The sequence below is a fragment of the Mesorhizobium sp. LSHC420B00 genome, from assembly GCF_000503055.1.
Taxonomy (GTDB): domain Bacteria; phylum Pseudomonadota; class Alphaproteobacteria; order Rhizobiales; family Rhizobiaceae; genus Mesorhizobium.
On sequence record NZ_AYVY01000010.1, the window covers coordinates 1 to 57,671 of the forward strand.

At 63.0% G+C, this 57,671-nt stretch carries 47 protein-coding genes, 1 tRNA gene and 1 pseudogene; 22 read left to right on the top strand and 27 right to left on the bottom strand.

Annotation, left to right across the window (positions count from 1 at the left end; genetic code table 11):
* The coding region (locus X760_RS55485) for an exodeoxyribonuclease VII large subunit (RefSeq protein WP_023719382.1) at nucleotides 1–585 on the top strand (585 nt) is incomplete at its 5' end.
* Between the two features lie 7 nt (nucleotides 586–592).
* Complete coding sequence (locus tag X760_RS55490) at nucleotides 593–1,720, top strand: P1 family peptidase (protein WP_023719383.1); 1,128 nt, start codon at nucleotides 593–595, stop codon at nucleotides 1,718–1,720.
* A gap of 61 nt (nucleotides 1,721–1,781) precedes the next feature.
* Here the strand turns inward: X760_RS55490 and X760_RS55495 are convergent, their stop codons facing one another.
* The 4 genes from X760_RS55495 to X760_RS55510 all read right to left on the bottom strand — a co-directional run bounded on the left by X760_RS55495 (nucleotide 1,782) and on the right by X760_RS55510 (nucleotide 4,462).
* Nucleotides 1,782–2,036 carry a DUF768 domain-containing protein gene (locus tag X760_RS55495; RefSeq protein ID WP_023719384.1) on the bottom strand — a complete coding sequence of 85 codons (255 nt, stop codon included), beginning with the start codon at nucleotides 2,034–2,036 and terminating at the stop codon, nucleotides 1,782–1,784.
* A gap of 510 nt (nucleotides 2,037–2,546) precedes the next feature.
* Nucleotides 2,547–2,891 (bottom strand): Atu4866 domain-containing protein, encoded by a 345-nt coding sequence (locus tag X760_RS55500; protein ID WP_084642712.1) that lies wholly within the window; start codon nucleotides 2,889–2,891, stop codon nucleotides 2,547–2,549.
* Nucleotides 2,891–3,619, bottom strand: coding sequence for an SDR family oxidoreductase (locus tag X760_RS55505; RefSeq protein ID WP_023719386.1), 729 nt, complete (start codon nucleotides 3,617–3,619; stop codon nucleotides 2,891–2,893). The genes X760_RS55500 and X760_RS55505 overlap by 1 nt, the downstream gene beginning before the upstream one ends.
* A 90-nt stretch (nucleotides 3,620–3,709) precedes the next feature.
* The gene (locus X760_RS55510; protein WP_023719387.1) at nucleotides 3,710–4,462 is read right to left on the bottom strand and encodes an SDR family oxidoreductase; all 753 of its coding nucleotides are present in this window, start codon (nucleotides 4,460–4,462) and stop codon (nucleotides 3,710–3,712) included.
* A 137-nt stretch (nucleotides 4,463–4,599) separates the two neighbouring features.
* On the opposite strand from X760_RS55510, the gene X760_RS55515 reads away from it, so the two are divergent.
* Nucleotides 4,600–5,523 carry a LysR family transcriptional regulator gene (locus X760_RS55515; protein ID WP_023719388.1) on the top strand — a complete coding sequence of 308 codons (924 nt, stop codon included), beginning with the start codon at nucleotides 4,600–4,602 and terminating at the stop codon, nucleotides 5,521–5,523.
* 44 nt (nucleotides 5,524–5,567) lie between these two features.
* Here the strand turns inward: X760_RS55515 and X760_RS55520 are convergent.
* Together X760_RS55520 and X760_RS55525 are read right to left on the bottom strand one after the other, a co-directional pair.
* Nucleotides 5,568–5,644 (bottom strand) — tRNA-His (locus tag X760_RS55520).
* Between the two features lie 345 nt (nucleotides 5,645–5,989).
* The gene (locus X760_RS55525; RefSeq protein WP_023719389.1) at nucleotides 5,990–6,448 is read right to left on the bottom strand and encodes a phasin; all 459 of its coding nucleotides are present in this window, start codon (nucleotides 6,446–6,448) and stop codon (nucleotides 5,990–5,992) included.
* Nucleotides 6,449–6,701: 253 nt separating this feature from the next.
* Here X760_RS55525 and X760_RS55530 point away from each other — a divergent pair, with 253 nt between their 5' ends.
* Entirely contained in the window at nucleotides 6,702–10,505 is a 3,804-nt protein-coding gene (locus X760_RS55530) for a PAS domain S-box protein (protein ID WP_023719390.1), read from the top strand.
* Nucleotides 10,506–10,777: 272 nt separating this feature from the next.
* Here the strand turns inward: X760_RS55530 and X760_RS55535 are convergent, their stop codons facing one another.
* Nucleotides 10,778–12,736 (bottom strand): acetoacetate--CoA ligase, encoded by a 1,959-nt coding sequence (locus tag X760_RS55535; RefSeq protein WP_023719391.1) that lies wholly within the window; start codon nucleotides 12,734–12,736, stop codon nucleotides 10,778–10,780.
* 182 nt (nucleotides 12,737–12,918) lie between these two features.
* Between X760_RS55535 and X760_RS55540 the strand changes: the two genes are divergently transcribed.
* Nucleotides 12,919–14,769 carry an AsmA family protein gene (locus tag X760_RS55540; RefSeq protein WP_023719392.1) on the top strand — a complete coding sequence of 617 codons (1,851 nt, stop codon included), beginning with the start codon at nucleotides 12,919–12,921 and terminating at the stop codon, nucleotides 14,767–14,769.
* 11 nt (nucleotides 14,770–14,780) lie between these two features.
* On the opposite strand, the gene X760_RS55545 is transcribed toward X760_RS55540, so the two are convergent.
* From X760_RS55545 to X760_RS55565, 5 genes are all read right to left on the bottom strand, one after another.
* The gene (locus X760_RS55545; protein ID WP_023719393.1) at nucleotides 14,781–15,599 is read right to left on the bottom strand and encodes an ABC transporter permease subunit; all 819 of its coding nucleotides are present in this window, start codon (nucleotides 15,597–15,599) and stop codon (nucleotides 14,781–14,783) included.
* A complete protein-coding gene (locus tag X760_RS55550) occupies nucleotides 15,596–16,564 on the bottom strand; it encodes an ABC transporter permease subunit (RefSeq protein ID WP_031194151.1) in 969 nt (322 codons plus the stop codon). Before X760_RS55550 ends, X760_RS55545 begins: the two co-directional genes overlap by 4 nt.
* Nucleotides 16,565–16,573: 9 nt before the next feature.
* On the bottom strand, nucleotides 16,574–17,713 hold the full coding sequence (locus tag X760_RS55555; RefSeq protein ID WP_023719395.1) for an ABC transporter ATP-binding protein: 1,140 nt from the start codon (nucleotides 17,711–17,713) through the stop codon (nucleotides 16,574–16,576).
* A gap of 72 nt (nucleotides 17,714–17,785) precedes the next feature.
* A complete protein-coding gene (locus tag X760_RS55560) occupies nucleotides 17,786–18,886 on the bottom strand; it encodes a polyamine ABC transporter substrate-binding protein (protein ID WP_023719396.1) in 1,101 nt (366 codons plus the stop codon).
* A gap of 352 nt (nucleotides 18,887–19,238) precedes the next feature.
* Nucleotides 19,239–20,186 carry a DMT family transporter gene (locus X760_RS55565; RefSeq protein WP_023719397.1) on the bottom strand — a complete coding sequence of 316 codons (948 nt, stop codon included), beginning with the start codon at nucleotides 20,184–20,186 and terminating at the stop codon, nucleotides 19,239–19,241.
* A gap of 201 nt (nucleotides 20,187–20,387) precedes the next feature.
* On the opposite strand from X760_RS55565, the gene X760_RS73730 reads away from it, so the two are divergent.
* A complete protein-coding gene (locus X760_RS73730) occupies nucleotides 20,388–20,714 on the top strand; it encodes a methyltransferase domain-containing protein (RefSeq protein ID WP_023719398.1) in 327 nt (108 codons plus the stop codon).
* Nucleotides 20,715–20,723: 9 nt separating this feature from the next.
* Nucleotides 20,724–21,179: a hypothetical protein gene (locus X760_RS73735; RefSeq protein ID WP_023719399.1), complete on the top strand. Its 456-nt coding sequence runs from the start codon at nucleotides 20,724–20,726 to the stop codon at nucleotides 21,177–21,179.
* Nucleotides 21,180–21,222: 43 nt separating this feature from the next.
* On the opposite strand, the gene X760_RS55575 is transcribed toward X760_RS73735, so the two are convergent.
* Nucleotides 21,223–22,674, bottom strand: coding sequence for an XRE family transcriptional regulator (locus X760_RS55575; RefSeq protein WP_023719400.1), 1,452 nt, complete (start codon nucleotides 22,672–22,674; stop codon nucleotides 21,223–21,225).
* Nucleotides 22,675–22,912: 238 nt separating this feature from the next.
* Here X760_RS55575 and aceA point away from each other — a divergent pair, with 238 nt between their 5' ends.
* Together aceA and X760_RS55585 are read left to right on the top strand one after the other, a co-directional pair.
* A complete protein-coding gene (aceA, locus tag X760_RS55580) occupies nucleotides 22,913–24,202 on the top strand; it encodes an isocitrate lyase (RefSeq protein WP_023719401.1) in 1,290 nt (429 codons plus the stop codon).
* Between the two features lie 61 nt (nucleotides 24,203–24,263).
* Nucleotides 24,264–24,506 (top strand): hypothetical protein, encoded by a 243-nt coding sequence (locus X760_RS55585; RefSeq protein ID WP_023719402.1) that lies wholly within the window; start codon nucleotides 24,264–24,266, stop codon nucleotides 24,504–24,506.
* 64 nt (nucleotides 24,507–24,570) lie between these two features.
* Here the strand turns inward: X760_RS55585 and X760_RS55590 are convergent, their stop codons facing one another.
* Nucleotides 24,571–25,032, bottom strand: a complete 462-nt coding sequence (locus tag X760_RS55590; RefSeq protein ID WP_023719403.1) for a RidA family protein — start codon at nucleotides 25,030–25,032, stop codon at nucleotides 24,571–24,573.
* A gap of 431 nt (nucleotides 25,033–25,463) precedes the next feature.
* On the opposite strand from X760_RS55590, the gene X760_RS55595 reads away from it, so the two are divergent.
* Nucleotides 25,464–25,853: a response regulator gene (locus X760_RS55595; RefSeq protein WP_156948085.1), complete on the top strand. Its 390-nt coding sequence runs from the start codon at nucleotides 25,464–25,466 to the stop codon at nucleotides 25,851–25,853.
* Nucleotides 25,854–25,885: 32 nt separating this feature from the next.
* Here the strand turns inward: X760_RS55595 and X760_RS55600 are convergent, their stop codons facing one another.
* Nucleotides 25,886–26,602 (bottom strand): HAD family hydrolase, encoded by a 717-nt coding sequence (locus X760_RS55600; RefSeq protein WP_023719405.1) that lies wholly within the window; start codon nucleotides 26,600–26,602, stop codon nucleotides 25,886–25,888.
* A 168-nt stretch (nucleotides 26,603–26,770) separates the two neighbouring features.
* Here X760_RS55600 and X760_RS55605 point away from each other — a divergent pair, with 168 nt between their 5' ends.
* The 4 genes from X760_RS55605 (at nucleotide 26,771) to X760_RS55620 (ending at nucleotide 31,036) form a co-directional block, all read left to right on the top strand.
* A complete protein-coding gene (locus tag X760_RS55605; RefSeq protein WP_023719406.1) occupies nucleotides 26,771–28,204 on the top strand; it encodes a glutamine synthetase family protein in 1,434 nt (477 codons plus the stop codon).
* Between the two features lie 59 nt (nucleotides 28,205–28,263).
* Nucleotides 28,264–28,632, top strand: a complete 369-nt coding sequence (locus X760_RS55610) for a four helix bundle protein (RefSeq protein ID WP_023719407.1) — start codon at nucleotides 28,264–28,266, stop codon at nucleotides 28,630–28,632.
* A 57-nt stretch (nucleotides 28,633–28,689) separates the two neighbouring features.
* Entirely contained in the window at nucleotides 28,690–29,976 is a 1,287-nt protein-coding gene (locus X760_RS55615) for an FAD-binding oxidoreductase (protein WP_023719408.1), read from the top strand.
* 259 nt (nucleotides 29,977–30,235) lie between these two features.
* On the top strand, nucleotides 30,236–31,036 hold the full coding sequence (locus X760_RS55620; RefSeq protein WP_245278604.1) for an SH3 domain-containing protein: 801 nt from the start codon (nucleotides 30,236–30,238) through the stop codon (nucleotides 31,034–31,036).
* A 67-nt stretch (nucleotides 31,037–31,103) separates the two neighbouring features.
* Here the strand turns inward: X760_RS55620 and X760_RS55625 are convergent, their stop codons facing one another.
* Nucleotides 31,104–31,850: an SDR family oxidoreductase gene (locus X760_RS55625; protein WP_023719410.1), complete on the bottom strand. Its 747-nt coding sequence runs from the start codon at nucleotides 31,848–31,850 to the stop codon at nucleotides 31,104–31,106.
* A gap of 274 nt (nucleotides 31,851–32,124) precedes the next feature.
* Between X760_RS55625 and zwf the strand changes: the two genes are divergently transcribed.
* The 3 genes from zwf (at nucleotide 32,125) to edd (ending at nucleotide 36,186) form a co-directional block, all read left to right on the top strand.
* The gene (gene zwf / locus X760_RS55630; RefSeq protein ID WP_023719411.1) at nucleotides 32,125–33,594 is read left to right on the top strand and encodes a glucose-6-phosphate dehydrogenase; all 1,470 of its coding nucleotides are present in this window, start codon (nucleotides 32,125–32,127) and stop codon (nucleotides 33,592–33,594) included.
* Entirely contained in the window at nucleotides 33,576–34,289 is a 714-nt protein-coding gene (pgl, locus tag X760_RS55635) for a 6-phosphogluconolactonase (protein WP_023719412.1), read from the top strand. The genes zwf and pgl overlap by 19 nt, the downstream gene beginning before the upstream one ends.
* 73 nt (nucleotides 34,290–34,362) lie before the next feature.
* Nucleotides 34,363–36,186 carry a phosphogluconate dehydratase gene (edd, locus tag X760_RS55640; RefSeq protein ID WP_023719413.1) on the top strand — a complete coding sequence of 608 codons (1,824 nt, stop codon included), beginning with the start codon at nucleotides 34,363–34,365 and terminating at the stop codon, nucleotides 36,184–36,186.
* A 48-nt stretch (nucleotides 36,187–36,234) separates the two neighbouring features.
* Here the strand turns inward: edd and X760_RS55645 are convergent, their stop codons facing one another.
* The 4 genes from X760_RS55645 to X760_RS79105 all read right to left on the bottom strand — a co-directional run bounded on the left by X760_RS55645 (nucleotide 36,235) and on the right by X760_RS79105 (nucleotide 40,750).
* Nucleotides 36,235–37,749 carry a VWA domain-containing protein gene (locus tag X760_RS55645; RefSeq protein WP_023719414.1) on the bottom strand — a complete coding sequence of 505 codons (1,515 nt, stop codon included), beginning with the start codon at nucleotides 37,747–37,749 and terminating at the stop codon, nucleotides 36,235–36,237.
* A 112-nt stretch (nucleotides 37,750–37,861) separates the two neighbouring features.
* Nucleotides 37,862–38,860 (bottom strand): GlxA family transcriptional regulator, encoded by a 999-nt coding sequence (locus X760_RS55650; RefSeq protein WP_023719415.1) that lies wholly within the window; start codon nucleotides 38,858–38,860, stop codon nucleotides 37,862–37,864.
* Nucleotides 38,861–38,876: 16 nt separating this feature from the next.
* Complete coding sequence (locus X760_RS55655; RefSeq protein WP_023719416.1) at nucleotides 38,877–39,890, bottom strand: bifunctional methylenetetrahydrofolate dehydrogenase/methenyltetrahydrofolate cyclohydrolase; 1,014 nt, start codon at nucleotides 39,888–39,890, stop codon at nucleotides 38,877–38,879.
* Nucleotides 39,891–40,099: 209 nt separating this feature from the next.
* Nucleotides 40,100–40,750, bottom strand: coding sequence for a hypothetical protein (locus X760_RS79105; protein ID WP_023719418.1), 651 nt, complete (start codon nucleotides 40,748–40,750; stop codon nucleotides 40,100–40,102).
* Between the two features lie 742 nt (nucleotides 40,751–41,492).
* Between X760_RS79105 and proC the strand changes: the two genes are divergently transcribed.
* Nucleotides 41,493–42,308 carry a pyrroline-5-carboxylate reductase gene (gene proC / locus X760_RS55670; RefSeq protein WP_023719420.1) on the top strand — a complete coding sequence of 272 codons (816 nt, stop codon included), beginning with the start codon at nucleotides 41,493–41,495 and terminating at the stop codon, nucleotides 42,306–42,308.
* Nucleotides 42,309–42,569: 261 nt separating this feature from the next.
* On the opposite strand, the pseudogene X760_RS55675 reads toward proC, so the two are convergent.
* The 3 genes and pseudogenes from X760_RS55675 to X760_RS77230 all read right to left on the bottom strand — a co-directional run bounded on the left by X760_RS55675 (nucleotide 42,570) and on the right by X760_RS77230 (nucleotide 47,906).
* Nucleotides 42,570–43,962: pseudogene (locus tag X760_RS55675) on the bottom strand (NAD(P)H-dependent oxidoreductase).
* Nucleotides 43,963–44,061: 99 nt separating this feature from the next.
* On the bottom strand, nucleotides 44,062–47,367 hold the full coding sequence (locus X760_RS55680; RefSeq protein ID WP_023719421.1) for a caspase family protein: 3,306 nt from the start codon (nucleotides 47,365–47,367) through the stop codon (nucleotides 44,062–44,064).
* Nucleotides 47,358–47,906, bottom strand: coding sequence for a caspase family protein (locus X760_RS77230; RefSeq protein ID WP_198030498.1), 549 nt, complete (start codon nucleotides 47,904–47,906; stop codon nucleotides 47,358–47,360). The genes X760_RS55680 and X760_RS77230 overlap by 10 nt, the downstream gene beginning before the upstream one ends.
* A 222-nt stretch (nucleotides 47,907–48,128) precedes the next feature.
* Here X760_RS77230 and X760_RS55685 point away from each other — a divergent pair, with 222 nt between their 5' ends.
* Nucleotides 48,129–49,010: a YihY/virulence factor BrkB family protein gene (locus X760_RS55685; RefSeq protein ID WP_023719423.1), complete on the top strand. Its 882-nt coding sequence runs from the start codon at nucleotides 48,129–48,131 to the stop codon at nucleotides 49,008–49,010.
* A 114-nt stretch (nucleotides 49,011–49,124) separates the two neighbouring features.
* On the opposite strand, the gene X760_RS55690 is transcribed toward X760_RS55685, so the two are convergent.
* The 4 genes from X760_RS55690 to X760_RS55705 all read right to left on the bottom strand — a co-directional run bounded on the left by X760_RS55690 (nucleotide 49,125) and on the right by X760_RS55705 (nucleotide 54,563).
* Nucleotides 49,125–49,886: a glutamine amidotransferase gene (locus tag X760_RS55690; RefSeq protein ID WP_023719424.1), complete on the bottom strand. Its 762-nt coding sequence runs from the start codon at nucleotides 49,884–49,886 to the stop codon at nucleotides 49,125–49,127.
* A gap of 84 nt (nucleotides 49,887–49,970) precedes the next feature.
* On the bottom strand, nucleotides 49,971–50,972 hold the full coding sequence (locus X760_RS55695; RefSeq protein WP_023719425.1) for a rhamnose ABC transporter substrate-binding protein: 1,002 nt from the start codon (nucleotides 50,970–50,972) through the stop codon (nucleotides 49,971–49,973).
* A gap of 46 nt (nucleotides 50,973–51,018) precedes the next feature.
* Nucleotides 51,019–52,008, bottom strand: a complete 990-nt coding sequence (locus X760_RS55700; RefSeq protein ID WP_023719426.1) for an ABC transporter permease — start codon at nucleotides 52,006–52,008, stop codon at nucleotides 51,019–51,021.
* On the bottom strand, nucleotides 52,005–54,563 hold the full coding sequence (locus tag X760_RS55705) for an ATP-binding cassette domain-containing protein (RefSeq protein WP_245278605.1): 2,559 nt from the start codon (nucleotides 54,561–54,563) through the stop codon (nucleotides 52,005–52,007). The genes X760_RS55700 and X760_RS55705 overlap by 4 nt, the downstream gene beginning before the upstream one ends.
* Before the next feature lie 193 nt (nucleotides 54,564–54,756).
* Between X760_RS55705 and X760_RS55710 the strand changes: the two genes are divergently transcribed.
* The 3 genes from X760_RS55710 to X760_RS55720 all read left to right on the top strand — a co-directional run bounded on the left by X760_RS55710 (nucleotide 54,757) and on the right by X760_RS55720 (nucleotide 57,479).
* Nucleotides 54,757–56,040, top strand: a complete 1,284-nt coding sequence (locus X760_RS55710) for an ROK family transcriptional regulator (RefSeq protein WP_023719428.1) — start codon at nucleotides 54,757–54,759, stop codon at nucleotides 56,038–56,040.
* Nucleotides 56,041–56,233: 193 nt separating this feature from the next.
* Nucleotides 56,234–56,434: a CsbD family protein gene (locus X760_RS55715; RefSeq protein ID WP_023719429.1), complete on the top strand. Its 201-nt coding sequence runs from the start codon at nucleotides 56,234–56,236 to the stop codon at nucleotides 56,432–56,434.
* A 502-nt stretch (nucleotides 56,435–56,936) separates the two neighbouring features.
* Nucleotides 56,937–57,479, top strand: coding sequence for a hypothetical protein (locus X760_RS55720; RefSeq protein ID WP_023719430.1), 543 nt, complete (start codon nucleotides 56,937–56,939; stop codon nucleotides 57,477–57,479).
* Nucleotides 57,480–57,671: the final 192 nt, after the last annotated feature.

Genomic DNA, 57,671 nt, shown 5'->3' on the forward strand with positions numbered 1-57,671 from the left:
TTCGACGAGGCGACGAGCCGGCTTGGCCGGGCGCTGTCGGTCAGCGTCGAGCGCAAGCGGGCCAGGCTTCTGGGGCAGCGGCTGACGCCGGCCACCTTGTCGCGGCGCATGAACGAAGCCCGCACGCTGATCCGCCGCGACCTCGCCCGTGCGCAAGCGGCGTTCCTTGCCATCGTGCGCGAGCGTCGGGCGCGGTTTTCGCGCACGGCGGCCAGACTGTCACCGGCGCCGATCGCGAGGCGGCAGAAACTGCAAGGCGATGCCCTGCTGGCCCTGACGCGACGGCAGGACCACGCGATTTCGAGACGACTGGACCGTCTGCGTGGAAAACTGACGCAGGCCGATCGGTTGCTGGCGACGCTCTCGCACAAGGCCGTGCTGGCGCGGGGCTTCGCACTGGTCAAGGATGTGGACGGCGCGGTGGTCAAGCATGCGGCGGACGTGGTGTCGGGAATGGCGCTTTCGCTGGAGTTCGCCGACGGCACCGCGGATGCAGTCGCCATCAGTGGCACGGCGCGGCCGAAGACGGTTGCCAAGCCCGCGGCCAAGCTCAAGGCGCCGGGCGGCCAAGGTTCGCTTTTCTGAGGAAGAAATGACCGACCCTCATCTTGCGACGCCCTCGGGCAAACCGCGCGCCCGCGCCTTCGCGATCCCATTCGATGGCACGCCGGGCCGCTTCAACGCCATCACCGATGTGCCTGGCGTGACGGTCGGCTATACCACGCTGATCTCAGGGGACGGGCCGCTCGTTGTCGGCAAGGGTCCAGTACGCACCGGCGTGACCGCGATCCTGCCACGGCCCAGGGGCGAACTGGCCGTACCGGCGTTCGCCGGCGTGTTCAGCGCCAATGGCAATGGCGAACTGACCGGCTCGCATCTGATAGAGGAACTCGGAGCGTTCAATCTTCCCATCACCATCACCAACACGCATTCCTGCGGCGTCAGCCGCGACGCAACGCTGCGCTGGATGCAGAAGGTGCTGCCGCAATCGCTCGACAGCGCCTGGGCACTGCCGGTAGCGGGCGAGACTTATGACGGCTTTCTAAACGACATCAACGGCCACCATGTGAGCTTCGAGCATGTATTTTCGGCGCTCGAGACGGCTGAAAGCGGGCCGATCGAAGAGGGCAGCGTCGGCGGCGGCACCGGCATGATCACCTTTGGCTTCAAGGCGGGATCGGGCACATCCTCGCGCAGCGTCGACTGGAACGGAGAGCGTTTCACGATCGGCTGCTTCGTCCAGTCGAATTTCGGTGCGCGGCGGAACCTTGTCGTGCGTGGCGTCAGGGCCGGAGCGGAACTCGCCGAACCGGCGATCCGGGACAACACGCCGCGAGCGGAAAAGAGCTCGATCATCGCGATCGTCGCCACCGATGCGCCATTCATGCCGCATCAGTTGAAAAGACTGGCGAAACGCGTGCCGCTCGGCGTCGCGCTGACCGGCGGCTATGGATACAATTCATCCGGCGATATTTTTCTCGCCGTCAGCACGGCCAATGCCGATGCGGCGCGCGGCGCCGCCGGCAAGCTGGTCAGCGCCGGCTACATACCGGATGCCGACATCAACCCGTTCTTCGACGCCGTCGTTCAGAGCGTGGAGGAAGCCATCCTCAACGCGCTGGTCGCCAATGATGACATGACCGGGCGCGACGGCAATTTCGTGCCGGCGTTGCCGAAAGCATGGCTCGAGGAGAGATTTGGCAAGGCTGCGCGGCGATAAGACCGCGCAACTGCATCAGACAGGCAATAATCGCCCGGCAGGTTTTGCCGGGGGCGATCCGTCAGCCGGCAGGCTTGTTGGAATTCTGCTCGTCCTGATCGGCCTCGGCCGCCTCTTCGAGCCTCGAAGCAATGAGCTCCTGAATGTCGCCGACCTCTTCCTGGATATCCTCCAGGGGTATGCCGGCTTCGGCAGCTTTGGCCGCACATTCCCTGGCGAGGGTCTCGGCCTGCTTCTCGATTCTGGCTGGCGAGGGCTGGCAATGGACTTTTTCGCCAATCCACCCGCGCAAGAACTCGATCGCGTGTTCACTCATACTGCTGTTTCCCTAGCGGCTATGCCGATTGGTAATCATAAACGTCGGCATCTTCGAAAAGATGCGTGCTGCCATTCGAGCCGAGTCGGCTTCGCCCGGCAAGCCGAACTTGTCCGAGGTCCACAGAGCTGAAGGGAATGGTGGGTTCAAGGAGCACGTTCTGGTTCTTGAGGACTGATTCTCTCGACGAAACTCGTTCGACCCGCGCTATTGTTTCTATTTGCTTTTTTTCGGTTTTCAAGCCGTTTTAGATCACAATAGATAACACAATAGCTAGCACATTTACCGCGCACTCGCCGGCACCACGTAAAAGGCGAGCCGTCAAAGCCGCCGCTATATAGTGACAACCATTTGCAATGTCGACTCTGCCCGCGATCCTGCTTCTTTCCGCCGCGCTTGCTGGGAGATATGTGGTGTGGCGGGCCTTGTGGTGCAAACTGCCGAGCGCCTCATGCAAGGCATGCAATAGCGTCTTGTGGAACCCTGAATTGCTTGTCTCAGGGTGGCTCTCTACCGCTGGCGATAAAGGATCATGCCGGCATGATAGAGAACGCCTTCGACGAACTCTCCGTCCGCGGTGAAGCCCGTATCGTCCCAGTATTCTATGTGGTTGCCCTGCACTTCATAGCGTCCCCGATAGGCGCTCTCGCGGTCACCGCGCGCTTCGTCATAACGGCCGTTCGGCAGGAGTTCGTGCCTGATATGGCGATCCTCGGTGACCCACATTCCGACATAGGGGTGATCTTGGCGCGTCATTGATTCCTCCGCAAGGATTGGAGTTGAAGGAAGGGTCAGGCCGGTTGGGGCTACAGCAACGGCAATACCCGTAAGCACTGCGGCCAAAGTGGATCGCATCAATGCGCCGCCTTCGTCGGACGCACGACGATCTCGTTGACATCGACATCGTCGGGCTGTTCGATTGCGTAGCGCACTGCCCTGGCGATGGAATCGGGTTGCAGGGCAATAGCACGCCAGGTTTTCATGGCGGCGGCAGCGGCTTCGTCGGAGATCGTGTTGGCCAGCTCGCTTTCCACCACGCCAGGATGAATGCAGGTTACGCGGATATCGTCACTCTCCTGGCGGAGCCCATCGGAAATCGCGCGGACAGCGTATTTCGTTGCGCAATAAACGGCAGCCGTGGGCGAGACGGCCAGTGCGCCGATGGAACCGATACTGATGATATGCCCGGAGCCGCGTGCCGTCATCTCCGGCAGCACCGCCGCGACGCCGTACAGAACACCTTTGATGTTGACGTCCACCATCAGCTCCCACTCGTCGACCTTCATGGCTGCCATGGCCGAGAGCGGCATGATGCCCGCATTGTTGACGATGACGTCGACCTGGCCCCATTCGGCCCGCGCAGCATCGGCGAATGCTGCGACATCCGCCCTTTTGGTGACGTCGAGCGCTCGTACGCGAACGATTCCACCAGCTGCCTCGATTTCGGCTGCGAGGACTTCAAGGCGGTCGGTGCGCCGTGCGCCAAGCATCAGCTTTGCACCTGCCGCGCCAAGTTCGCGGGCGATGCCAGCACCGATGCCGCTGGAGGCACCGGTGATCAGAACAACTTTGTTCATGGCCATCGAGATAATCCTTTTGGTTCTGTGATTATTTTCACGATGTGAAGTATGGCGTGCGGGTGAGCTCCCGCAGTGCGCTAGCTTTATTGGGGGTCACTGGGCGGTGTAGCCGCCATCGACCAGAAGCAGGGCCCCGGTGATGAAGCTGGACGCCGGCGAGGCAAGAAAGGCGATGGCCTCGGCAACTTCTTGCGGCTGGCCGATCCGGCCGATTGGATGCGCATCGCCGAAGCTGCGCAGCATCTCCCGGCCATTCTCCACCACGCCTTCCATGATGTCGGTTTCGATCACGCCAGGGGCAACGGCGTTGCAGCGAATGCCCATGCGCCCGTATTCGATCGCTATCACCTTGGTCAGCTGTGCGACTGCCGCCTTGGAGGATGCATAGGCCGCCTGCGTCTCGAAGGCCGCGACGGCCGAGATCGACGAGACATTGACGATCGCGCCACCACCGCCGGCGGCCATCAACTCCACCGCAGCCCGGGCGGTGACAAAACTGCCGCGCGCATTGATCTGCAGGATGCGGTCATAGTCGTCGACCGAGGTCTCCGTCAGGCGTTTGTTGAGCGTGCGACCGGCATTGTTCACGACGATGTCCAGTCGTCCGAAGCGCTTCGCCGCGAGTTCGACCGAGCGTCTGGCCAGAGCCTCGTCAGCGACATCACCGACCAGGGTTGCCACATCCTCGGCTTCCAATTCACGTACAGTGTCGCTGAGATCGCTTGCCACGATCCGGGCACCCCTGGCACGCAGCAGCTCCGCCGTGCAGCGGCCGATGCCGCGTGCCGCGCCCGTCACGAGGGCGACTTTTCCATCCAGGTTCCAGGAGGAAGGCAGTGATGTCATGGGTTATCTCCTTGGTCATCCGGCATCGGCTTGATCGGGAGGATCAAGCCTTTCTTGCCATTGCGACAGAGATAGAGCCATGGCATTGTCGCGATAACCCGCCCGCTGGTAACCTCGATGGTAAGTTTAGCTAACTAATGGACATCGATCTCAATGCAATTGCCGTCTTCGTCACAGTGGCCGAGGAACGCAATTTCCGCGCTGCGGCAGACCGGCTGGGCGTGACGCGCTCGGCGGTCAGCCAGAGCGTCCTCAGGCTTGAACAGCGCCTTGGCATCGCATTGCTGCAGCGCACGACACGCAGCGTAAATCTGACCGAGGCGGGCGAGCGCCTGCTGGCGAGCGTCGCACCGGCGATCGCCGACGTGAACGCGGCAATCGAAGCCACCACGGAGTTTCTGGACCGCCCACGCGGCCGGCTGCGGATCGCGGTTTCGTCGATCGCGGAGACGTTTCTGTCAGGGCCGTTGCTGGCGTCCTTTGCAGAAAGATTTCCCGAGGTGCATCTGGATATCGTGGTCACCGACGAGGAATTCGACATCGTTGCCGAAGGTTATGATGCGGGCGTGAGGCTCGGCGAAGTGATCGAGCAGGACATGATTGCCGTGCCGGTATCGGGCGATCAGCGACAGATGGCCGTCTGCGCCCCGCGCTATCTCGAAAAGTTCGGAGCACCCGCCCATCCGCGCGAGCTTGTGGCTCATCGTTGTATCGGCTGGCGGCCGGCGCCGGGAGTTTCGCCCTATCGGTGGGAGTTTGGCGAGGACGGGCGCGAGTTCGACGTGGCGGTTGCGCCCGAGATCACCACTAACGACATGTGGCTGATGATCCGGCTGGCCGTTGCAGGCGCCGGAATCACGTTCGGCATGGCGGACACATTCCGCCCCTGGATCGACCGCGGCGAGCTTGTGCCAATCCTCGACGACTATTTTCCGCCGTTTGCGGGCTTCTATCTTTATTTTCCCAGCCGACGGAATATCGCGCCGAAGCTGAGAGCCCTTGTGGATCACCTGCGCGGTGCGCGTCAGGCGGGATCGCAGGTGACCGTGCCAGGGTCGTAGAGATCGCTTGGCGCTATTGGTCAGAAACCTGGCTGAAAGCTGAATGGTACCGTTGGCTGGGATCGAACCAGCGACCTCCGGATCCACAATCCGGCGCTCTAACCATCTGAGCTACAACGGCACGCTTGCCCGAGCGATATCCAGACGGAACGTTCATTCTCCGGGACCCGCTCTGTCGTTCGGCGATGCGTCCATACGGGCTATCGGAGTTTAATTCAAGGCTTTTGGCAAAGCAAAAGATCGCTCCGGCATAGCGTCATTTTTCGCCGGACAAAGAAAAGGCCGGCGGGAGGAGGTGCCGGCCTTTTCCTGTTACGAGCCAGCGGGAGGAGGTGCTGGCTGGTTATCCCGGTGAGCAGAGGGAGGAGGTTCCACCCGCCGGGTATTCGCTTAAACCACTATATCGCACATCTATTTGTCTGACGAAATGCGACCTTTTGATGCATCGTCAAACTGTGTGCAAATATTAGGCGATCTTAATTTCTTTCACGGCCTTCTCGAAGGCGCTCTTGATCGGCTTGGATACGTCCTCAGCCGCCTTGGCAGCAACCGCCTGGAAGTCCTTGGCCTGCTCAACGGTCATTTCGACGCGCTTGCGCAGGAACGCAGTCTGCAGCTCGACGACTTCCGACAGCGACTTGGCGCCAATCAGGGCTTCGAAATGCGAGAAGCCGGCCTCGGCATTGGCGCGCAGGGCGGCGATGGTCTTGAGCGACAGGTCGCTGGAAACGGTCTTGGCGGTCTCGTAGGTCGACTCCAGAGCCTTCTGGGTCTCCTCGGCGCCGGTCTTCAGCTTGGCATAGGCCTCTTTCGACTGCTCGACGCCCTTTTCGGCGAAGGCGCGGATCTGATCGGTGGCCTTGGAAGCGTCGAAGCTCGGGAATTCAACGTTTTCGATCGTGTCGGCGGTCTTGGTCCTGGACATTTTCCATCCTTTTCAGCGGCAGCGGCTTTGACAGAAAGCCGTCTCGTTCATCTATCGTGGCAATATAAAGGCAAATTTTGTGCATTGCAACATGTTTGTTGCATCGCACCATTGATTATTTGTTTCGCGACGTTAACCACGCGCCTAGAGATTCCGCTGGTTGCACGCTATGACTTGTGGACCTTCGCGCCGTCGGCTTTTATTAACAAAGCGTTAACCGCAAATTGCCCGCTCTGTGAGGGTCGCCAAGCGCATGCCGGCTGAAAACTACTCCTTCCTCGATGTTGCCGTGCTCGACGCGGTCCGCCTGCGCTTCGCCGCCGGCGACGCGATCGCCATTCTGTCGGCGGATCTCGAGCAGGTGATATGGGCCAACGGTCCCGGCGCAGCGGTATTCGGCTATCCGGACATCGGAGCCATCATCGGCGCTTCGGCAGGATTGCCGCTGATCGCCAGGCGCCAGATCATGGCAACCAGCGGTTTTCCGCAGATCGGCCGCGACCGTGCCATCACGGTCCGGCTGGCGACCGGGCTGACCAGCCGCGCGGTCGGTTTCCTGGCCAGCGCGGTGACCATGCCCGATGGCGAGGAAGCAGTCATGCTGGCGCTGCCGGCGGCGCAGACCGGCTCGCGCAGCGCGGCCGAGATCGCCGATCGCGCCATCAGCGGCTTTACCGAAGACGGCCACTACATCGCCTTTGTCGATGCCAAGGGCAATATCGACGCCGCGTCGGACGGCTTTTCGTCGCTCGGCATCCGGCCTGAGACGCTGGCCGCGCTTGTCGCCGACGTGGCGAACGACAGCGACCGCATCGTCAAGCGCCTGGTTCCGGGCGGATCCAGCTCCTATCCGGCAGGCCTTGCCCGTCTGACAGACGAGCGGCACCTGCTGGTGGTGATCGACGAGGACCGGCTTGACGGCGGGGCCCCTGTTGGCGAGCGCGCCGTCGCGGAACCCGGCAGCGAGGCAGCAGCGGCGCCGAGCGGTCTTCCCCAGCCAACGGACCAGGACAACAAGCAGCCAATCGCCGAGCCGCCAATCACCAACACCGGCGCGGCGGAGATCGACCTTGCCGCGATCGAAGGCAGCTCCGCATCGACGGAGCACGAGCCTGCCGACACAGCCAAGCAGGTTTCGGGGGCCGACAATCAGCACACGGCTGGCGAAACGCCGACGCAGCATGACCATTGGTACTTCAATGCGGGCGATGACACGCAGGTCCCGCCCGGGGCAGGTGTGCCCGGCGAAGTCGAGACACCAGCCAGCCCCGCCGCTTCGCCGGCCGGTCTGGACGCCCCGCAGGAAAGCGCCACACAAGCGATCAAAGCCGCTTCCCCGCCCCAGGGCCGCGGCCGCGTGATCGATCGTACGGCCGCGCCCATGCGTTTCGTCTGGCGTACCGACGCAGAGGGCCGGTTCAGTGCCCTGTCGCCGGAATTTGCCGAACTCGTCGGCAAGCCCGCCGCCGACGTGATCGGCCGCCGCTTCGGCGACGTTTCGGCCGCCTACGGCCTCGATGCTTCAGGCGAGATCGCCGGCCTGCTCGAACGGCGCGACACCTGGTCCGGCCGCTCCGTGCTGTGGCCGGTCGCCGGCACCGATCTGAAGATACCCGTCGATCTGGCGGCACTCCCGGTCTACAGCCGCAGCCGCGTTTTCGAAGGTTTTCGCGGTTTCGGCGTCGCCCGCGGCGGCGATGCGGTGGTCGATCCGGACGCGGCCGGCATGGCCCTTGTCGCCGAGGAGAAGCCTGCCGCGGTCGGGCCCGAAGCCGTTGAACCTGCCCCCGAGACACCGAAAGCCGCCGATCCGTTCCGGGGCGAAGTGCCGGCGTTGACCATCGTGCCAAAGCCCGAGCGGCGCTTTGCCGACAAGGTGATCCGGCTGGCCGAGCACCGGCAGCCGGCCAACGACAAGGGCCTGTCGACGCTGGAACGCAGCGCGTTTCGCGAGATTGGCGAGCGTCTCAAGAAGGACAGCACCCCGGTCGAAAAGCCGGTAGACGAACAGCCCAGCGTCGGAAAGCCGAAGCCGGCTGCGGAGACCGCGACCAAAGTCGACGCAGCCGGCAAGGCCGGCGAGCCAAAGCTGAAAAAAGCCGGTCCGACGGACAAGGGTGAAATGCCGGCGCCAGGTCCGGAAAGCGAGGCGGCCGAACCGCCCGAGGCCGATGCCGAGGACCAGAAGGACCTCGCCCGGCTCGACGGCGAGCAGCGCGACGAGACGGCAGAAGAGACGCAAGCCGGCGAACCCGTCGCACGCCCTGCCTCCGGGTCGCTGCTCGACTATGCCGACCGCGAACCCAGCGACGAAGCCCAGGAAGGCATCGAGCCCAGCACGAACCGTCGAACGATCGGCGCCGAAGCGCCGCGGGATGGCGAAGACGACGACAGCATGACAGCGGAGGATTTCCGCGACGCCGAGGACAGCGAAGATTGGTCCGATGACAGCGAAGCCGCAGCCGGCGATGCCGGCTCGGCGCCGCCCATCGGGCGGCCGCAGGCACCACCGCTCAAACTAAACGGCTTCGTGCCGTCGGCGTTTGCCGGAGAGGGCAACAAGGGTCCGGACACCTCGATCCTCGGCAAGCTGCCAGTGCCGGTGCTTATCCATTCCGGCGACCAGCTGCACTACGCGAACGAGGAATTCCTCGGCCTGACCGGTTATGCGACGCTCGACGCGCTGGACGAGGCCGGCGGGCTCGGCGCGCTGTTTGCCGATCCTTACGCCGACGACGGCAGTTCGGACGGCAGCGATCGTGCATTGCGGCTGAAGACGCGCGACGGTCAGGAATTTCCGATCGACGCGATTTTACGCTCCGTCCCCTGGGGGAACGGCAAGACGCTGATGCTGGTCGTACGCCGTTCCGGCGACGACGAAGCAACAGCCATTCCACATGGCGCCGCCGACGATCAAACGCGGCCGGATGTTTCCGAGCTCAAGGCGCGCATCGCCGAAATGCGCACCATCATCGATACCGCCACCGACGGCGTCGTGCTGATCGGCCGTAACGGAACGATCCGTTCAATTAGCCGTCCGGCGGAAGCGCTCTTCGGCTTCGACAGCGACGAGGTGACCGGCAAACCGTTCATCTCGCTGTTTGCGATCGAAAGCCAGCGCGCGGCGCGTGACTATCTCGAGGGGCTGTCGGAGCCTGGCGTTGCAAGCGTGATGAACGATGGCCGCGAGGTGATCGGACGCGAGGCGCAGGGGCGCTTCATCCCACTGTTCATGACCATCGGCAGACTGCCCAACGACAGCGGCTTCTGCGCGGTGGTGCGCGACATTACCCAGTGGAAGCGCGCCGAAGAGGACCTGACCCAGGCGCGCGCGGTCGCCGAACGCGCCTCGTCGCAGAAGACGGATTTCCTGGCCCGCATCAGCCACGAGATCCGCACGCCGCTCAACGCCATCATCGGCTTTTCCGAGCTGATGGTGGACGAGAAATTCGGGCCGGTGGCCAATGACCGCTATCGCGACTATCTGCGCGACATCAACCGTTCGGGCAACCACGTGCTCGATCTGGTCAACGACCTGCTCGACATTTCGAAAATCGAGGCCGGTCAGCAGGAGATGGCTTATGAGGCGGTGTCGCTGAACGACACGCTGGCCGAGACCGTGGCGATGATGCAGCCGCAAGCCAACCGGGAACGCGTCATCATCCGCTCCAGCTTCGCCTCGCGACTGCCGGAAGTGGTGGCCGATCTGCGCAGCGTGCGGCAGATCGCGCTCAACATCTTGTCGAACGCCGTCCGCTACACGCAGGCCGGCGGCCAGGTGATCGTGTCGACCGCCTATGAGCTCTCCGGCGACGTCGTCATGCGCGTGCGCGATACCGGCATCGGCATGAGCCAGTCCGAGATCGAGCAGGCGCTGAAGCCGTTCAAGCAGATCAACGCGCTGAAGCGCGGCCGCGGCGACGGCACCGGTCTCGGGCTGCCGCTGACGAAGGCGATGGTCGAAGCGAACCGTGCCCGGTTCACCATCAACTCGACGCCCGGCGAGGGAACCCTGGTCGAAGTCGCCTTCCCCTCGACCCGCGTGCTGGCCGGTTAGGTCTATGGCTGCGCAAAGAAAAAAGGCGTCCAATGGGACGCCTTGAATGATAGAATTGCTGTCACAACGGGGGCTTGAGCGAATCAGATCCTCTGGGGGCTAAGAGGAACGGGATTTCTCCCTCAAGTTACGCACGACTATCGATGCCGGGCCTTAACAAATCCTTACCGGCACGCCGGAAAATTTACCAATGTGTACCACTCATGAAATCTAGGTAAATTCCGCGGAGACATTTCGTTAACCATGACCCGGTTCCAGCCCGGGCTTCATGCTCAGTCGGCAAGCTGCGGCAGATTGCGGAACAGCTCGAGCGCTTCGGGATTGGCGAGCGCTTCCTTGTTCTTGATGGCGCGGCCATGCACCATGTCGCGGACCGCGAGCTCGGTGATCTTGCCCGATTTGGTGCGCGGAATATCGCTGACGGCGACGATCTTGGCCGGCACATGGCGCGGGCTCGCCCCGGTGCGGATTTTCGCGCGGATGCGTTTTTCCAGCTCGGCATCGAGCTCGACGCCGGCAGCCAGCCGCACGAACAGCACGACACGCACGTCATTGTCGAAATCCTGGCCGATGCATAGCGCTTCGAGGATTTCCGGCATCTGCTCGACCTGATTGTAGATTTCCGCCGTGCCGATCCTAACACCGCCCGGATTGAGCGTGGCGTCGGAACGGCCATGGATGATCAGCCCGCCATGGGCGGTCCATTCGGCGAAATCGCCGTGGCACCAGACATTGTCGAAGCGCTCGAAATAGGCGGCCTCGTATTTCTTGCCGTCAGGGTCGTTCCAGAAGCCGATCGGCATTGCCGGAAACGGCTTGGTGCAGACGAGCTCCCCCTTCTCCTTGCGAAGCGGACGGCCATCATCGTCCCAGACGTCGACGGCAAGGCCGAGGCCGGGTCCCTGGATCTCGCCGGGCCATACCGGTTCGATCGGCACGCCGAGCACGAAGCAGGAGACGATATCGGTGCCGCCGGAGATCGAGGCGAGATGCACGTCCTTCTTGATGCCTTCATAGACGAAACGGAAATCTTCCGGCGACAGCGGCGAGCCGGTCGAGGAGATGGTGCGCACACTGGAAAGATCATGCGTGTGGATCGGCTTGAGGCCGGCCTTGCGCACGGAATCGATGAATTTGGCCGAGGTGCCGAAATAGGTCATCTTCTCGGCATCGGCGAAGTCGAACAGCGCATTGCCGTCCGGGTAGAAAGGCGAGCCGTCATAGAGCAGCAAGGTGGCGCCCGACGCCAGGCCCGACACCAGCCAGTTCCACATCATCCAGCCGCAGGTGGTGAAATAGAAGAAGCGATCGCCGTCGAGCAGGCCGGCATGCAGCCGCTCTTCCTTGACGTGCTGGATCAGCGTTCCGCCGGCTGAATGGACGATGCATTTGGGGATGCCGGTCGTGCCTGACGAAAACAGGATGTAGAGCGGATGCGAAAACGGCAGCCTTTCGTAACTGACAGGCCTGGCGGCAAAGGGTGACAGCGCCTCCTCCAGCGCAGCCGCCTTGCCGATGGTTGCCGCGACGTCGGTCGACGTGCCGAGATAATCGACGATCAGGACTTTGCGCACGGTGGCGAGCTTCGCCACCACAGCCGCGATCTTGTCGGCGACTTCGATCGCCTTGCCATTGTACCAGTAGCCGTCCGGCGCGATGAAGACGACAGGCTCGATCTGGCCGAACCGGTCGAGAACACCCTGCTCGCCGAAATCTGGGGAGCAGGACGACCAGACGGCGCCGATCGAGGCGGCAGCCAGCATCGCCGCAACGGTCTCCGGCATGTTCGGCATCATCGCGGCGATGCGGTCGCCCTTCTTCACCTTGAGCGACAGGAAGAGCTGTTGCAGGCGCGAGGTCAGCGCATGCAGCTCGTTCCAGGACAGCCGCCGCTCGACCTTGTCCTCGCCGCGAAAGACGACTGCGTCGCCAAGCCCGGTTTTCTTCAGAAGATTCTCGGCGAAGTTCAGCTTCGCGTCAGGGAAGAAGGTCGCGCCGGGCATCTTGTCGCCATCGACCAGCACGCGTTCGCCCTTGTCGCCGACGATGCCGCAAAAGTCCCAGACCAGGCTCCAGAAGGTCTCGCGGTCATCGATCGACCAGCGATGCAGGTCGGCATAGGAGGAGAAAGCCTTGCCGGCCCTGCTCGCCGCGGCGTTCATGAAGGCGGTCATCGGCGCTGCGTCGATCTGCTCTTGCGTCGGCATCCAGAGCGGTGCGTCGTCGGCCATCATTGTTCCTCCGCAGGCTGCATCGCTTATGCATATCGCGATGCAGCAGAGCAAGATTTTGTTGGACCGCGCCGGTCAGGGTGTGCGCAAATGCCATCGCCGGGCCATAAAGACTTGAAATGCGTCAGCCGTCGGTTACACCCGTCGGGCGATTTTGTCGGAATGGAAGCATACGGGGCGATATGCCATCACCTTTGATCCGACGCGGAATATGGGCGATCGGCGCAGCCGTCACCGTCGTCGCGCTGGTCGTTGCAGCCTTGCCGTTGATCGCCTCGACCCGTATCGTGCGTGACCGCATCGCGTGGGAAATGAGCGCCTGGAGCGGTTTCAGGGTCACCATCGACGGCGCGCCGCGCATCGAGGTCTGGCCGAATTTCCGGGCGATCCTGAGCGACGTGACGCTGTCGCAATGGACAGAGACGGATGCACCGCCTGTGATCGAGGCCGAACGGGTCGAGGTCGACCTCTCGGCCATGGCGGCGCTGCGTGGCGACGTGGTGTTTTCGACGGCGCGGCTGGTGCGACCGACGATCAGGGTTCAGCGTACCGCGAGCGGGTTTTTCCTGCCTGCGATTCCGAGCGGCGGGCGCATTACGCGTTCGATCGATGCTGCCCGCGCGGTGATCAACACAAATCCCGCCAAGCCGGATCTCGGCAAGCTGCCGGCAGATCCGTTCGGCACAGTCGAGTTCAGGGATGGCCGCGTGGTCGCCGCCATCGGCGGCAAGGACCAGGAGATATTGAGCAGCCTGAGCGGCCAGGCGAATTGGGCCGCGATGAACAGCAATGCGACGCTGTCGGCGACCGGGATATGGCGCGGCGAAAGCGTTTCCGTCGACGCCGCATCGCCGAACCCGCTTGTGCTGTTTGGCGGCGGCGCAGCACCGGTCACGCTTTCCTTCAAGGCGGCGCCGGCCAGCTTTTCCTTCGACGGGCTGGCCAGCATGTCGGAGAACGGCTATTTCGACGGCCAGGCAAAATTTGCCGCACCTTCGCTGCGACGCGTGCTCGAATGGTCGCAGGCCGGCATCGCGCCCGGTGCGGCAATCGGCTCGATCTCGGTTTCAAGCAAGATCACGGCGACGGCCGGGCGCATCAAATTCGAAAATACGGCCCTGACCCTCGACAACAACCCCGGAATGGGCGCGCTGGACTTCACCTACGGCGAGGCACTGCCGGTGATCTCCGGCACACTTGCCTTCGATACGCTCGACCTCAGATCGTTTCTCTCCGCCTTTACCCCCGTACCATCCGCCGGCGCCGCCGGCCCGGGCGAGATCGACACAAGCTTCGCCGACCGGATCAATCTCGATCTCAGGCTGTCCGCCGCGCATGCCACGGCAGGTGCAATCCAGCTTGCCGACGTCGCCGCCACCGCCCAGGTCAAGAACGGCCTCGCCGTCTTCGACATCTCCGATGCGTCCGCCTTTGGCGGCAACGTCCAAAGCAGCGTCCGTTTCGACCGCAAGCCCGCCGGCACGGAAGTCGAGATCCGGCTGCTTGCTTCCGACATCGACGGCGGCGCTTTCGGCACCGCGGCCGGGATGACGCGGCTGGTGCCGATCGGCACCGGAACCGTTTCGGTCATCCTCAAGGGGCCGGGCAGAACCTGGGACTCCATTTTCGAAAACGCCAATGGCTCGCTGTCCGCGACCTTCGGCGCGGGTGCGCTGAGCCGGCTTAACCTGCCGGCGTTCCTCAAGCACACCGAACAGGGTGGATTCTTTGCGCTTGACGACGTCTCGGACGGAACGCTGCCGATCGACGGGGCCGAGCTCAAGGCGAGCGTTTCGAACGGCGTGGCGCGCATCGACAAGGCCGAGGTGAATTCCGCGCAATACAAGATCTGGCTTTCCGGCATCGCATCCTATGCCGGACGCGGGCTGGCGCTGTCCGGCGGCATCGTCCAGCCGAGCCAGGCTGCCACGCAGACGAACGGCCAAGCGCCCAAGCAGTCGTCGTTCTTCGTCGGCGGCACCTGGAGCACGCCGTTCATCTCGCCGATAAGTCGCGGTGTTTCAGGCGAGTAAGCAGCAGGAACTCAACCTCGCTGCGCCGCCTGCTCGTCGCGCTGGCGCTGCACCTCGCGGCGTTTGTTTGCGAGCGAAGCGATGATCACGCCAACTGCGACGATCGCGATCAGAATGGTGCACGCCGCGTTGATTTCCGGCGTCACGCCAAGGCGGACCTGGCTGTAGATCTTCATCGGCAGCGTCGTGGCGCCGGGCCCCGAGGTGAAGCTGGCAATAACCAGGTCGTCGAGCGAGAGCGTGAAGGCCAGCATCCAGCCAGAGACGATCGCCGGCATGATGACCGGCAGCGTGATCTGGAAGAAGGTCCTTACCGGCGGCGCACCGAGATCCATCGCGGCTTCTTCCAGCGAACGATCGAACGTGATCAGGCGCGATTGGACCACCACAGCGACGAAGCACATGGTCAGCGTGGTGTGGGCAAGCGTCACCGTGAGAAAGCCGCGGTCGAAGCCGACAGCGACGAAGAGCAGCAATAGCGACAGGCCGGTGATGACTTCCGGCATGACCAGCGGCGCAAACACCATGCCGGAAAACAGCAGCCGGCCGCGAAAGCGCGTGTAGCGCGTCAGGGTGAGCGCCGCCAGAGTGCCGAGCACGGTCGCCACGGTGGCCGAGATGACGCCGACGCGCGCCGTCACCCAGGTGGCGTCCATCAGACCCTGATTGTGGAACAGCGACACGTACCATTTCGTCGAGAAGCCGCCCCAGACGGTGACCAGCTTCGACTCGTTGAAAGAGAACACGACGAGCAGGACGATCGGCAGGTAGAGAAAGGCAAAGCCGAGCACGATCGAAACGATGTTGAAGCGGCTCCAGGTAGCGTTCATAGGTCCTGCTCCTGGGCACGCGCCTGGGCTCGCTGGAAGAGCATGATCGGCACGATCAGCAGCAGCAGCAAGATGACGGCAACGGCAGACGACACCGGCCAGTCGCGGTTGCCGAAGAATTCGCTCCACAGCGTCCTGCCGATCATCAGTGTCTGCGAGCCGCCGAGCAGATCGGGGATGACGAACTCGCCGACGGCGGGAATGAACACCAGCAGGCAGCCGGCGATGACGCCGGGCAGCGACAGCGGGAAGGTGATCTTCCAGAAGGCGCTGGTCGGCGGGCAGCCGAGATCCTTGGCGGCCTCGATCAGCGAATTGTCCATCTTCTCCAATGCCGAATAGAGCGGCAGGACCATGAACGGCAGATAGGAGTAGACGATGCCAATGAAGATCGCCGTGTAGGTGTTGAGGATGATCAGCCGATGGCTGATGATGCCAGTGGCGAGCAGCAACTCGTTGAGCAGGCCCTCGGGCTTGAGAATGCCTATCCAGGCGTAGACACGGATCAGGAACGAGGTCCAGAACGGCAGGATCACCAGCATCAGCAAGGTCGGGCGGATCGTCGCCGGAGCGCGTGCCATGCCATAGGCGATGGGATAGCCGATCACCAACGTCAGGACCGTCGAGATGGCGGCGACGATGACGCTCGTCACATAGGCGTTGAAGTAGAGCGCGTCCTGCGTCAGCCAGATGTAGTTGTCAAAATTGAGCGCGCCAAACCACGCGACAACCCCGGAAACGCCGTCGCGGAAATCGAGCACCGGCGTGTAGGGCGGCATGGCTATCGCGGTCTGCGACAGCGAAATCTTAAAGACGATGATAAAGGGGACGAGAAAGAAGAACAGCAGCCAAAGGTAGGGGATGATGATGACGAGACGGCTAACCAAAGCCGCTCCCAGCCTGGCCAAGGCGGATTTGCCGGCAGCGCTTGCCGAGGAGCTTGTTGCGGCGGTGACAGCGGACATGATCAGTCCCTACCGTGTCAGCACGACGCCGGCGTCGGGTCGGAAGGAAACCCAGGCGCGGTCGTTCCAGGTCAGCGGATCCTCGGTGATGCGTGCCGCGTTCATGGTACTCGCCCGCACCACCTGACCGTCATCCAGCCTGACGTGATAGATGGTCATGTCACCGAGATAGGCGATGTCGTAGACCTCGCCCTCGATGGCGTTGACGGCACCAGCCGGTTTCGTGGAGGAAACCTTGATCTTCTCCGGCCTGATAGCAAAGGTAACGGACGTTCCGGCGGCGGCACGGCCGGCATTTTCGGTGCGGATGGTGATGCCGTTGCCGGCGTCGATGCTTGCGCTGCCGGCCTCGCCAGCCGCGATCTTGCCGTCGAACATATTCACATTGCCGACGAAGCCGGCGACGAAGCGGGAACCCGGCGCCTCGTAGACCTCGGCCGGCGTCGCCACCTGCATCACCTCGCCCTTGTCGATGATGGCGATGCGGTCGGCCATCGTCATCGCCTCTTCCTGGTCATGGGTGACGACGACGAAGGTGAGGCCAAGGTTCTGCTGCAGGTCCATCAGCTCGAACTGCGTTTCCTCGCGCAGCTTCTTGTCCAGCGCGCCAAGCGGCTCATCGAGCAGCAGGACTTTCGGCCGCTTGGCCACCGAGCGGGCCAGTGCGACACGCTGGCGCTGGCCGCCCGACAATTGGTGCGGCTTGCGTTTGGCGAACTGCTCGAGCTTGACCAGCTTCAGCATGTCGGCGACGCGCTTGTCGATATCGGCCTTGGCCATGCCTTCCTGCTTGAGGCCGAACGCGATGTTGTTCTCGACCGTCATGTGCGGAAACAAGGCGTAGGACTGGAACATCATGTTGACCGGCCGCCGATATGGCGGGATGCCGCGCAGATCCTGGCCATCGAGCAGGATACGGCCGGCGGTCGGTTCCTCAAAGCCGGCAAGCATCCTGAGCAGCGTCGATTTCCCGCAGCCCGAGGCCCCGAGCAGGGCAAAGAATTCGCGTTCGAAGATGGTCAGCGACAGATTGTTGACGGCAGTGAAGTCGCCGAACTTCTTGGTGACGTTGTCGAACTGGATGTATGGCTTGGCATTCGGATCGTTCCATGGCGCGAAATCCCTGCGGATGCTGCCAAGCGATTTCATGTCCCACTCCGTGCCTGATTCTGCCCCTGAAAAACGACCCCGGCAGTCAGCCACCGGGGTCGCGTCAGATCACTATTGTCCCGTGATGACCTTGGTCCACGATCTGGTGACGAGACGTTGCGTCTTGGGGTCATATGGACCGACAGTGAACAGCTTGGCCAGCGTCGAGTCATCCGGATAAATGCCCGGGTCATCAAGGATCTCCTTGCTGACGAGCGGCTGAGAGGCCTTGTTGCCATTGGCGTAGAAGACAAAGTTGGTGGATTTGGCAATAACTTCTGGTCTCATCATGTAGTTCAGAAATTCGTGTGCCTCGGCGACATGCGGTGCATCGGCCGGGATCGCCATTTCGTCGAACCACATTTCCGCACCTTCCTTTGGAATCGTGTAGGCGATGTCGACCCCCTTTTTCGCTTCCGCCGCACGGTCGCGGGCCTGGAAGAGATCCCCCGAAAATCCGACAGCCACGCAGATGTCGCCATTGGCGAGCGCGTTGATGTATTCCGACGAATGGAATTTGCGGATAGAAGGCCGGATGCTCAGCATGAGTTCTGTGGCCTTGGCAAGGTCGTCAGGAGAGGTCGAGTCAGGCTTGAGGCCAAGATAGTTCAGCACAGTCGGAAAAATGTCTGTAGGCGAATCCAGGAAGTACACGCCACAATTGGCGAGCTTGGCGATATTCTCCGGCTTCAGGACCGCATCCCAGCTGTCGATCTTGTCGACGCCGAGGGCTTCCTTCACTTTCTCGGTGTTGTAGCCAATGCCTGTGGTCCCCCACATGTAGTTGACCGAGTATTCGTTGCCGGGGTCGAACTTCGCAACCCGCTCCATCACCACGTTCCACATATTGGAAAGGTTGGGCAGCTTCGACTTGTCCAGCTTCTGATATACCCCGGCCTGGATTTGACGGGCCAGGAACGGGCTTGCCGTCGGCACCACGACATCGTAGCCGCTACCACCGGCAAGCAGCTTGGTTTCGAGAATTTCGTTGGAATCATAGGTGTCGTAGACGACCTTGATGCCGGTTTCCTTGGTGAAGTCGTCGATGATCGAACTGTCGATATAGTCCGACCAGTTGAAGACATTGACGACACGGTCCTCGGCATGCGCGCCCAAGGTAAAAACTGCCAGAAACGCCGAAGTCGCCGAAAGCCAGAGCGCTTTGCGGGTCATGCTATTCTCCTTTGATGAGTGTTCCGTCGCCAGCTCGTCGCGGCGTGCGCCCGGCTGGGCATTTGCTTCAGGGTATTGAGCTTGCAGGCAGGCGACAAGCGCGAATTGCCGGCGCCATTATGGTTCGGCGACGAGGCGACAGTGAAGACTTGGCGTGGCGCTGGTGGTGTTGCGGCGCCGTCAGAAGCTTTCGCTACGGCGCGCGCAGGGAGACGACGATGTTGTCCGGCCTCGATGCAGCCGGCATGGAGACTTGGCAAGATACGCCTGTCTTGTTGTTGCCGTGATCGCAGCCTGCCCGCGCGGCTGCGACATTGTCAATGGTCCATCTCGCTTTGGCGCGCGCGCTGCATCAATTAGGCGAAGGCACACCGGTGACGCCCGCCCGCTGCGGCCGCGTCTGGCGCTTGAATTCGAGCCCGATATGGACGAGGAGCGCCGTGATGACGACCGCACCGCCGACGATGGTGCGCGCCGACGGCACCTCGGAATGAATGAGCCAAACCCAGATCGGGCCTAGGATCGGCTCGAACGTGCCGAGTAGCGCCGCCACGGCGGCCGGAACAAGCCGGGCGCCGGTGGCGAAGAAGGCGAGGCCGAGCCCCAGATTGACCACGCCGAAGGCAAAAAGGAAGCCCATGTCGTGGCTGGAAACGCCCAGTGCCGACGCCTGCGATGCCGCAAAGGCGGCCGCCAGCATCGTGCCGAGGCAGGTCGCCGGGGTCATACGCACATGGGCAAAGCGGCGCGTGATGACGGTGGCGATCGAGAACATGACGGCAATGAGCAGCGCCAGCCCGTCGCCGATCGGCGATACGGCGCCATCGAGCGATTCCGAGACCATGATGGCGACGCCAGCAATGACGGCGGCGATCGCCAGCCAGGTCGCCACGGCCACCCGCTCGCGAAACAGCGCCCAGGCAAACAACGCCGCCAGAAGCGGCACACCGGCCTGCATCAACAGGATGTTGGCGACGGTGGTATAGGCAAGCGCCACGACGAAAGAGGTCGACGCCGTGGCGAAACAAAACGCCACCGCAAGGCCGGCCAGGCCCATGCCGCGAAACAGCTTCAGCGTGCCACGCCAGCCGTCGCGCCAGACCATGAAGCAGAGCAGGAAGGCGGCGGCCCAGACCGAGCGCCAGAACACCACCGTCCAGCTGTCGCCGGCATCGATGAAACGGGCAATGGTACCGCCGAGGCTCCACATCAGCGCCGACAGGAACACCAGCAGGAAACCGATACGCTCCTCATTTCGCGGAGGCGAAACAGCGATCTGCGGTGATGATATGTCGGTCATGAGTCGGACTGTCGGCGATTTCGAGGCGGCACGATGCACAGCGGACGACAGAAACGTGCCTTAATCGCGTAACGCAAAGACGGGGATGGGGAGTGATCCAGCATCGTGTTCCATTTGGCGCACCGACAGGTGCACAGAGATGCCCGATCATCGACAGACGCCCCATGCTCGACGTACGGTGCAAATGTATAGGGCGCCCCCATGGATGAGCCATTCTACAAAACGGCGGCGATTGGCTATGACGAGTTGTTCGCCCGTGCGACGAACTCGTTTATCCCGTCCTTGCTGAAGGCAGCACGGATTGCGCCTGGCCATCGCGTGCTCGACGTCGCAACGGGCACCGGAGCGGCAGCGCAAGCCGCTGCCATCATTGTAGGCCCTTCCGGCGCCGTGATTGGCGGCGACATCTCGCCGGCCATGCTCGAATCCGCCAAACGCAATTTGAAAGACCAGCCAATCACCCTCGCTACGTTCGACGCTCACGCGCTTCCTTATGAGGACCGTCGGTTCGACGCAGTGACCTGTTAGCTTGGGCTCATGTTCTTCTCGGACCAGCTTGGAGCGCTTTCGGAATTTCGCCGGGTTCTGCGCCCCAACGGCTGGACTGCAGTTAGCGTGACGACGACGCCAGAGCGTTCTTTGTTCGCCAGAATAGGTGCGGTAATCGCCCGCTATGCCCCTGAGAAAGCTGAAAAGCTAAATCGCTTCTTTTCCATCCCTGACGCGACGTGCTTGCACAGCTTGCTCCATCGCGCCGGGTTTCGAAAGATTGACGTCCAGCTCGAAACGTGGCCCATCAAGTTCTCGTCCTTCGACGACTATTTCAGCGGCATCGCCAAGGGCGCAACATTGAGCGGTCAGGAGTATGTCCAGCTTCCTCCGGATATGAAGCACATCGTGCGCGAGGAGGTCTGGCGCGGGCTAGCTTCGCCGAGCCCTGGAGAGCCGCTGACGATTGAAATGGACGTTCTGATAGGCAGCGGTAGCCGATAGAAGAATGCGCCCGCGGCACGATCCCCGGCAACTCTGTTTGCCGTCACTGAAAATCGAACGCCGACAGTCCCGTCACCATTTCGTCGAGGCCGAGCGGGCGTGTCACCGGTGGCTCGGCGCGGGCGAGGCAGCCGATGCGTTCACACAGCCGGCAGGCAGCGCCGACCGGCGTAGCCGACACAGCGGCGTTCTGTCCGGCCTTGCCGATGGCGGCCGGCCCCGGCAACGCTGCTCCATAGACGATCTCATCGCGAAAACCGATGTCGCAGCCGAGCAGCAGCGCTGTGCGGCGCGGTCGCTCGGCAAACGAGCCCTGCGGGCCTTCGAGCGTGCGGGCGATGCAGAGGAACGCCGCACCATCTGGCATTTCCACGGCCTCGACCAGGATCTGGCCGGGTTGGCCGAAGGTGGTATGGACCGGCAGCTTCGGACAGCCGCCGCCGAAGCGGCTTTGCGGAAAGCCGTGGCTGCCCGCCTTGCGGAAGCGATTGCCGGCACTGTCGACCTCGAGCATGAAGAATGGCACGCCCGACGCACCCGGCCGCTGCAGCGTGGTCAGCCGGTTCGCCGCTTGCTCGAAGGAAACGCCGAAGCGCGACCGCAACATGTCGATGTCATAGCGGGCGCGGACCGCAGCGGCGTGAAAAGGCTGATAGGGCATCATCAGCGCGTGCGCGGCATAGCGGCCGAGCTCGAAACGGGCGAGCCGGCGGGCTTCGTCCGTGGCCAGCTTCAGCGCCTGGATCTCGACAGCGACAGCAACGCTCATGCGGATCAGGCAGGCCTCCATAGCCACCTCGCGCAGCTGATCGAATGGCGACAGGCGCTCGGACAGGAACAGGCGCTGCGAGTGACGGTCATAGCGACGGCGCCAGTTGGGCATGGTGGCGACCGGCAGTACTTTGACGACGACGCCGAATTCACGCCGCAGCCAAGCCTTCAACGCACTGAACAGATCGTCGCCGGGATCGAGCACCGACGTGAATGCCTCGGCTTCCTCTTCGAGCGCGGTAAAATGGTTCGGCCGGCGTTCGAAAATCTCATGCACCTCGTCGATCGGCAGCCGGGCGCCGGAGAGTGCGGTGGCTTTGCCCTCACGCGCGAGCAGCTCGTTGAGATCGGATAGCCGCGCGGCCTGCTCGCGATAGGCGCGAAACAGCTTTATCACAGCGGCGGAAGCGTTGGGCGCCGCCTCGGCAAGCTCGATGAGTTCCTGGTCGCCTGGCAGTTCGCCGGCCAGCAACGGATCTGAAAACACTTCCTTCAAATCGGCGACCGAACCCCTCGCCTCGCCCTGCAATTCATGTGGGTCGACCTTGTAGACGGACGCCAGTCTCAGGATCAGTTGCACCGTCAACGGCCGTTGGTTGCGCTCGATGAGATTGAGATAGGACGGCGAGATGCCGAGCCCTTCGGCCATCGCCGTCTGGGTCAGGCCCTTGGCGTTGCGGATGCGACGAATGCGCGGCCCGGCAAAGATTTTATGGTCGGCCAATCGACTGTCCTTGACAAGAATTTACATCCGCTGATGGCGTGGCGGCGTTTACAATCATGACAAATTTACAGCTCTCATCAGTCAAACACAACACAGGTTTTCTCTTATTTTATGGCCAATTTCGGAGTTTGTCTCGCTTGCCTAGTGCCGACATGTAAATGATGTCACGCACACGGCGCACATATTCCTTCTGTACGGCGTTTCCGAAACCGGCATTAAAGCCAGCCTGGAGTGACCAATGACCGATTTTTACAACCTTGTCCCGTCGGCGCCCCAAGGGCGCTTCGATGGCATCGAACGGCCGTATTCGCCAGAGGACGTGAGACGGCTGCGCGGCTCGGTGCAGATTCGGCAGAGCCTCGCCGAAATGGGGGCAAACCGGCTGTGGCAGCTCATCCATGAAGAGGATTTCGTCAACGCGCTCGGTGCCATGTCGGGCAACCAGGCAATGCAGCAGGTGCGGGCCGGGCTGAAAGCGATCTATCTGTCGGGATGGCAGGTCGCCGCCGATGCCAACACCGCTTCCGCCATGTACCCGGACCAGTCGCTTTATCCCGCAAATGCGGCGCCCGAACTGGTCAAGCGCATAAACCGCACCTTGCAGCGCGCCGACCAGATCGAGACTTCCGAAGGCAAGGGGCTGTCGGTCGACACCTGGTTCGCGCCGATCGTCGCCGATGCCGAAGCCGGCTTCGGCGGGCCGCTCAACGCCTTCGAGATCATGAAGGCATTCATCGAGGCGGGTGCGGCCGGCGTCCATTACGAGGACCAGCTGGCTTCGGAGAAGAAATGCGGCCACCTCGGCGGCAAGGTGCTGATCCCGACCGCTGCACACATCCGCAACCTCAACGCTGCGCGGCTTGCCGCCGACGTCATGGGCACGCCGACGCTGGTCGTGGCCCGCACCGATGCGGAAGCGGCACAGCTCTTGACCTCCGACATCGATGAGCGCGACCAGCCCTTCGTCGATTATGGCGCCGGCCGCACCGCGGAGGGCTTCTATCGTGTCAGCAATGGCATCGAGCCCTGCATCGCCCGCGCCGTCGCCTACGCGCCCTATGCGGACCTGATCTGGTGCGAGACTTCCAAGCCCGATCTGGCGCAGGCCAGGACGTTTGCCGAGGGTGTGCGCAAGCACCATCCCGGCAAGCTGCTTGCCTATAATTGCTCGCCGTCTTTCAACTGGAAGAAGAATCTCGACGACGCGACGATTGCGAAGTTCCAGAAGGAACTCGGCGCCATGGGTTACAAGTTCCAGTTCATTACGCTGGCCGGTTTCCACCAGCTCAACTTCGGCATGTTCGAGCTCGCCCGCGGCTACAAGGAGCGGCAGATGGCTGCCTATTCGGAACTGCAGCAGGCGGAATTCGCCGCGGAAGCCAATGGCTACACTGCCACCAAGCACCAACGCGAGGTCGGCACCGGCTATTTCGACGCCGTCTCGATGGCGATCACCGGTGGCCAGTCTTCGACCACGGCCATGCATGGATCGACCGAGCACGCCCAATTCAGGCCGGCAGCGGAATAGCGGAATAGCAGACAAACAGAGGGAACGCCCAAACGGGCATGACAACACAAGGAGAAGACCAATGGCATCGATAAGCCGCGTCAAGGAACGGGCCGAAGAGCAAGCCACCAGCATGAATGTCGACCAGCAGGCGACCATTCGCATGTTGGCGAACGATCTGCACAGGCTCAATCAGTCGGTGATGAAGGCGGTCGAGGCCGGCGTCTCGGTCGAACTGGTGCGCTCGGCACGTCACCATGGCGGCGATGGCAACTGGGGCGATCTGCTGATCCCGGTCATCGTCACACAGCGGAGCCACGACTAATGAATTCTACCGCACCGCGCCTTTTTGAACGCATGCTATCGCACCTCGCAGGCTGCGGCTCTGCCTAGTCCGGCAGAGCTGCTAATGCAACGATTTCAATGACAAGATCAGACTGAGCAAGCGCTGCAACTCCAATAACTTCCGAGGGCGGCGGGTTGTTGTAGCTGCAGTGCTTCGGGCAGTGCACCGCAAAGAATTCGTCCAAGACGTCCAAGCGGAAATTGGGGGAGCTCAGAACGCCGCCATCGGGAAATGGCCCCTTAACAAAGAAGGTCAGCCGGATGAGATGCTCGAGCGCGCTGCCAAGCTCCTCCAGATCTGATTTGATGTTGGTGAGAACTGCGCGCCACTGTGCTGCCGCGTCGCCAATGGCGCCGCCGCCGCTTTTGCCGATCGGATCGTAGTCCTCGGCCGTCGCGGTATTTCCGGAAAGGTAGACAAACCCCTTTGCGCCGGTAACGACCGTACCCTTTCCCCATGGCATCAACCGGCCGTTTTTAAATTTCTTATGAGTCACGAGTTCCATTGTCATCTCCCGTCGCTCAAAGAGACGTGCTTAGCCAACGAGGAAGGATAGTCCAGCGAGGCGATGCGACAAGCTCGCGACAGACTTGCCTCGCCTTCATCCAACCTGCTTCAATCCGGCTACGGCTGCGAGTTGATGCGTTCGCGCTGCACAGCCAAACTTCGCTGAAGCCTGCCCAGTTGTAATGGCGACTTCTCCTTTCGAGCGGCGGCAAAGAAAAGCACTTAATTTTAATTTTAATGTTTCTTGCGATATTCTCCTGATATGCCATTTCAGCTTGACATGAGCAGCGATCTCACGCCAATTACCTCTCAAGTTTCAACCCTGCATTGAAACACTGAACAACGGCCTGCCCCGCCATGTGCCCAGCGAATCGCGAAATCGAGACTGCAAAGCAGGCGGCGTTCGTTAGCCGGGGCGTGGAGACGCGGATGCTCCCAGATTTCTCGCGGGTGCTGGTGGTCGGAAAATCACCGATCAACCGGGTCGTGGTTTCAAAGATCGTTGAGCGGTCCGGCCTCAAACCGATCTCGGAAACTCCCGAAACCGCGGCAAAGGCCTTGCACGCGCTGATTCCCGGCACTGTCGTTCTCGACGGCGGAGCGGAGAACGGTGACTGCGACGCCTTGCTGTCGGGCATCGATGCGCTGCGAAGGGCGTCAGGCAAATCGCTTCCGTTGGTGATCCTGCTCTCAGTCAAGACCGGCACTCCGGAGACCCTGGGCCTGTCGAGCGTCATCGATGCGGTGGTCGTCAAGCCGATCACCACCGAACGGCTGCAGCCGGTGATCGACCGGCTGGTCGGGCTCGGCCGCAACTGACCTCTACCGCGACGCGTCGACTGCAGACCTGATCAATCAATCTCGCCGATACGCTCGATCAGGCCCGGCAGTTCACCGAGATTGGCTATCTGGCGAAAGCGCGGTGCTGAGACCGGCGGCTCGACATGCTCCAGCACCCAGGTCAGTTCATGCGGCACGTGGATGCCCCAACTGCCGGCTTCGATTGCCGGCACGACGTCCGATTTGAGCGAGTTGCCGACCATCATGCCCTTTTCCGGGCCATCGCCGTAGCGGCTGAAGATCCGGCTATAGGTGGCAGCGCTCTTGTCGCTGACGATTTCGACCGCATGGAACAGCTCGCCCAGTCCGGATTGCGCGAGCTTGCGTTCCTGGTCGAAGAGGTCGCCCTTGGTGATCAGCACCAGGCGGTAGGCGCCGGCCAGCTTTTCCACGGTCTCGCGCGCATAGGGAAGCGGCTCGATCGGATGGCTGAGCATCTCGCGGCCCGCGGCGAGAATTTCGGCAATGGTTGAGGCAGGCACGTGGCCTTCGGTGACCTCGATCGCCGTCTCGATCATTGACAGCGTAAATCCCTTGATGCCGAAGCCGTAGACCGCGAGGTTGCGCTTCTCGACCTCCAGCAATCTTGCCGAAATCCAGTCCTCCTCGGCGTGGTCGGCGAGCAGCGCGGCAAAGCGCTTCTCGGTCATGCGGAAGAACTGTTCGTTCTGCCACAGCGTGTCGTCGGCGTCGAAGCCGATCGTCGTCAGTTTGCAGCTGTGTTGCATTCGGCGTCTTCAATTGCGGCGTTGCGGGACGCCGACCCTAGACCAGGATGTTTTTATCCGGAAGTCGTTGTGTTCCCCCGGTAATCGAGGCGCACGCCAGCCGGCTCCCCTTCCCTTTGGTCGCCGGCAACGGCTATACTCCACAATCTGCAACAAATCTGGTGATTGATGCCGCCTGCAAAAAAGGAAGTCCGTCCGTCGAGCCGCGGAGGACGCGCCCGCACGCCTGCCTTCGTGAAAAACCAACGTGGCGTCAAGAACTGGAAGGAAGTCAGCGCCTGGCTGGAATGGCGCGGCATCGAAGACATCGAATGCATCACGCCCGACCAGGCCGGGGTTGCGCGCGGCAAAATGATGCCGTCGAAGAAGTTCACCTCCAACACCTCGCTTGCCCTGCCTTCGGCGGTGTTCATGACGACGATCTCGGGTGGTTATCCGGAGGACGGCAACGGCTTCCACTATCCGGAGGACGATGGCGACCTCAAGCTGATGCCTGACCTCTCGACGCTGACGGTGGTGCCGTGGGAGGAGGACCCGACGGCGGCGGTCATCTGCGACCTCGTCCACCAGGACGGCCGCTCGGTCGAGTTCACACCGCGCAACGTTCTGAAGCGCGTGCTTGCCGCCTATGACAGACGCGGGCTGAGACCTGTGGTGGCGCCCGAGATCGAGTTCTACCTGGTGCGCAAGAACCCCGATCCGGACTACCCGCTGACCCCGCCAGTCGGGCGCTCCGGACGGCCGATCGGCGGCGGCGCCGGCTATTCGATCGCCGGGGTCAACGAATTCGACGAACTGATCGACGACATCTATCATTTCTCCGAAAGCCAGGGCCTGGAGATCGACACGCTGATCCACGAAGAGGGCGCCGGCCAACTCGAAATCAATCTGCGTCACGGCGATCCAATCGAGCTCGCCGACCAGGTGTTCATGTTCAAGCGAACCATCCGCGAGGCGGCGCTGAAGCACGAGATCTATGCCACGTTCATGGCCAAGCCGATCCAGGGGCAGCCCGGTTCGGCCATGCATATCCATCAGTCAATCATCGACAAGAAGACCGGCAAGAACGTCTTTTCCGCGGAGGACGGCTCGGAGACCGAGGCCTTCTTCCACTTCATCGGCGGCATGCAGAAACATGTGCCGAACGCGCTGGTGATGTTTGCGCCCTACGTCAATTCCTACCGGCGGCTGACGCAGGCGGCCTCGGCGCCGGTCAACAACAAATGGGGCTACGACAACCGCACCACGGCCTTTCGCGTGCCACGCTCCGACCCGGCAGCGCGGCGCGTCGAAAACCGCATTCCTTCCTCCGACGCCAATCCCTATCTGGCGCTGGCCGCATCGCTCGCCTGCGGGCTGATCGGCATGACCAATAAGATCAAGGCCGATCCGCCGGTACTGACGACCGCCAATGAGGATGAGATCGACCTGCCGCGCGGCCTGCTCGAAGCCGTCGACCTGTTCGAGGCCGACGAGGAACTCTGCGCCCTACTCGGCAAATCCTTCGCAGCGACTTATGCGGCGATCAAGCGGGCGGAATTCGAGACCTTCATGGAAGTGATCAGCCCATGGGAGCGGGAGTATTTGCTGCTGAATGTGTAGTAGGAGAGTAGGGCAATATGGCAGTAGGGCAGTTAGGGCAGTAGGGCAGTAGGGCAAGGATGACGGACAAGATCGCATCGTACAGGGATCTGATCGTCTGGCAGCAAGCCATGGACCTAACGGTTGCAATCTCCCAAGTCACAAGGACCTGGCCGAAGGACGAGCTCTACGGGCTGACGGGTCAGGTGCGTCGGGCAGCAACGTCTGTGCCAGCCAACATCGCCGAGGGTTACGGCCGAGAAAGCCGAGCTTCCTACCAGCAGTTTCTCAGGATCGCCCAGGGATCACTCAAGGAACTGGAGACACACCTTCTAATCGCGCAACGGGTTGGAATTACCTCTCGCGAGGCAGTCGAATCATTGATGCCTCACAGCGAGAGCGTAGGAAAGCTCTTGCGGCTTCTCATCCGCAAGCTGTCGGCTGAATAGACACCTACTGCCCTACTGCCCTACTGCCCTACTCCCCTACTCCCCTAGCCGAGCATCATGACTTACCAATCCCCAATCTCCCCCGGCCGCTCCTGGTACGAGGACACGGCCGGACCAAGGCCCGAATATCCGGCGCTCGACGGCGACCGGACATGCGACGTGGTGATCGTCGGCGGCGGCTTTACCGGCCTGTCGGCTGCGGCTCATCTCGCCAAGTCAGGCGCGGATGTCGTGCTTATCGAAACGCATCGTTTCGGTGACGGCGCATCGGGCCGCAATGGCGGCCAGCTCGGCACCGGACAGCGGGCCTGGGCAGAGGAGCTGGAAGCGGAATACGGCTTTTCCTGCGCCAAGGCGCTGTTCGACCTGGCCGAAGAGGCCAAGGCGCATCTCCTCGACTTCGCCGCGGTGCACCAGATCGAGATCGACTATATGCCCGGCCAAATGTCGGTGGCGCACAAAAAGCGCTATGTCGACGACTACAAGGCGCATGCCGAGATCATGGCAAGCCGGTTCGGCTATCCGCACATCTCATTCATGGATGCCGCGGAGACAGCCGAGCGGCTCGGCTCGACGCATTATTTCGGCGGCACCCGCGACACGGGCACCGGCCACATCCATCCGCTGAAGCTGGTGATCGGCACCGCAAAAGTCGCGGCACAGGCCGGCGCAAAGCTTTTCGAGCAGACACCGTCGACCGGCATCACCTCCGGCGGCGGCAAAGTGAGGGTGACGACGCCGAAGGGCACGATCATCGCCGGGAAGTGCTTGATCGGGGTCAACGCCTATGGCGGCACGCTCGAGCCGGTGAGTGCTTCGCATATCATGCCGATCGGCTCATTCATCGGCGCAACGGTACCGCTGGGCGCCAATTCCAAAGTGTTGCCGGGTGGCGAGGCGGTCGACGATTCGCGCTTCGTCGTGCGCTATTTCCGCAAATCGAAGGATGGGCGGCTGCTGTTTGGCGGGCGCGAGATCTACGCAGTCAACGATCCCAAGGACATTCACATCCACATCCGCCGGCAGATCGCCGAGATCTATCCGGCACTGAAGGACATTGAGATCACCCATGGCTGGGGCGGCTATGTCGGCATCACCGTACCGAGAAAGCCGTTCGTGCGCGAAGTCATGCCCAATGTGATCTCGGTCGGTGGTTATTCCGGCCACGGCGTCATGCTGTCCAATTTTTTCGGCAAGCTTTATGCCGAGACGGTCGCCGGCAACCGCGACCGGCTGAAGCTGATCGAGGATCTGAAGATTCCGCCTTTCCCCGGCGGCCGGCGTTTCCGCGCGCCACTGCTCTTTCTTGCGCTCAACTGGTACGCGTTGCGGGACAGGATTTAACCAGGCGTTGCAGAATCCTTAACCAGGGCGCAGAATCCCCGCCAAGGGCGCAGTGATGCCACAATCGCGGGCGAAAGATGATGCTCGTGGGCAGCTGAACGGGGAATTTTTGCGGGCCTGCCCGCTTTTGGTTTGGGAACGATGCCGATCGAAATGCCGGCTCTCCGGCATCGGTCGTCAGAACATCGGCCCGCAAATGGAGGTGGCAAGTGTGAGAGAGCCCTTCAGTTTCGGTGCGCCGGAACGACGGCGCCTTGCGATGCAATTCGGTTACGATATGCGGCCGACGTTCTGGCACGGGGTCCGGTCGAACGCGCATCTCGTGATCGCTGCGCTTGGCACGGCAGCACTGCTCGGCGTTGCCGCAGTGGCGCTGTGGCTGGCCTTGCCGGCCAATGAACGACAGGCGGCGGCGAGCCCTGAGCAGACCGTTCCGACCATTCCGGTCAAGACGACGAAGATCATGCCTTCCAAGGTCGCTGCGGCGCCGCGGACGACGGGCAAGGCCGACGCGGTTTCCCCGGCGGTGGCCGCGGCGGAAGCCGACATACCGGCGCTGGCTCCCAACGATCCCCGCTGGACGGGACCAAAGACGGCATCGGCCGCCGCCACAGCAGCATCCGACCAACTGGCAAGCCAGACCGATCAGGCGGCCGATAAATCGTCTGCTTCGGTGGCATTCGCCGATCCGGCAGCGAAACCCGACGCTGCGGCATTGTTTGCCAAGGTGGCGGCTCCCGGCAGCTCGACGAAAAACACAGGGCCCGACGGTGCGCAGACCGCTGCCATCCCCACACCCAAGCCGCAACTGCCGACGCAGTCCGCGAGCGAAGACGACAACAGCACCAAGGCAAAATCCGGAAAAACCAATACTGCCGGTACCGGACGCATCCTGAGATCCGTCACCATGCGCACCGGCCCAAAGAAGAATGCGGCCGCCATTCTCACCGTGCCGGCCAAGACCTCGGTGCAAGTGATGAGTTGCAAGCAGTGGTGCCAGATCGTCTACAACGGCAAGCGCGGCTGGGTCTACAAGAGCTACGTCAAAACCGGGGCGTAGGACAGACAGAGCGATCGCGGCTCGGATCGCTCGCCATCAGCCGCCTGTCGCCGGATGGCCTAGGGGTTCAAATGCAACGGCCGCCGTCGACTTCCAGCGCCACGCCGGTGATGAAAGCTGCTTCATCCGATGCGAGCCAAAGCGCGGCATTGGCCACGTCAAGCGGCGTCGAAAGCCGGCCGAGCGGGATCGATGCGCGGAACTTCTCGCGGATCTCGGGTGTGTCGGCGCCCATGAATTTCTCAAGCATGCCGGTCTCGCCGGCGACCGGGCACAGGCAGTTGACACGGATGTTCTTTGGCGCGAGTTCCACCGCCATCGATTTGGTCGCGGTGATCGCCCAGCCCTTCGATGCGTTGTACCAGGTGAGACCAGGCCGCGGCCTGATACCGGCCGTGGAAGCCGTCGTCAGGATGACGCCGCCGCCTTGCCGCTCCATGGCCGGCACCACGGCAAGTGCTGCGTTGTAGATTGCCTTCATGTTGACTGACGTGATCAGGTCGAAGGTCGCTTCGTCGACTTCCAGCATGTCACCGTTGCGATGGGTGTAACCGGCATTGTTGACCATGATGTCGATGCGACCGAAGGCGCTCATTGCAGCATGGACCATGTCGTCGAATTCGGACCGCAGCGAGACGTCGGTCTGGGTCCAGATCGCCTTTTCGCCGATCTCGCCGGCGACGCGCTCTGCGTCCTTGGCGTTCAGATCGGCGACAACGACCCGCGCGCCCTCCTCGGCAAAGCGCCTGGCCATGCCCTCGCCAAAGCCCGAGGCAGCGCCGGTGATGATGGCGACCTTGTTTTGGAGGCGCATGCCTTTCTCACTCATCGTTGAAGACGATCGACGACGCGTTTGGCCATGGCCATCGAAAGATGTGTGTCCATTGCCGATTTCTCCTTTGGCTTTCGCCTTGATCCCGCTCTATGCTGCACCTGCGAACGCTCCCGGAAGCATCGCTTGCCGACAAGCCTCCGGCCAGAGCCGGTGTCAAGAGCACACGCGGATGTGACGCAATGACACTGGCAAGTTTAAATCGATTAGATTATATCAGCCGCGTTATCGCGACCGGCGTCAGAGCGGACAGACCATGACCAGCCAGATCATCCCCGTCGACCCTTTCGACTTTATCATTTTCGGCGGCACCGGCGATCTGTCGGAACGCAAGCTTCTGCCGTCACTGTACCACCGGCAGCGCGACCACCAGTTTTCCGAGCCGACGCGCATAATCGGCACATCACGTTCGAAGATGACCGATGAGGAATTCCAGTCTTTCGCCAGGCAGGCGATTGCCGATCATGTGAAACCGGAAGATATCGACGCCACGGAACTGAAAACGTTCCTCGCACGGCTCTCCTATGTCCCGGCCGACGCAACCACAGGTGCCGGCTTCGACAGGCTGAAGAAGGCGATCGGCGACAGCGAACACATCCGCGCTTTCTATCTGGCGGTGGCGCCGGCGCTATTCGGCGACATCTCGCACAAGCTGAAGGAGCACGGGCTGATCACGCCGAATTCGCGGATCGTGCTGGAAAAGCCGATCGGCCGCGATCTCGCTTCGGCGCGCGCGCTCAACGACCTGGTCGGCGACGACTTCCATGAAAGCCAGATTTTCCGCATCGACCACTATCTCGGCAAGGAGACGGTGCAGAATTTGATGGCGCTGCGCTTCGCCAACGCGCTCTACGAGCCGTTGTGGAATTCCGCCAATGTCGATCATGTGCAGATCACCGTGGCCGAGACGGTCGGCCTGGAAGACCGCGTCACCTATTACGACAAGGCTGGCGCGTTGCGCGACATGGTACAGAACCACATGCTGCAGCTGCTCTGCCTCGTCGCCATGGAGGCGCCGTCGTCGATGGACGCCGATGCCGTCCGTGACGAAAAACTGAAAGTGCTGCGGGCGCTGAAACGCATCAACGGCAACGAAGCGCCCAAGCACACGGTGCGTGGGCAATACCGTGCCGGCGCCTCGGCCGGCGGGCCGGTGAAGGGCTATGTCGAGGAACTCGGCAAGAACAGCAACACCGAGACCTTCGTTGCGCTCAAGGCCGAGATCGGCAACTGGCGCTGGGCCAGCGTGCCGTTCTACCTCCGCACCGGCAAGCGGCTGGCGACCCGCGTTTCGGAGATCGTTATCGAATTCAAGCCAATCCCGCATTCGATCTTCGGCGAGAGCGCCGGGCCGGTCTCCGCCAACCAACTGGTCATCAGGCTGCAGCCCGACGAAGGCGTCAAGCAGTTCATCATGATCAAGGATCCGGGCCCGGGCGGCATGCGGCTGCGCCAGATCCCGCTCGACATGAGTTTTGCGCAATCCTTCGACGGCCGCGCGCCCGATGCCTATGAGCGGCTGATCATGGACGTCATCCGTGGCAACCAGACGCTGTTCATGCGCCGCGACGAGGTCGAGGCTGCGTGGAAATGGATCGACCCGATCCAGGACGCCTGGGAAAGCGGAAGGCAAGAGGCGCAAGGCTACACCGCAGGCACATGGGGCCCCTCGGCCTCGATTGCGCTGATCGAACGCGATGGGCGGACATGGCACGAGAGCAATTAGGCGGCGCCTACAACTGGCACGAATTTGCCGGACGCCAGGAGTTGGCGACAGCGCTTGCCGGCCACGTCGCCGGCCGCCTGTCAAAGGCGATCGCCGAGCGCGGCACGGCACTGCTTGCAGTCTCGGGCGGCACGACGCCGGCGAAATTCTTCGCGGCGCTTTCGACCGTTCCTATCGTCTGGGAAAAGGTGACGATAACATTGGTCGACGAGCGCTTCGTGCCGCCCTCGTCGCCGCGCTCCAATGCCGGTCTGGTTGCCGCTAACCTGCTGCAGAACGCGGCCGCCGCCGCGAATTTCGTGCCGCTCTACCACGCTGCGGCAACTATCGCGGGCGCAGCGGTCTCCGACAGTGAGGCGCTGCAAGTGCTGCCCTGGCCCCTCGATGTTGTTGTGCTCGGCATGGGAACTGATGGCCACACCGCCTCGTTCTTTCCGGATGCCGACAACCTGGCAAGATTGCTCGATCCGTCGTCGCAAAGGATCGTGCTTCCGGTTCACGCGGCAAGCGCCGGCGAGCCGCGGCTGACGCTGTCACTGGCGCGGATCATCAATGCCGCCTTCATCGCGCTGCATATCGAGGGCGCGGAAAAACGCACCGCATTCGAGGCCGCGCTTGGAGTTGGAACACGAAAGCCCATTCGCGCCGTGCTCGATGCAACTCAAAAGCCCGTAGAGGTTTTCTGGGCACCCTGATCTCAACTTGGCTGCAGGTCCCGGCAACAGCCGGAAGGTGTTTGCGGGACCTCGCCTGAAAGGACCGACCGCCATGACCGCAAGACGCGACATCGAAGCCATCACCCAGCGCATCCGTGAGCGCTCCAGGCCCGGTCGCGAGGCTTATCTCGGCCGCATCGGCGAAGCCTCGAACCGCACCGCCAACCGGGCCGTGCTGTCCTGCGGCAACCTGGCCCATGGCTTTGCCGTGTGCAGTCCTTCCGAAAAGGTGGCGCTTGGCGGCGACCGGGTGCCGAACCTCGGCATTATCACCTCCTATAACGACATGCTGTCGGCGCATCAGCCTTTCGAGACGTTTCCGGCACTGATCAAGGACGCGGCCCGCGAGGCCGGCGGCATCGCCCAGGTGGCCGGCGGCGTGCCCGCGATGTGCGACGGCGTAACCCAGGGCCAGCCCGGAATGGAGCTGTCGCTGTTCTCGCGCGACGTGATCGCCATGGCCGCGGCGATCGGCCTGTCGCACAACATGTTCGATGCCGCCGTCTATCTCGGCGTCTGCGACAAGATCGTGCCGGGGCTGGTGATCGCGGCGCTGACCTTTGGTCATCTGCCGGCGGTCTTCATCCCGGCCGGGCCGATGACGACCGGCATTCCGAACGACGAAAAGGCCAAGATCCGCCAGCTCTATGCCGAGGGCAAGGCGGGGCGGGCCGAACTGCTCGAAGCCGAATCCAAATCCTATCACGGGCCGGGAACCTGCACTTTCTACGGCACCGCCAATTCCAACCAGATGCTGATGGAGATCATGGGCCTGCACACGCCTGGCGCCTCGTTCGTCAATCCGGGCACGCCGCTGCGCGACGCGCTGACCAGGGAAGCGACCAAGCGGGCGCTGGCGATCACAGCGCTCGGCAACGCCTACACGCCAGCCGGGCGGATGATCGATGAGCGCTCGATCGTCAACGGTATCGTCGGCCTGCACGCCACCGGCGGTTCGACCAACCACACCATCCATTTGATCGCCATGGCGGCGGCGGCCGGCATCGCCATTACCTGGCAGGATATTTCCGACATCTCGGAAGCGGTGCCGCTGCTGGCGCGGGTCTATCCGAACGGCCTTGCCGATGTGAACCACTTCCACGCCGCCGGCGGGCTCGGCTTCCTGACCCGCGAACTGCTCGACGCAGGCATTTTACATGAGGATGTGCAGACGGTGTGGGGCGAAGGGCTGCGCCCCTACGCGGTCGAGGCCAAGCTCGGCGCCGATGGCGGCGTCGTGCGCGAGGCCTCGCCGCGCCAGAGCGGCGACGAGAAGGTGCTGGCGCCGTTCAAGAAGGCGTTCCAGCCGAGCGGCGGGCTGAAAGTGCTTTCAGGCAATCTCGGCCACGCCGTCATCAAGACATCGGCGGTCAAGCCGGAGCGGCGCATCATCGAGGCACCGGCCAAGGTGTTCGACAGCCAGCAAGGGCTGAACGAGGCGTTCAAGGCGGGGTCGCTGACCGGCGACTTCATCGCCGTCATTCGGTTCCAGGGCCCGAAGGCCAACGGCATGCCGGAATTGCACCGGCTGACCACCGTGCTCGGCATCCTGCAGGACCGCGGCCAGCATGTGGCGCTGGTTACCGACGGGCGCATGTCGGGTGCCTCCGGCAAGGTGCCGGCGGCGATCCACGTGACGCCGGAAGCGGCGGAGGACGGGCCGATCGCCAGGATTCATGACGGCGATATTATCAGGCTCGACGCCGAGGCCGGAACGCTCGAGGTGCTGGTGCCGGCCGGCGATTTCGCACTGCGCCGGCCCGCGGACAGCGACCTCATAGGCAATGAATTCGGCTTCGGCCGGGAGCTCTTCGCCGGGTTCCGGCAGATGGTGGGCCGCGCCGACCATGGCGCGAGCGCCTTCGGCGTGGCGTGACTTTTTCGGCCATGAGGAAGAGCGGCTGGTGGCCGCTCTCCCTTGGATCTATTGAACCGTCAGCTCGGCTCGCGCGCCGGCCCTGACCGTTACCGCGCCTTCCTTCGAGCTGCTGTCCGACTTCTCCGAAACCAGCGCGTAGTCGCCAACCGACAAGGTGGCCTGATACTTCTGGTCATAGGCGTAGCCGACCGACTTGCGGGTTCCATCGATGTTCTTCTTGGCCTCGAATATCTCGATCTTCGAGGCCCCTGGCGCGGTGATCGCCAGCACGCCGGCGTTCATGGCGATCTTCAGATCCTGATGTTCGCCAATTTTGACACTGAACGGCTGCTCGGCCACCGCGAGATCGACGGTCGCGACCATTACATAATCGTCGGGCGGCAGATCGAACTTGCTGTCGGGGCCGTAGGCATAGGTCACCTCCTGCCTGGTCCCGCCGATGTCCTTTTTCGCCTGGAACACCTTGAAGCCGACGCCAGAACCCTCGGCCTTGTCGCCACCGGCAGCATAGTAGGCGTTGGCGACGACATGCCCGACGCCGACGATGATATCCTTGTCGATGACCCTGCCGGCGGCAAGCGGGACCGTCTCGGTAACCACGCCCTGGCCGATCGTGACGGTCACCTTCTCGTCGCCGGCCGGCAGCACGACTTTCGTGTCGCCATAGTAGATCGGAAGAGCACACGTCTGANCAGACGTGTGCTCTTCCGATCTGCCCGCCTCCAGATTGCCCTTGTAGGCGCCGTATTCGGTGGCGACGGGATCGCCGCGCGTGCCGTCGGAATTCGCCTTATAGATCTCCCAGGCATTGCCGTCGGTGACGGGATCGCCACCTTCGGCAAGCACGACGGTGGGCACGAAATTGGACTCCGCCGGCTGGGCAGGCGCCGGCTGGGGAGCAGGCTGCGGGGCGGCAGCCGGTTCAGGAGCGAATGGCGGCGGCGCAACGGTCTCGACGAGGGCATCCTGCAATGCCTTTTCATCCGATGCTTCGATATATTTGCCGCCGGTGTTATCGGCCAGGCAGGCGACCTGCTTGCCTTCGGCAGCCGTCAGGCCAAAGCCGACGACATCGACGGTGAAGTCGATGCCGGCAGCCTCAAGCTCCTTGCCGAGCGCACAGGGATCGCCGCTGCATGTCTCGATGCCATCGGTGATGAGAACGACCGTCGCCTTGTCCTCGGTGTATTTCAATGCTTCCGCCGCTTGCTTGACAGCGGCGGTCAGCGGCGTCTTGCCCTGAAATTTCAAGCTGTCGGCCGCGGCTGAGATCGCACTTGCCGAGCCTGCCTGCGGCGGCACGATGAGTTCGATGTCGTCGCAACTGGCCTTCTCGCGATGGCCATAGGCCATGAGGCCGATTTCCTCATCGGCCGGGACCGATTGCAGCACGTTCCGCAGCAATTGACGGGCGATTTCGAGCTTGGGCTTGCCGTCGATCTGCGCCCACATCGAGCCGGAGGCATCGAGAATGACGATGACGCGATCGGCGGCGAAACCGAACCCCGTCGTCCAGAGCAACAGGGCCGCCGCAGCGACGCTCCGCACAAATCCCGCCATCAAAAATCTCCCCCGTCAGTCGCCGCCGCTCGGCGCCGGAACGCTATTTGACGCCGCGTCGCGACACAAGCCCGGACGGAGTACGAAGCTGCGTCGCCTCTCTGCCAAACCCTCAATAGGTCGTGCGGCGTTCCTCGGAAGGCGGCCGGCCGAATTGCAGCCGGTAGCTCTGGGCAAAATAGGAATGCGAGGTGAAGCCGGTGGCGATTGCCACGTCGAGGATCGGCATGTTGGTCTGGCGCAGCAATTCGCGCGCCCGCTCGAGCCTGAGCCGCATGTAATAGCGCCCGGGCGTCACACTGAGATGGCGCAGGAACAGGCGCTCGACCTGGCGCACCGACAGGCCCGCCGACTTGGCGAGCTGCACCGCCGACAGCGGCTCGTCGAGATGGTCGGCCATCAGCTCGACGATGCGGCGCAGCTTCTCCGACTTGCCGGTCAGGTCGCGTTCCGGGCCGACGCGCTGGCGGTCCCCGGCCGAGCGGATGCGCTCATGCTGGAACTGGTTGGCGACGCCATTGGCAAGACTCGAGCCGAAATCGCCGCGCACGATTTCCAGCATCAGGTCGATCGAGGTGGTGCCGCCGGCGCAGGTGTAGCGCTTGCGGTCGATCTCGAAGACGTTGCCGGTGCAGTTGATGTCCGGAAAGCGTTCGAGGAACCCGGCGCGGTTTTCCCAATGGATGGTGCAGCGATAGCCATCGAGCTGGCCTGCTTCGGCAAGCAAATAGGAGCCGACCGAAAGCGCGCCGAGCGCATTGCCGCGCCGGCCCCAGCTGCGCAGCGCCGCCAGCACCTTGCTCTTGCCGGGAAATTCCGTCGTCAGCCCGACCGAGACGAAAAGGATATCGACCGGCGGCAGATCGACAACGGCGTAGTCGATCTTGAGCGGCAGGCCGTTGGAAGCCATGACGGCATCGCCGTCGGCCGACACCGTCGTCCAGCCATAGAAATCGCGGCCGAGCAGCCGGTTCGCCGACCGGAACGTGTCGATTGCCGCGGCCAGCGAGAACATGGAGAACTTGTCGACCAGCAGAAACCCGAACTGCCGGCCGCCCTGAACGGGATCATTGGTGACCGGCCGTTCTAAGGGAACAGTGAGGTTCGGCAAGGACGCTGCTCTCTGGTCAGAAGGAAGGCCGTTTCAACCCGGCTGCGAGGTAGGCGGAAGCTAGCGTGTTGGCCATCAGCATGGCAATGGTCATCGGCCCGACGCCGCCAGGCACCGGCGTGATGGCGCCGGCCGCCTTCGCTGCTTCGGCAAACTCGACATCGCCGACGAGGCGGGTCTTGCCTTCACCCTTTTCAGGTGCGGCGATGCGGTTAATGCCGACGTCGATGACGGTGGCGCCAGGCTTGACCCAGTCGCCGCGGACCATTTCAGGCCGGCCGACGGCTGCGACCAGAATATCGGCGGTGCGGGCAAGCGCCGGCAGGTCCCTGGTGCGGCTGTGTGCGATGGTGACCGTGCAGTTGGCGGCAAGCAGTAGATTCGCCATCGGTTTGCCGACGATGTTCGAGCGCCCGACGACGACCGCATTGAGGCCGGACAGATCCTTGCCGCGCACCCGTTCGATCAGCAGCATCGAGCCGGCCGGCGTGCAAGGCACGAAGGCGGTCTCGAGCTCGCCGGTGCCGAGCTTGCCGACATTGATGAAGTGGAAGCCGTCGACATCCTTCTCCGGCGCGATGGTCTGGATGANGCCGGCGGGCGTGCAGGGAACAAAGGCGGTATCGAGTTCACCGGTGCCGAGCTTGCCGACATTGATGAAGTGGAAGCCGTCGACATCCTTCTCCGGCGCGATGGTCTGGATGACTTTGCCGGCATCGATATGGCCGGGAAGCGGAAGCTGCACCAGGATGCCGTTGATGGCCGGATCGGCGTTGAGCTGGCCGATGATCTTCAACAGGTCCGGCTCGGAGGTCTCGGCCGGCAGCGTGTGCTGAACCGAATAGAAGCCGCATTCCTTGGCGGTGCGGGATTTGGAGGCGACATAGACCTGGCTCGCCGGATCCTCGCCGACGATGACCACCGCGAGGCCGGGCTGCCGTCCGCCCTTTTCCGCCAGTTCGGCGACCAGGGCCTTGACCCGCCGCACCACGTCTTCGGCGACGCTTTTTCCGTCAATCAACTCAGCCATGAACCACCCTCGACGCCGATCGCCTAAGCCTGCCGCGTTAAAGCATCCCCGCGGCGTACTCCAGATACCTTTTATGCATGTCGTTGCCCAGAACCATGCGCAGCCGGGCGGACATGCAGCGCGGCATTTTCACGAAAATCGAGCCGGGCAATCCCGTCAATGCGCCGTCCCATGCCGCTAACTCGAAACCGGCATGTTTTATTCGACGCTTAGAAATAGCGGCGCGTGCGGTTTTCGGTGAGCTCGCGAACCGCTTCGCGGAATTCACGCAGGCTGGCACGGATTTCCTCGATCTGGCTTTGCTGATCGGCGGCTTCCGAAACCTGATTTGCCTCCTTCGACCAGGCCTGAGTATAGGCCGAATGCTGCGGCGTGGGTTGCTGCGGATAAGGTGGCTGTCCGGCATAGAGCGGCTGTAGATCGAAGGCAGGCGGCATCGCTGCGCCGGAATTTGTCGCGGCGGAAGTCTCGCCGGACGCCATCTCCTCCGGCGCTCTGCCGGGCATGAGCCTGCGCAGCGCCGACAACACGGTACCGATCGGACGCCGACGCGCTGCCCGGTACGCTTTGTCCTCAGCGGGACCGGCATCGCGGCCGCCAAGGGAGCCAGCGGGGTCGAACAATACATCGGCAGCTGCAGGCTCTTCCGTCAGTATGGTGCCGGCCTCCGGCCCATCAGGACGGAGCTGGCTTGTACCGGCGGCTGCCAACAGGATCGGACTGGCACGCGCCTCGCGGCGCGACCGGGCGAGACGATGGCGTGTGGCGGCATCCTCGCGCCATGACGGGCCTGCACGGTCCTCTGGCGAAACCAGCGATGCTTCGTCCTCGTCGCGCACTGCCTCGACGAGCGACAGCAAAGACCGCTCGTTCCTCCAGTGTTGACGATTATCCCTGTAAGCCATGGTTCCTGGAGCTTTCCCCTAGGGCTGGGACGTAGCGACCGTCCACTGGTTAAGCGATGCTAAACAGGCATAGGAAATAAAAGGTTAATTTGGTCGGCTGAGAGACCTCGTTTCCCGCCTTAAGACAATGCCATCGAGTTCGTCGCCCACGATTGGTCGATCACTCGAAAAATGGCGGGATGTCGGTTAAGGGTTCATGAAGTCGCCCTCTTGAACACCGTCAGAATTCGGGGGAGGCTATCCGTATGATAACGCCAGACACTCCGTTTGCGCTGATGCTGGAGATGCACGCTGTGCTCTTCGGAGTTCCGGTGCTTAGTCTGCTGGCAGGGACCGCAATCCTTGCTTTGATACGCCGATGGCGCTTTTCTTCAGGGGCCGTGGCGGCTTGCAAGATGGCTATGGGAGTCGGCGTCGTGGCCGTGGCAGTTGTGCTTGGTTGGGGAGGATTTCTTGTCGGCTTTGGTGCGCTGTTGGAGAATCCAGGCTATCGCTCCCACCTCGTCTGCAATCCCTGTTTTTAGTCTGGGATGGGCCGAACCTGGCCGTCCAGAGTGATCGGGTCAGGACTGACCGAGCCCGATCAGGCGGCGAAAGCGGCGACATAACCCGGCCCCTGATCAAGGTCCGAGAGGGGCTTCCCCGTCCGTCCACGAACGTCTATGGCAAAGCCAACCATTTCGAATGGAGAGCTTCGATGACGATCAGGCTTGTTCTCGCCGGTTGCGGCAATATGGGCTACGCCATGCTCTCCGGCTGGCTGAAAGCCGGCAAGCTCGCTCCGGCTGCGGTGTTCGTGGTCGAGCCCAATGCCGAGTTGCGCAAGCGTGCCGAAGCACTGGGCTGCGGTGCTGCCGCGGATGTCGGCGCCATACCGGCCAACGCCGTGCCGGCCCTCGTCGTCATGGCGGTCAAGCCGCAGGTGATCCGCGACGTGACGGCTGGCTACATCCGCTTCAACGATGGCCGAACCACTTTCCTCAGCATCGCCGCCGGGACACCGGTCGCCACGTTCGAAGGCATTCTCGGCGACCGCGCGCCGATCGTGCGCTGCATGCCCAACACGCCGGCGGCAATCGGCAAGGGCATGATGGTGGTGTTTTCCAACAGGCTGGTTTCCGAGGACACCAAACACCTTGTCGCCGGTCTGCTTTCGGCGAGCGGGCAAGTGGCCGACATTGACGACGAGGGCCTGATGGACGCGGTGACGGCAGTCTCCGGATCCGGTCCAGCTTATATCTTCCATTTCATCGAAGCGCTGACGGTGGCCGCCGAGAAGGCTGGCCTGCCGGCCGGGACTGCCAAGCTCTTGGCAATGCAGACGGTCTACGGCGCCGCATCGCTGGCCGCCGAAAGCGGCGAGGAGCCCGGCGTGCTCAGGCAGCAGGTGACCAGCCCCAACGGCACCACGGCTGCGGCCCTTGCAGTACTGATGGGCGAGGACCGGCTGACACGCCTGCTCACCGAGGCGGTGGAAGCGGCGCGGCTGCGGTCGGTAGAGCTGGGGAAGTAACAGCTGTCGAGGCGTGGGTCGGCCGTGCGTTTCAGGGGCAATAGCAAACGCTCTGTAGCGATCCTTCGCGCCCCCCTCTGTCCTGCCGGACATCTCCCCCACAAGGGGGGAGATTGGCAGTTTGGGCGCTCCGCTCACGAACTGCGATGTTGGAGATTGGCGAAAGCCGGCGTGACGTCCGATCTCCCCCCATGTGGGGGAGATGTCCGGCAGGACAGAGAGGGGCGCTGTCCCGCCGACGTCAAAGTTTCTGCACCGCACCTAACCCGCCCCATACAGCATCTCGTCCTGCAGCCGGCGCAAGGCGAATAGCCTGGTCGTCGGGTCGGGCGCGGCATTGTCGGCGGTGAGCAATTCGCCTTTCCTCACCGGTTTCAGCACCTTGCCGCCTTCGAGCAGGCCGACGGGCACGGCGTGGTGGGCGCGAGCCTCCTCGACGGTCATGGTCCAGGAGCGGTAGCAGGTCTCGCCGATCGCGTCGAACGTCTCGCCTGCCGCCAGATCGCGCTTGGCCACGGCGCAGACCTCGGCCACCGGCCTCGGCAGCGGCACCATGTCGGGCTTGCCGTAAAGCGCGATACGGGCGGCCGTCAGCGGCACTTCCAGCGAGGTCAGATGGTAGGGCCTGAAGAAGCTGTAATAGGGGCCGTGGCCGATATGCAGATCGTCCATGCGCTCGATGATCCGCGGATGAGTCGCCTCGACGATGACGAAGACACCGGGCGCCACGCCCTTGCCGACGGTATAGTCGACAACGCCCTTCTTCGCCAGGATGCCGCCCTGCTCGCGCGGGATCAGCACCTTGACCAACTCGTCACGGTCGGCCTTGGGGCCGTGCATGCCGGGAACGTCGGGTACCAGCCCAGTGGCGTTGGCGATGGCGCACATCTCGACCATGGTTTTCGAGCCGTCGACGAACTCGACCAGCATGCGCGGATTCATGTTGCGGCGCAGCGCTTCCTCCCGGTAGTCGTCGGGAACGGCGCCGTGGTTGAGAGGGTTGTTCTTGCCCTTGCCGGCGGAGACGATGGTGTAGCCGAGCGCCGAGGCGAACTCGATCAGCTCCATGCAGCTCGACGGTTCGTCGCCGGCACCGACCGAATAGACGACGCCGAGCCGGTCGGCCTGCTGCTTGAGGTAGCAGCCAATAGTGACGTCGGCCTCGACATTCATCATCACCAGATGCTTGCCGTGCTGCATCGCCATCAGGTCGAAATCGGCGGCGACGCCGGGCTTGCCGGTGGCATCGATGACAACATCGATGAGCGGATTGGTGACCAGCATCTCGTTCGAGGTGATTGCGATCTTGCCGCTCTCGATCGCTTGGCTGACCTTCGAAGCGCTGTCCGCTTCGGCTGCCATTGCCTCGTCGCCNTGCGATCTTGCCGCTCTCGATCGCTTGGCTGACCTTCGAAGCGCTGTCCGCTTCGGCTGCCATTGCCTCGTCGCCATAGGCGATGCGGATGGCGTCACGCGCTGTATGCGGCCGGCGGGTCGAAATCGCGCAAACCGAAATGCCCGGCATCAGCATGCCTTGTGTCACCAGGTCGGTGCCCATCTCGCCCGACCCGATGACACCGATGCGCACCGGGCGGCCTTCCGCCGCGCGCTTGGCAAGATCCCGGGCAAGCCCGGTCAAGGCGACATTGGTCATGCTGGAAACGTCCACTGCTTTTTTGATTTGAAGCGGGAATAGCAGGGAACGGCAACCCTTTGCCAATCGAAACCGGCCGCGGCCACCTTTTCCTGTGCGCTATTGCAATTCGGCCAGCAAGGCTTGTGCCTCGGCAAGGTTCTTTGCGGAGCCGGCGGCAAGGTCGTCCATCTTGCCATCCCGAAAGATGACGAGCGCATGCTGGCAGGCGGCTATCGCTTCCTCGGCCATTGCCTTCTGCTTGCGAGCAGCACCCAGATCGGTAAGCACGTCGCACAGGCTGTCCTCGGTGAAAGCGATGCCCGGCACCGAACCGATCTTCTTCTGCACGGCGATGGCCTCGCGCAGGATCGGCACCGCCTCCTCGAATTTGGCGACGTTGTTTCCGGCGCGGCCGGCGAGCGTCAGCTGATAGCCGATCTCGTTTTGCATGCTCGCCCAGCGCTCGGGGTCGCGGTCGCGGTCGACCTGGTCTGCCAATGCTCGGTAGACGGCGACCGCCTCGTGGAACAAAGCCGGCGAAGGCTCTTTCGCGCCGATCATGCCAAGCACATTGGCCAGGCTTGCCTGCGTGCTGGCCCAACGTTCGGGGGCGCGGTCGCGCGAGCGCACGCTCTGGATCGAACGATAGATGCCGGCCGAACGCTTCAGCAGGGCAACGTCGTCGCGCCAGTAGCCCAGCGTCGAAAGCGCGCTGGCCAGATTGGTCTGGTTGCGCAGCCATTCGTCGGCATCCCTGTCGCGGCTTATCACCGTCAGTGCCGCCTCATAGGCCTGGACAGACTTGGCCATGGCGTCCGGGTCGGAACTGGCGTTTGCCTGCATCATGCGGGCATTGCCGAGGTCGCCTTCGACCGAAGCCCAGAGCGAGCGGTCGGGCAGCGTGGCATAGACGGCCAGTGCCTTTTCATGCGCGGCCGCCGCCTTCTGGTAGAGCGACGGGTCATTGGCGCTGCCGGCAAGGTAGTAATAGGCGCTGCCGAGTTCGTTCTGCAGCTGGGCGTGATCTTCCGGCACCGTGGCGAGGTCGTAGAAGGGCAGCGCCGCTTCAAGCGCCGTCGCCGACTGGTTGAACGCTTCGCCGTCCTGCGTGCGGTCGCCCAGAACCAGGAGCACATGGCCGAGACCCCATTGCGTTGCCGCCCAAGCGTCGGGGTCGCTGTCACGGCTCTGCACTTCGAGCGCCGCGCGATAGGCCACCGCCGAGCGCTGGAGCGCCTCGTCCGAACCGCCATCGGCCTTGCCGAGCATGGAAAGTGCTGCGCCCAGCCGGTACTGCGTCTTCGCCCAGTCCTTCGGGGCACTCTCCTTGGTTCGCACGGTGAGCGCTGCATCATAGGCGGCGACCGCTTCTTCAAGGATCGCTTTGTCGCGAGCACGGTCGCCCCAGGTCGACAGCGTGTTGCCGAGACTGTGCTCTATTGAGGCGAATTCGAGCGGCGCGGCGGCGACGGTATAGACCTGCGAGGCCTCGCGATAGGCGGACGCCGACTTCCGGAGATAGTCGATGCCGGTGTCCCGATCACCAAGCGTCGCATAGACCGAGCCCAGATTCTGGTTCAACGAAGCCCAGTCGAGCGGCAGCTTTTCGCGCGGATATTCAGAAAGTGCGGCCTCATAGGCAGCGACCGCCTTGAGCAGCGCGTCATTGCCGGCCTGCCTGGCGCCGAGACGCTGCAAGGCATTGCCAAGCGTCAACTGGCCGTTTGCCCAGCTGGCCGGCGCATGGTCGCGCGTCCACACCGTCAGTGCGGCCTCTGCCGCCTCCCGAGCACGCTGAAGCGTAGCAATGTCGCCATTGATCTGGCCGATCGATTCCAGCGCCGAACTCAAATTGTTCTGGATCGTCGCCCATTGCGCCGGCGCGCGCTCGCGCGTCATTTCCTCCGTCGCCGCCTGATAGGCGGCAACGGCCTGCTCAAGCGTCGGTACGTCTTGTTCACGCTCCCCGAGGAGGAACAAGGCCGCGCCGAGATTGACCTGGCTCAACGCCCAGTCGAGCGGCACGCGCTCCCTGCGGTATTCGGTCAGCGCGGCGCGATGCGCTTCGATGGCGGCGCGAAAGCTGTCGCTGGTGGCTTGGCGCTCACCCAGTTCGGAGAGCACGATGCCGAGATTATTCTCAGTCGCCGCCCATTCGAGCGGCAGCTTTTTCGACACTTGCACCTCGAGCGCCGCGCGGAACGAGGCAACGGCATTGTCGAGCAACGTCGTGCCGTTCTCGCGCTGGCCGAGCCGCCAATAGACGGTGCCGAGATTGCCTAGCGTCGAGGCCCAGTCGTCCGGATTGGCGTCGCGCGTGTAGACGCTCAGCGCCTGATCGAAGGCGGCTGCCGCTTTGTCGAGGTCTTCGCGACCGGCCTCGCGCTCGCCCAGCGTCGACAGTGTGGTGGCGAGATTGTTTTGCGTGGCCGCCCATTGCCGCGGGCTGTTTTCGCGCGACACATAGGTCAGCGCCTTTTCATAGGCAGCGACCGCCTGCACCAGAAAGGCGTTGTCGCCCGAGAAAGAACCATGCGCGGAGAGCGCCTGGGCCTCGGCTGCCTTGTAGAACCAGGCTTCATGGTCGTCCCATTTCTCGACCTGCTCATAGGCCTTGGCATAGTCCTGGGCTGCCGCCTGATAGCTGAAGGAGATTTCGTAGGTTTTGGCGCTGTCGCCGAAAACCTCGGCAAACTCGAAACGACGCGCCTTGAGGTCGGCTTCAGCCCGGTCGACGGTCTTCGACAGTTCGCCAACGCGGGCCTTGGCCTGTTCATGGATTTTCTGCGCTGCTTCCAGCGCGCCTTCCTGCACCGCTTGTTCGGCCAGTTTTGAAAGCCGGACGATTTCCGGATCCTGGCTCTTCAGCGTCGCCTGCTCGGCCAGTACCTGTTTCAGCCGCTCGGTCTGGCCGCGCAGCAATGTGTCGAGTTCGGCTGCATCCCTGGGTGTCTCGGTGCCCAGCGTCTTCAGCATGGCGTAGAGCGCGTCCATCGGTACGCCGCCGTCGCGGGCGATCGTCTCGATCTGGCGGCGTTGCGGGTCGGGCAGCGTCGAGATCGTCAGCAGCAGCCGGCGGCGCTCTGTGAGGATCTCGCCCTCCTCGCCTTTCGGCACCTCGGCGGGCGTGCCGAAATAGAGCAGCCGGCGCAGGCTCTCATTGACCCAGGGCCGCTGCCGGCCGCCGGTCTTGAGATAGACCTCCTCGCCGACCATGCGCAGCACAGTGCCGAATTCCTCGCCGCCCATCGTGTCGATGTGACGCAATATGGCTGCCGCGTAGGGGCTGTTGCCGTCGGCGGGACCGTCGAGCGCCACCTTGCCGGGCTCGGCGGCAAAGCCGATGACTTGGCCCAAGCTGTCGTTGCCAGAACCGCTGTCGTCGGCCGAACCCTTGGCCGGCGCGCTGTCTTTTAACGCCACAACGCTGCGGGTTTCGCCGAGGCCGCCGGCGCCGATCGGCTTGCCGGCTTCACCCGCTTGAGTTTCAAAAGCGTGCCCGGCGGAAACGGGTCGTTGCGGCAGGCATCGAGCAGCACGATGGTGACCGGCACCTTGGCCTTCAGTTCGGCCACGATCGACGACAGCGGGACCAGCTTCTCGCCGGCATCCTCGAGCGCCGCAATGTCGGCATCGACGGGCACCAGGAAATTCTCGCCACCGGCTTCGATGCCATGGCCGGAATAGTAGATAATGGCGACGTCGGCACCCTCGGCATCGTCGACGAAGCCTTCGAGGTCGCGCCGCAATTTGCGTGCGTCGCGATTGGTCGCGACATCGGTTTCGAAGCCGAGCCTGTCGAACATCTCCTCGATGGCGCGGGCGTCGTTTTCCGGATTGGGCAGCTTGCCGACATGCTCATAGTCGGACTGCCCGATGACGAGCGCGACGCCTTTTAGCGCCTTCGGCTCCTCGCCCCGAGCAGGAACCAGCGCGCACAAAAGCAGCGCGGCAAACGCCACGCCTATGCGCCCTGTTGCACCTGGAAACAACATCGCCCACCCCAACCCAGCGTGCAATCTTCCACAGCGCCATGGCATCATGATGGCCGGCGCTTGGCAAGTGTTCGGGCAAGAGGTGTTCTTGTCGTGGCCTGTCGTGCCGCTCCGTTGCGATCTTCGCGCCCCTCCCTCGCCCAGCGCTGCGCCGCCGCTACTTGTTTGTTGACAGCATGCGAGGCCCACATGTGGAATTTGGCAGCAGAGAGCTGGAGGCTCCTCAAGCAGAGCGTCCTCGGCTTCATCGATGACAATGCGCTGAGCCATGGGGCGGCGATAGCTTTTTATGCCACGACCTCGCTTGCGCCGATCCTGCTGATCGTCGTCGCTATCGCCGGCATGGCCTTCGGGCACGAGGCGGCACAACTCGCCCTTTCGGCACAGATCGCCGGCCTGATGGGACCGCAAAGTGCCGAGCTGCTGCAGGCGACGATCGAAAACGCTTCGCAGAAGGAAGCGGGAACCCTTGCCAGCATTCTGGGGCTGGTCACGCTGTTCGTCGCCGCATCCGGCGTGTTCGGCGAAATGCAGCTGGCGCTGAACGAAATCTGGAAAGTCAAACCGAGGGCAGCAACGATCTCACGGCTGGTGCGGGCACGCATTGCAAGCCTGGGCCTGGTCGCCGCTCTCGGTTTCCTGCTCCTGGTGTCCTTGGTTGTAAGCGCCGCGATTTCGGCGCTCGGAGACGTCATCAACGCCTATCTGCCGTTCGGCACCATCATCCTGAGCGCGGTCAACGGGATTGTCTCGTTTGCCCTGATCGCGCTGCTGTTTGCCGCGATCTACAAGGTGCTGCCCGACCGCAGTCTGCAATGGCGCGATGTCGGCCTTGGCGCCGTCGTCACCGGGTTTCTGTTCACCATCGGCAAGTCGCTGATTGGCTGGTATATCGGAACCAGCGCTTTCGCATCGTCGTACGGCGCGGCCGGCGCCCTGCTCGTCGTGCTGTTGTGGGTCTATTATTCGGCCGAGATATTTCTGCTGGGCGCCGAATTCACGCGAGCCTATTCGGTTCGACACGGCAGCCGGTCCGATTTGAAGAACAAGGTGGAATTGCATGACAAATGAGTTCACGCCGAAATTCGACCTGGCCGGCAAGGTGGTGCTGGTCACCGGCGCCTCGCGCGGCATCGGAGGCAGCGGCAGGCGGACTGCAGTGGTCAAACCTGGTGTCCGGCTTTCTCATTCATTGCCGGCGAGCCAACGGACCATGTTCGCCGTCAGTTTTCCGTAGAACGGCCATGCGAGAAAATCCTGCGAGAGCCAATGCGGGCCGATATCGGTTGCCCAGGCAATCGTGCGGCCGCGGCCGTGGCTGCCGACGGCAAGGAGCGTCCAGTCGGTGCCGCGGTGGTGGCAGGTCGCCAGAAGCCGGGATGAACCGTCGCGCCTGAATTCCAGCTTGTTCATGCCGAGGATCGGCGGCAAAGGCCCCTCCACCCCGGAAAAAATCGGATGTGACGGCTGCAGGATGGAGGCCTGCAGGCCTTGCGGCACCTCCATGCCGTCGCAGTAGGGTAGGCAACGGACCGGCAGAACGTCCTCGACCGGGGTGTCGTGGAACCGCGCCGTCCCGAACATGCCCTGAAAGCCCATATAGCCGCCGGCTAGCATCAGCCCGCCGCCACCTTCGACATAGGCTTTGAGCAGATCGAGGCGGTTGACGCCGACACGCCCGGCGCGGGCATCCGGCGTCACCAGCAATGTCAGGGCGCCGACGTCGGAGATCACCACCGCCTGATATTGGGCGAGCCCATCGAGGTCATAGGGAAACTCCGCGCTGCAACGCTCACCGCCGATCTGCGTGACGGCGATGCCCTCAGTGGCCAGCGCGGCATTGAAGGCCGTCGCGCCATTTGTCGAGGTCGCACTTGTAAGCACATCGCTACCGACGGCGACCGACGTCGTCGCCGCAAAGGTTTCGCCCGCAAGCAATATCTTCATTGCCGCCCCCGCACTGTTTTCATTCGAGAGGTTTAGGAGGGCGCCGGTTGGACCGGCGCCCCGCGGAGTTCGAACTCCAAAGGATCAGAACTTGAACTCGGCCAGATTTTCGGGGGTCACGATCTTGGCTGGACCAAGGATCAGTTCGCCGCCGGCGCCAATCGTGTATTCGCCGAGCCTGCCTGCCGTGAACTTCTCACCCTCCTTTCCGGTGATCTTGCACTGCGCAAGCGCCTGGGCCGTCTGGTAGGTAAGATAGCCAAGATCGGTGACGTTCCACCAGATATCCTGGGCCGCCCCGTCCTTGATGTATTTCGAGATCAGAGTAGCCGGCGCGAGGCCGGTCAGCTTGACCTTGCCGATCATGCCCGCCTCCTCGAGCGCACGCGCGGCCGCCGGAAGGCCGATGCCTGCCGGGACGATGATCACCTTGAGATCGGGAAACGCCTGGACCAGCGCCAGCGCCTGCTGCTGGTTGATTTGTTCGCTTTCTTCGCCATAGGCCACCTGCACCAGCTTCATTTTGGAGAACTTCGGCTCGGCAGCTATCTTCGCCTTCATGAAGTCGATCCAGGCGTTCTGGTTGGTCGCCGTCGGCGTCGACGACAGGATCGCGAATTCGCCTTCACCGCCGCTGAGGGCGAATGCACTTTCCAGCATCATCTCGGCGAGACTGTCGCCCTTGACCTGATTGACAAATGCCGCGCGAGCATCGGCGGCCACATCGGAGTCATAGGAAATCACCCTGACGCCCTGCTGAACGGCGCGCTTCAGCGCCGGCGCGACGGCATTGGCGTCGTTGCCGGCAATTGCGATGACCCCGACCTTCTGCGACACGAGGCTGTTGATGAATTCGATTTGCGCCTCGGCGGTCGCCTGCGATGGGGCGACCTGGGTAGCGGTGCCGCCAATTTCCTTGGCTGCCTCTTGTGCACCTCCAAAAGCCACTTTGAAGTAGGGGTCTGTGTCGAGCTTGGGCAGGAAACCGACCGTTACGGGTTCCTTGGCGCATTCCTGGCTGAAGGCCAGCGAGGTTGGCGCGAGCAGAACCGCGGATGCGAGCAGGGCTAATCTAAACGCTTTCATTGTGACTCCTCCGTCAAAATTCGGGCTTAAAGGAAGGGGCCCGAGATCACCCCTTTGTCTCGCGCATTGCGCGGGATCTGCTGAGCAGCTCCTGTGTGGAGCGCCAGTAATTGCCGACCAGCAGCGAGCCGATCAGAAGCAGGCCAATGATCATGCCCTGCGCGTCGCCGCCGATCTGGTTCAGCGCCAGCACGTTACGGATGATGGCGATCAGGACCAACGCCAGCATGACGCCGGTCAGGCGGCCCTTGCCGCCAAAGACGCTGACGCCGCCGAGCAGCACGATGGTGATGACGTCGAGCTCCATGCCGAGCGCATTGTTGGCGCGGGCATTGGACAGGCGCGCGGTATAGACGATGCCGGCTATCGCCGCGACGACGCCCGAGACGACGAACAGGTTCAGCACCATCCGGCGCGTGTTTATGCCGGAATAGCGCGCCACCTCGGGGCTGCCGCCGAGCGCGTAGATGCGCTTGCCGGTCGGCGTCTTCTGCAGCACGACCGCAAACACCGGCGCCAGCGCCAGGAAGGGGACGATGGTCCACGGTATCTCGGTGCCCGGCAGATTGTTGATGCCGAAATCCACGACCGCGGGCGGCAGGATGTTGACCGAACCGGTGCCGAGCAGGATGTAGCCAATACCTCGATAGAGCGCCATCGTGCCGAGCGTCACCACCAGCGACTGCAGTCCAAGGCCCGAGACCAGGTAGCCGTTGAAAGCGCCGAGCAGGCCGCCGGCGACGAGCGTCAGCGGGATTGCGGCAAGCGTCGGCACGCCGGCCTGGACCAGCAAGCCAAAGACGACGGACGTCAGCGCCAGCACCGAGGCGATCGACAGGTCGATTTCGCGGGTGATGATGAGCAGCGTCATCGGCAGGATCAGCAATGCCTTTTCCGAGGCGCTGGCGGCCAGTTGCGAGAGATTGAAGCCGGAAACGAAATTCGGCACGAAGATCGCCGCGTAGAGGAAGATGGCCACGCAGGAGGTCGCCAGCAGCAGATCCCAGAAGTCGATCGAACGGAGGAACTTTCTCACCGCGCCCTCGCCTGTCTTGCCTGCTCGGCACGCCGCACGATGAACGTGTCGATGCCGATGGCGACCAGGATCACCAGGCCGTAGACGCCCTGCAGCCATAGCGGGTCGACGCGCACCAGCGTCAGCCCGTTCTTGATGACGAGCAGCGTGAGCGCGCCGAGGATGATGCCGAGCAGCGTGCCCGAACCACCGCGGATGGCGACGCCGCCGACCACCGCCGACGCGATCACGGTGAGTTCGAAACCGAGCGCGACGCGGGCATCGATGGTCGCATAGCGGGATGCCCACAGCGCACCGCACAGGCCGCCGAGCAGGCCGGCCATGCCAAAGGCCAGCAGAATCCGCCGGTCGACGGGGATGCCGATAAGACGCGCGCCGTCGGGATTGGAGCCGGCGGCAAACAGTTCGCGCCCGATGGCGGTGCGATAGAGCAGCACATAACCCAGGCACAGGATGACGATCGCGATAATGACGATCAGCGGCACGCCGGCGATCTTCAGGCCGGTCATGTCGAGCCAGGCTTGCGTGACTTCGTCGGCGCTGATCTGGTCGCCGGCTGCCCAGATCGAGTTGAAGCCGCGGAAGATCGACATCGAGGCCAGCGTGACGACGATCGCCGGGATCTTTCCCCTGGTAACGACAAGGCCGTTGATCAGGCCAGCGACACCACCGACCGCGCATGCGGTCATCAGGCCAATGCCGATGTCGAGCCCTGGATAGGCCTGGACCATGCTCGCCGCCATGTAAGCCGACAAGCCGATCACCGCGGCGATCGAAAGGTCGATGTTGCGGGTGATCAGCACCAGCATCTGAGCGAGTGCTGCAACTACCAGCAGGGCTGCATCCATCGACACGGCGGTCAGGTTTGCCGCACTCACCATGCGCGGATTGATAATGGTGACCGGGATGGCGACCGCCAGCATCGCGGCGAGCAGGCCGAACTCCCGCCGCTTCAGTATGTCGAGCGGTCCTTTTCTTTTCTCTTCGCTGGCGGCCTGCGCTGCCGGGTCGGCGCGTTTGTCGGCCTTCATCGCGGCTTCCAGCACCTTTTCCTGGGTGGCTTCGCCCCTGGCAAATTCGGCCGTCCGATGGCCTTCGCGCAGGACGATGATGCGGTCGCACATGCCGATGAGCTCGGGCATTTCCGAGGAGATCAGGATGATAGCCATGCCCTGTGCGGCAAGGTCGGCGATCATCGCATGCACTTCCGCCTTGGTGCCGACATCGATGCCTTGCGTCGGCTCGTCGAGGATGAGGACGCGCGGCTCGGTGCGCAGCCATTTGGCCAACACCACCTTCTGCTGGTTGCCGCCGGACAGTTCCTTTACCGGCTGCCCGTAGCCGGAAAAGCGAAGCTTCATCCGCTTCAGCCAGTCCGAAACCAGATCGATCGCGCGGTCCGTGCCGTAGAAGCCGGAGCGAGCTGCCTTGTCGAGCACGGGCAGCACCGCGTTGTCGAGGATCGAAAAGTCCATCACCAGGCTCTGGCCCATGCGATCTTCCGAGACATAGGCGATGCGCGCATCCATGGCGTCGCGTGCCGATGCAAAGTGCACGGCCTCGCCGTCGATCAGGATTTCGCCGGCATCCGGCTGGTCGATGCCGAACAGCACGCGCGCGATCTCGGTCCGGCCGCTGCCGACCAGGCCGCCGAGCCCGAGCACCTCTCCGGCGTGGAGCTTGAGGTCGATGTTGGAAAAGCCGCCGGCATGCGAAAGCCCCCTCGCCTCCAGCACCAGCGCGCCGGTGGCGTGGTTTCGTTCCGGATAGAGGTCGGTCACTTCGCGGCCGACCATCATGCCGATGGCGGCGGCGCGACCAAGCTCGGCCTTCGGCTTGATGCCAATGAGGCGGCCGTCGCGCAGCACCGCGATGCGGTCGGCGATGCGGAAGATCTCGTCCATGCGATGGCCGACGAACATCATCGCCACGCCATGCAGCCGCAGGTCGGCGACGACGGTGAACAGCCGCTCGACCTCGCGCTGCGACAGGGCGGCCGTCGGCTCGTCCATGATCAGCACCCGCGCGTCGAGCGACAGGGCGCGGGCGATCTCGACCAGTTGCTGTTCGGAGGTGCGCAACGTTCCGAGCCGGGTTTCGGCCGGCACGTCGAGGCCGACTGTCGCCAGCACCTTGCGCGCGCCGGCAAGCACGGCAGCGTTGTCGATGCCGCCGAAGCGATCGCGCGGCATATGGCCGAGATAGATGTTTTCCGCCACCGAAAGATCCGGGAAAAGACCGGGGTGCTGGTGCATGACCGAGATGCCGGCAGCCTGGGCATCGTGCGGCGAATGGAAGACCACAGGCTTGCCGTCGACTTCGATATGGCCGCCGGTAGGGAGGTACACGCCGGCCAGCAGCTTCACGCAGGTGCTCTTGCCGGCACCGTTTTCGCCAAGCAGAGCCAGCACCTCGCCTGAGCGCAATTCGAAGGACGCGTCCTTGAGGGCAATCGTGCCGCCGAAGGCCTTTGTCGCCTGAACCAGGGCAACGGGGACAGCCACGTCGCTCTTCACCACGGCATCGGCTTCGCCTAATGCGCCCAAGTGCAGCACCCTTCCTCCCTGGTCCTGTTTTTTCAATTTGCTATATTAAATGGTTTGACGCCGCAACTGGAAAATTGACTTCCATGACCCCGAAGGGCACTGTCGCGTCGCGCACGGGTGCAGCTGGAGTGCTCGACCCAGCAGCCTAAAAGCTGCAGGCGGCCAGAGTGGCTCCGCGAGAATGAATGGGGAGGCGCCGGTTTTGTCCGGAAAAGGCAGCAATTCGGTCAAGGTTCGGCATTACAACGAGCGCTTCGTGCTTGATGCCATCCGCCGTCTGAAGGAGGCATCCAAGTCCGATCTGGCGCGCGCCGCAAATCTGACGCCGGCCGCGGTCGCCACCATTGTCGACGGGCTGGAGTCGTCCGGATTCGTAAAGCAAGTGGGAAAAAGGTTCGGGCAACGCGGATCGCCGTCCACCCTCTACCGGCTTACACCGGAGCGCATCTACAGCGCCGGCATCAAGATCGGCCGGCGCGCGCTGGAGGCCGTGCTCGTCGACTTCGCCGGCGAGGTCCGCTCGCGCGAGTCGCACGAATATCGCTTCCCGGATCCCGACATGGTGCTCAAGGCCGGCAACATGTCGCTGGCCAATTTCGACAAACTGGTCGAGGGGCTTGGCGATGCCAGCATCGTCGGCGTCGGCATCGCGTCGCCATATTTCCTCGGCGGCTGGAGCGAGGAGCTCGGCTTTCCCGACGACCTCGGTAGCCGGTGGGAAGCAATCGATCTGACGACTTTCTTCGCCACAAAGCCGAAGACCCCGGTCTTCGTGGAAAACGACGCGTCATCGGCCGCACTGGCCGAGCTCATCCAGGGGACTGGCGCGCGGTTCCGCGACTTCATGCATATTTCGATCGACACCTTTGTCGGCGGCGGACTGGTGCAAGGCGGCAAGGTCCACACCGGGCCGCACGGCAACAGTGCCGCGCTCGGTCCTTTGCCGGTCTCGCCTTCAAGCCTCGATTCGGTGGCGGCCAAGCCGGCGCGCTACCAGAGCCTGCTGCATCGCGCTTCGATCTATGTGCTGGTCAATCATCTCAAATCGCGCGGCATCGAAATCAACCGTGTGCGCGAACTCGATCCCTTGCCGCCGGGTGCGCGCGAGCCGCTGTCCGAATGGATCGACGATTGTGCCAATGCGCTGGTCGAGGCGATTATCGCCATCACCTCCGTCATCGACATCGAGGCGATCGTCCTCGACAGCATCCTGCCGCGGCCGATCCATCTCGAGCTGTTGGCAAAGGTGCAGACCCAGTTCAACAGGATCAGCGCCATCGGCATCGTGGCGCCGGAAATCGTATCTGGACAATTCGGCCCCGAGGCCTCGCCGATCGGCGCGGCGATGCTGCCGTTCTCGGCACTGTTGGCGCCCGACAGCGGCGTGCTGATGATCGGCAAGGACAGAACAATGCTGCTGGGCAGCCTTTCGAGGCTCGCCAGCCAAAGCCAACCAGCGAGAAGCTCGGCGACTTCAACGGGATAGGTTGGCGCTGCGAGAGAGCATCAAGCTCCGGGCATCATCAACATCAGTTCGCAGTCCGGCACGGGCACGGCGGGCTTTTTGCGCCGGCACCGGAACTTTTAGCGGCCGCTGATCTTCATTCGTCACCGACATTGAAATGCCGATCGGTCCGCGCTCCGCTTCAGTGCGGGCCCAGGAAGCAAAGGAGGAACATATGAACTGGGATCAAATCAAGGGAAAATGGACGCAGTTCAAGGGCAAGGCGAAGGAGCAGTGGGGTGACCTCACCGACGATGATCTTGATCGGATCGAGGGCAACCGAGACCAGCTCTTGGGGCGTATCCAGGAGCGATATGGCATCGCCAAGGAAGAGGCAGAGCGCCAGGTAGATAACTGGTCCAGAAGCATCAGCTGAGCCTTGGACGCAACGCCGTCTGCTGCCCACCACCGGGGTGAACTCTGCGTCGCCCGCCGTGCCGACTGGTGCGGTGGGCTCTTTCGACAGCGAGGCCCGCGAGGAACCTTTAGCCGTATCTAATGTTCTACTTGCGTGGCGGGCTTCGCCCCGGCGTGCGCCCAGCCCGGAGGCGAAGGAGTGCAATCATGAACAACATTATCTGGCTGGTCGGCGCCATCGTGATCGTAATCGCTATTTTGAGCTTTTTGGGTCTGCGATAGCATCTGAGCCCTCTCTTCGAGCCGGCGGCCCGGTCGGCATGGCCTCAGCACACCCAAGCTGGTCAGACTTAGGTCCCAAGCAAGACGCTCCAGGAAGGACCGAAGCCCCGGCTGAGGAACGTAGCCGGCTGGCTCACGTTGTAGTGAGCTTTGGCGCGACCAAGATGCGTCTGGGCGGAAGAGTTCAAGCCAGAGAGGAGAAGCCCGACGCTCCGAACGAGCGTCGGGTTTGGACGCAAATGCAAACGATCAGCCGACTATTCGATTCCCATGCCCAGGCAGCACGTGCTGTTGCCAGGCTTCAGGCCGGCGGGATTCGTCGCCGGCAGATCAGCGTGGTCGGATCTTACAATGACAACGATGAACCGATCAGCGTTGCTGGATATTACAACGATGAGATGAGCGCTCTCTGGCGAGGTGCGGGCGCAGGCGCCGCACTTGGCGCGACGGCTGGTCTGCTGGCCGGTTTTAGCGCTTTTGGAGCTCAGGGCATTGATCCCGCGGGGATGACCGGCATGGCTCTGGTCGGTGCGGCGTGGGGCGGCTTTGGCGGCGGGCTTCTTGGAACCTTCGCCAATTTTGCCCAGAAGCCGGGCAAGCCGAAGATCGCAGAGGGTGTCGTTCTGGTGATGGCCCGCGTCGATGAAAAGCAGGCCGGCGCCGCGCAGGCAGTGCTTCGGAGTTCCGTGGAGATGCCGCGGCGCATCTGCCGTTCCGGACAGATGAAGACGAGCGCTTACACAAATTCAAGCCGGCTCCGCGTCCAATCTGGTGCCCGATGAAGTTTGTTTCGCGAAATGGGAATTCAAACCGGAGGCGCGCGACGAAAGTTTGGCAAACCAACACCTTGGAGGCATGCGGGCTGCTTGCCGTCGTGCTGTCCCTTATCCTTACGGTTTTATTGGCAGGTCTCATCCTTGGCTGAAGCCGTGCCCTTGCCGCCGGCGACACGGTGCCAAGCTCCGGCAATCGGC

What these genes read in the sequence shown, in the direction of transcription:
- X760_RS55490 (WP_023719383.1), top strand. Translation starts at nt 593, where the DNA reads ATGACCGACCCTCATCTTGCGACGCCCTCGGGCAAACCGCGCGCCCGC.
- X760_RS55495 (WP_023719384.1), bottom strand. Translation starts at nt 2,036, where the DNA reads ATGAGTGAACACGCGATCGAGTTCTTGCGCGGGTGGATTGGCGAAAAA.
- X760_RS55500 (WP_084642712.1), bottom strand. Translation starts at nt 2,891, where the DNA reads ATGCGATCCACTTTGGCCGCAGTGCTTACGGGTATTGCCGTTGCTGTA.
- X760_RS55505 (WP_023719386.1), bottom strand. Translation starts at nt 3,619, where the DNA reads ATGGCCATGAACAAAGTTGTTCTGATCACCGGTGCCTCCAGCGGCATC.
- X760_RS55510 (WP_023719387.1), bottom strand. Translation starts at nt 4,462, where the DNA reads ATGACATCACTGCCTTCCTCCTGGAACCTGGATGGAAAAGTCGCCCTC.
- X760_RS55515 (WP_023719388.1), top strand. Translation starts at nt 4,600, where the DNA reads ATGGACATCGATCTCAATGCAATTGCCGTCTTCGTCACAGTGGCCGAG.
- X760_RS55525 (WP_023719389.1), bottom strand. Translation starts at nt 6,448, where the DNA reads ATGTCCAGGACCAAGACCGCCGACACGATCGAAAACGTTGAATTCCCG.
- X760_RS55530 (WP_023719390.1), top strand. Translation starts at nt 6,702, where the DNA reads ATGCCGGCTGAAAACTACTCCTTCCTCGATGTTGCCGTGCTCGACGCG.
- X760_RS55535 (WP_023719391.1), bottom strand. Translation starts at nt 12,736, where the DNA reads ATGGCCGACGACGCACCGCTCTGGATGCCGACGCAAGAGCAGATCGAC.
- X760_RS55540 (WP_023719392.1), top strand. Translation starts at nt 12,919, where the DNA reads ATGCCATCACCTTTGATCCGACGCGGAATATGGGCGATCGGCGCAGCC.
- X760_RS55545 (WP_023719393.1), bottom strand. Translation starts at nt 15,599, where the DNA reads ATGAACGCTACCTGGAGCCGCTTCAACATCGTTTCGATCGTGCTCGGC.
- X760_RS55550 (WP_031194151.1), bottom strand. Translation starts at nt 16,564, where the DNA reads ATGTCCGCTGTCACCGCCGCAACAAGCTCCTCGGCAAGCGCTGCCGGC.
- X760_RS55555 (WP_023719395.1), bottom strand. Translation starts at nt 17,713, where the DNA reads ATGAAATCGCTTGGCAGCATCCGCAGGGATTTCGCGCCATGGAACGAT.
- X760_RS55560 (WP_023719396.1), bottom strand. Translation starts at nt 18,886, where the DNA reads ATGACCCGCAAAGCGCTCTGGCTTTCGGCGACTTCGGCGTTTCTGGCA.
- X760_RS55565 (WP_023719397.1), bottom strand. Translation starts at nt 20,186, where the DNA reads ATGACCGACATATCATCACCGCAGATCGCTGTTTCGCCTCCGCGAAAT.
- X760_RS73730 (WP_023719398.1), top strand. Translation starts at nt 20,388, where the DNA reads ATGGATGAGCCATTCTACAAAACGGCGGCGATTGGCTATGACGAGTTG.
- X760_RS73735 (WP_023719399.1), top strand. Translation starts at nt 20,724, where the DNA reads ATGTTCTTCTCGGACCAGCTTGGAGCGCTTTCGGAATTTCGCCGGGTT.
- aceA (WP_023719401.1), top strand. Translation starts at nt 22,913, where the DNA reads ATGACCGATTTTTACAACCTTGTCCCGTCGGCGCCCCAAGGGCGCTTC.
- X760_RS55585 (WP_023719402.1), top strand. Translation starts at nt 24,264, where the DNA reads ATGGCATCGATAAGCCGCGTCAAGGAACGGGCCGAAGAGCAAGCCACC.
- X760_RS55590 (WP_023719403.1), bottom strand. Translation starts at nt 25,032, where the DNA reads ATGGAACTCGTGACTCATAAGAAATTTAAAAACGGCCGGTTGATGCCA.
- X760_RS55595 (WP_156948085.1), top strand. Translation starts at nt 25,464, where the DNA reads ATGCTCCCAGATTTCTCGCGGGTGCTGGTGGTCGGAAAATCACCGATC.
- X760_RS55600 (WP_023719405.1), bottom strand. Translation starts at nt 26,602, where the DNA reads ATGCAACACAGCTGCAAACTGACGACGATCGGCTTCGACGCCGACGAC.
- X760_RS55605 (WP_023719406.1), top strand. Translation starts at nt 26,771, where the DNA reads ATGCCGCCTGCAAAAAAGGAAGTCCGTCCGTCGAGCCGCGGAGGACGC.
- X760_RS55610 (WP_023719407.1), top strand. Translation starts at nt 28,264, where the DNA reads ATGACGGACAAGATCGCATCGTACAGGGATCTGATCGTCTGGCAGCAA.
- X760_RS55615 (WP_023719408.1), top strand. Translation starts at nt 28,690, where the DNA reads ATGACTTACCAATCCCCAATCTCCCCCGGCCGCTCCTGGTACGAGGAC.
- X760_RS55620 (WP_245278604.1), top strand. Translation starts at nt 30,236, where the DNA reads ATGCAATTCGGTTACGATATGCGGCCGACGTTCTGGCACGGGGTCCGG.
- X760_RS55625 (WP_023719410.1), bottom strand. Translation starts at nt 31,850, where the DNA reads ATGCGCCTCCAAAACAAGGTCGCCATCATCACCGGCGCTGCCTCGGGC.
- zwf (WP_023719411.1), top strand. Translation starts at nt 32,125, where the DNA reads ATGACCAGCCAGATCATCCCCGTCGACCCTTTCGACTTTATCATTTTC.
- pgl (WP_023719412.1), top strand. Translation starts at nt 33,576, where the DNA reads ATGGCACGAGAGCAATTAGGCGGCGCCTACAACTGGCACGAATTTGCC.
- edd (WP_023719413.1), top strand. Translation starts at nt 34,363, where the DNA reads ATGACCGCAAGACGCGACATCGAAGCCATCACCCAGCGCATCCGTGAG.
- proC (WP_023719420.1), top strand. Translation starts at nt 41,493, where the DNA reads ATGACGATCAGGCTTGTTCTCGCCGGTTGCGGCAATATGGGCTACGCC.
- X760_RS55685 (WP_023719423.1), top strand. Translation starts at nt 48,129, where the DNA reads ATGTGGAATTTGGCAGCAGAGAGCTGGAGGCTCCTCAAGCAGAGCGTC.
- X760_RS55690 (WP_023719424.1), bottom strand. Translation starts at nt 49,886, where the DNA reads ATGAAGATATTGCTTGCGGGCGAAACCTTTGCGGCGACGACGTCGGTC.
- X760_RS55695 (WP_023719425.1), bottom strand. Translation starts at nt 50,972, where the DNA reads ATGAAAGCGTTTAGATTAGCCCTGCTCGCATCCGCGGTTCTGCTCGCG.
- X760_RS55715 (WP_023719429.1), top strand. Translation starts at nt 56,234, where the DNA reads ATGAACTGGGATCAAATCAAGGGAAAATGGACGCAGTTCAAGGGCAAG.
- X760_RS55720 (WP_023719430.1), top strand. Translation starts at nt 56,937, where the DNA reads ATGCAAACGATCAGCCGACTATTCGATTCCCATGCCCAGGCAGCACGT.